The 55,970-nt window shown below is 56.5% G+C and carries 55 protein-coding genes, 1 tRNA gene and 1 pseudogene (1 of these 57 only partly in view); 35 read left to right on the forward strand and 22 right to left on the reverse strand.

Going from position 1 to position 55,970, the window contains the following annotated elements; all coding sequences use genetic code 11:
• Positions 1–196 precede the first annotated feature (196 nt).
• Together BLT77_RS14650 and BLT77_RS14655 are read right to left on the reverse strand one after the other, a co-directional pair.
• Positions 197–284, reverse strand: a tRNA-Ser gene (locus BLT77_RS14650).
• Between the two features lie 304 nt (positions 285–588).
• Positions 589–804, reverse strand: a complete 216-nt coding sequence (locus BLT77_RS14655) for a TIGR02450 family Trp-rich protein (protein ID WP_090366731.1) — start codon at positions 802–804, stop codon at positions 589–591.
• 217 nt (positions 805–1,021) lie between these two features.
• Here BLT77_RS14655 and BLT77_RS14660 point away from each other — a divergent pair, with 217 nt between their 5' ends.
• From BLT77_RS14660 to BLT77_RS14680, 5 genes are all read left to right on the forward strand, one after another.
• The gene (locus tag BLT77_RS14660) at positions 1,022–1,510 is read left to right on the forward strand and encodes a putative 4-hydroxy-4-methyl-2-oxoglutarate aldolase (RefSeq protein WP_090366733.1); all 489 of its coding nucleotides are present in this window, start codon (positions 1,022–1,024) and stop codon (positions 1,508–1,510) included.
• Between the two features lie 81 nt (positions 1,511–1,591).
• A complete protein-coding gene (locus BLT77_RS14665) occupies positions 1,592–3,448 on the forward strand; it encodes an AsmA family protein (protein ID WP_176819326.1) in 1,857 nt (618 codons plus the stop codon).
• Positions 3,448–3,954: a BsuPI-related putative proteinase inhibitor gene (locus BLT77_RS14670; protein WP_090366736.1), complete on the forward strand. Its 507-nt coding sequence runs from the start codon at positions 3,448–3,450 to the stop codon at positions 3,952–3,954. The genes BLT77_RS14665 and BLT77_RS14670 overlap by 1 nt, the downstream gene beginning before the upstream one ends.
• 155 nt (positions 3,955–4,109) lie before the next feature.
• On the forward strand, positions 4,110–4,925 hold the full coding sequence (locus BLT77_RS14675; RefSeq protein WP_090366738.1) for an ABC transporter ATP-binding protein: 816 nt from the start codon (positions 4,110–4,112) through the stop codon (positions 4,923–4,925).
• Positions 4,922–6,115, forward strand: a complete 1,194-nt coding sequence (locus BLT77_RS14680) for an ABC transporter permease subunit (RefSeq protein ID WP_090366740.1) — start codon at positions 4,922–4,924, stop codon at positions 6,113–6,115. Before BLT77_RS14675 ends, BLT77_RS14680 begins: the two co-directional genes overlap by 4 nt.
• 56 nt (positions 6,116–6,171) lie before the next feature.
• Here BLT77_RS14680 and BLT77_RS14685 read toward each other — a convergent pair whose 3' ends face one another.
• Both BLT77_RS14685 and gloB read right to left on the reverse strand, forming a co-directional pair.
• Positions 6,172–7,758, reverse strand: a complete 1,587-nt coding sequence (locus BLT77_RS14685) for a LysM peptidoglycan-binding domain-containing protein (protein WP_090366742.1) — start codon at positions 7,756–7,758, stop codon at positions 6,172–6,174.
• Between the two features lie 84 nt (positions 7,759–7,842).
• Positions 7,843–8,610 carry a hydroxyacylglutathione hydrolase gene (gene gloB / locus BLT77_RS14690; RefSeq protein ID WP_245709965.1) on the reverse strand — a complete coding sequence of 256 codons (768 nt, stop codon included), beginning with the start codon at positions 8,608–8,610 and terminating at the stop codon, positions 7,843–7,845.
• 213 nt (positions 8,611–8,823) lie between these two features.
• Between gloB and BLT77_RS14695 the strand changes: the two genes are divergently transcribed.
• The gene (locus tag BLT77_RS14695) at positions 8,824–9,567 is read left to right on the forward strand and encodes a class I SAM-dependent methyltransferase (RefSeq protein WP_090366744.1); all 744 of its coding nucleotides are present in this window, start codon (positions 8,824–8,826) and stop codon (positions 9,565–9,567) included.
• 7 nt (positions 9,568–9,574) lie between these two features.
• Here BLT77_RS14695 and rnhA read toward each other — a convergent pair whose 3' ends face one another.
• On the reverse strand, positions 9,575–10,048 hold the full coding sequence (gene rnhA / locus BLT77_RS14700; RefSeq protein ID WP_090366746.1) for a ribonuclease HI: 474 nt from the start codon (positions 10,046–10,048) through the stop codon (positions 9,575–9,577).
• Positions 10,049–10,114: 66 nt separating this feature from the next.
• Between rnhA and dnaQ the strand changes: the two genes are divergently transcribed.
• The 3 genes from dnaQ to BLT77_RS14715 all read left to right on the forward strand — a co-directional run bounded on the left by dnaQ (position 10,115) and on the right by BLT77_RS14715 (position 14,648).
• Positions 10,115–10,843 (forward strand): DNA polymerase III subunit epsilon, encoded by a 729-nt coding sequence (dnaQ, locus tag BLT77_RS14705; RefSeq protein WP_090366747.1) that lies wholly within the window; start codon positions 10,115–10,117, stop codon positions 10,841–10,843.
• Positions 10,844–10,846: 3 nt separating this feature from the next.
• On the forward strand, positions 10,847–12,097 hold the full coding sequence (locus BLT77_RS14710; protein ID WP_090366749.1) for a TIGR03503 family protein: 1,251 nt from the start codon (positions 10,847–10,849) through the stop codon (positions 12,095–12,097).
• Between the two features lie 127 nt (positions 12,098–12,224).
• Positions 12,225–14,648, forward strand: coding sequence for a heavy metal translocating P-type ATPase (locus BLT77_RS14715; RefSeq protein ID WP_090366751.1), 2,424 nt, complete (start codon positions 12,225–12,227; stop codon positions 14,646–14,648).
• A gap of 9 nt (positions 14,649–14,657) precedes the next feature.
• On the opposite strand, the gene BLT77_RS14720 is transcribed toward BLT77_RS14715, so the two are convergent.
• From BLT77_RS14720 to BLT77_RS14735, 4 genes are all read right to left on the reverse strand, one after another.
• Positions 14,658–16,589, reverse strand: coding sequence for an HD domain-containing phosphohydrolase (locus BLT77_RS14720; protein WP_090366753.1), 1,932 nt, complete (start codon positions 16,587–16,589; stop codon positions 14,658–14,660).
• 305 nt (positions 16,590–16,894) lie between these two features.
• Complete coding sequence (locus BLT77_RS14725) at positions 16,895–17,188, reverse strand: hypothetical protein (RefSeq protein ID WP_090366755.1); 294 nt, start codon at positions 17,186–17,188, stop codon at positions 16,895–16,897.
• Between the two features lie 142 nt (positions 17,189–17,330).
• Positions 17,331–17,567, reverse strand: a complete 237-nt coding sequence (locus BLT77_RS14730; protein WP_143026645.1) for a hypothetical protein — start codon at positions 17,565–17,567, stop codon at positions 17,331–17,333.
• A gap of 714 nt (positions 17,568–18,281) precedes the next feature.
• Positions 18,282–19,232, reverse strand: a complete 951-nt coding sequence (locus tag BLT77_RS14735; protein WP_090366759.1) for a TDT family transporter — start codon at positions 19,230–19,232, stop codon at positions 18,282–18,284.
• A gap of 97 nt (positions 19,233–19,329) precedes the next feature.
• Here BLT77_RS14735 and BLT77_RS14740 point away from each other — a divergent pair, with 97 nt between their 5' ends.
• Positions 19,330–20,208 (forward strand): LysR substrate-binding domain-containing protein, encoded by an 879-nt coding sequence (locus BLT77_RS14740; protein ID WP_090366761.1) that lies wholly within the window; start codon positions 19,330–19,332, stop codon positions 20,206–20,208.
• On the opposite strand, the gene BLT77_RS14745 is transcribed toward BLT77_RS14740, so the two are convergent.
• On the reverse strand, positions 20,205–21,404 hold the full coding sequence (locus BLT77_RS14745; RefSeq protein ID WP_090366763.1) for a hypothetical protein: 1,200 nt from the start codon (positions 21,402–21,404) through the stop codon (positions 20,205–20,207). The two genes, BLT77_RS14740 and BLT77_RS14745, sit on opposite strands and share 4 nt — an antisense overlap.
• Before the next feature lie 184 nt (positions 21,405–21,588).
• On the opposite strand from BLT77_RS14745, the gene asd reads away from it, so the two are divergent.
• From asd to BLT77_RS14770, 5 genes are all read left to right on the forward strand, one after another.
• Positions 21,589–22,698: an aspartate-semialdehyde dehydrogenase gene (asd, locus tag BLT77_RS14750; RefSeq protein ID WP_090366765.1), complete on the forward strand. Its 1,110-nt coding sequence runs from the start codon at positions 21,589–21,591 to the stop codon at positions 22,696–22,698.
• A gap of 88 nt (positions 22,699–22,786) precedes the next feature.
• On the forward strand, positions 22,787–23,146 hold the full coding sequence (locus BLT77_RS14755) for a hypothetical protein (RefSeq protein ID WP_090366766.1): 360 nt from the start codon (positions 22,787–22,789) through the stop codon (positions 23,144–23,146).
• Between the two features lie 69 nt (positions 23,147–23,215).
• Positions 23,216–24,163, forward strand: a complete 948-nt coding sequence (gene corA / locus BLT77_RS14760; protein WP_090366768.1) for a magnesium/cobalt transporter CorA — start codon at positions 23,216–23,218, stop codon at positions 24,161–24,163.
• Positions 24,164–24,214: 51 nt separating this feature from the next.
• Positions 24,215–24,493 carry a peptidylprolyl isomerase gene (locus tag BLT77_RS14765; protein ID WP_028111672.1) on the forward strand — a complete coding sequence of 93 codons (279 nt, stop codon included), beginning with the start codon at positions 24,215–24,217 and terminating at the stop codon, positions 24,491–24,493.
• Positions 24,494–24,651: 158 nt separating this feature from the next.
• On the forward strand, positions 24,652–24,978 hold the full coding sequence (locus BLT77_RS14770; RefSeq protein WP_090366770.1) for a TM2 domain-containing protein: 327 nt from the start codon (positions 24,652–24,654) through the stop codon (positions 24,976–24,978).
• Here BLT77_RS14770 and BLT77_RS14775 read toward each other — a convergent pair.
• Together BLT77_RS14775 and BLT77_RS14780 are read right to left on the reverse strand one after the other, a co-directional pair.
• A complete protein-coding gene (locus BLT77_RS14775) occupies positions 24,966–26,057 on the reverse strand; it encodes a saccharopine dehydrogenase family protein (RefSeq protein ID WP_090366772.1) in 1,092 nt (363 codons plus the stop codon). The genes BLT77_RS14770 and BLT77_RS14775 overlap by 13 nt on opposite strands.
• 1 nt (position 26,058) lies before the next feature.
• Positions 26,059–26,832, reverse strand: coding sequence for an SDR family NAD(P)-dependent oxidoreductase (locus BLT77_RS14780; protein WP_090366774.1), 774 nt, complete (start codon positions 26,830–26,832; stop codon positions 26,059–26,061).
• 97 nt (positions 26,833–26,929) lie between these two features.
• Between BLT77_RS14780 and BLT77_RS14785 the strand changes: the two genes are divergently transcribed.
• From BLT77_RS14785 to BLT77_RS14805, 6 genes and pseudogenes are all read left to right on the forward strand, one after another.
• Entirely contained in the window at positions 26,930–27,601 is a 672-nt protein-coding gene (locus BLT77_RS14785; protein WP_090366776.1) for a histidine phosphatase family protein, read from the forward strand.
• A gap of 6 nt (positions 27,602–27,607) precedes the next feature.
• Positions 27,608–28,798, forward strand: coding sequence for an acyl-CoA dehydrogenase family protein (locus BLT77_RS14790; RefSeq protein ID WP_090366778.1), 1,191 nt, complete (start codon positions 27,608–27,610; stop codon positions 28,796–28,798).
• Positions 28,795–29,505: a TetR/AcrR family transcriptional regulator gene (locus tag BLT77_RS14795; protein WP_090366780.1), complete on the forward strand. Its 711-nt coding sequence runs from the start codon at positions 28,795–28,797 to the stop codon at positions 29,503–29,505. Before BLT77_RS14790 ends, BLT77_RS14795 begins: the two co-directional genes overlap by 4 nt.
• Positions 29,492–30,244: pseudogene (locus tag BLT77_RS20505) on the forward strand (phosphotransferase family protein); the annotation flags it as partial. The gene BLT77_RS14795 and the pseudogene BLT77_RS20505, both read left to right, overlap by 14 nt.
• A 306-nt stretch (positions 30,245–30,550) precedes the next feature.
• Complete coding sequence (locus BLT77_RS20510; protein WP_425431738.1) at positions 30,551–31,318, forward strand: glucose 1-dehydrogenase; 768 nt, start codon at positions 30,551–30,553, stop codon at positions 31,316–31,318.
• 55 nt (positions 31,319–31,373) lie between these two features.
• On the forward strand, positions 31,374–31,901 hold the full coding sequence (locus tag BLT77_RS14805) for a lipocalin family protein (protein ID WP_090366871.1): 528 nt from the start codon (positions 31,374–31,376) through the stop codon (positions 31,899–31,901).
• Between the two features lie 3 nt (positions 31,902–31,904).
• On the opposite strand, the gene BLT77_RS14810 is transcribed toward BLT77_RS14805, so the two are convergent.
• Positions 31,905–32,492, reverse strand: a complete 588-nt coding sequence (locus tag BLT77_RS14810; protein ID WP_090366784.1) for a DJ-1/PfpI family protein — start codon at positions 32,490–32,492, stop codon at positions 31,905–31,907.
• A 277-nt stretch (positions 32,493–32,769) separates the two neighbouring features.
• Between BLT77_RS14810 and BLT77_RS14815 the strand changes: the two genes are divergently transcribed.
• Both BLT77_RS14815 and BLT77_RS14820 read left to right on the forward strand, forming a co-directional pair.
• Positions 32,770–34,689, forward strand: coding sequence for a hypothetical protein (locus BLT77_RS14815; RefSeq protein ID WP_090366786.1), 1,920 nt, complete (start codon positions 32,770–32,772; stop codon positions 34,687–34,689).
• Between the two features lie 100 nt (positions 34,690–34,789).
• Positions 34,790–35,554 (forward strand): helix-turn-helix transcriptional regulator, encoded by a 765-nt coding sequence (locus BLT77_RS14820; protein WP_090366788.1) that lies wholly within the window; start codon positions 34,790–34,792, stop codon positions 35,552–35,554.
• 103 nt (positions 35,555–35,657) lie between these two features.
• Here the strand turns inward: BLT77_RS14820 and BLT77_RS14825 are convergent, their stop codons facing one another.
• Positions 35,658–36,206: a thioredoxin family protein gene (locus BLT77_RS14825; protein ID WP_090366790.1), complete on the reverse strand. Its 549-nt coding sequence runs from the start codon at positions 36,204–36,206 to the stop codon at positions 35,658–35,660.
• Between the two features lie 242 nt (positions 36,207–36,448).
• Positions 36,449–36,805 (reverse strand): winged helix-turn-helix transcriptional regulator, encoded by a 357-nt coding sequence (locus BLT77_RS14830; RefSeq protein ID WP_090366792.1) that lies wholly within the window; start codon positions 36,803–36,805, stop codon positions 36,449–36,451.
• Between the two features lie 182 nt (positions 36,806–36,987).
• On the opposite strand from BLT77_RS14830, the gene BLT77_RS14835 reads away from it, so the two are divergent.
• The 4 genes from BLT77_RS14835 to BLT77_RS14850 all read left to right on the forward strand — a co-directional run bounded on the left by BLT77_RS14835 (position 36,988) and on the right by BLT77_RS14850 (position 39,457).
• Entirely contained in the window at positions 36,988–37,356 is a 369-nt protein-coding gene (locus tag BLT77_RS14835; RefSeq protein WP_090366795.1) for a hypothetical protein, read from the forward strand.
• Between the two features lie 66 nt (positions 37,357–37,422).
• Positions 37,423–38,148: a glutathione S-transferase family protein gene (locus tag BLT77_RS14840; RefSeq protein WP_090366797.1), complete on the forward strand. Its 726-nt coding sequence runs from the start codon at positions 37,423–37,425 to the stop codon at positions 38,146–38,148.
• 147 nt (positions 38,149–38,295) lie between these two features.
• Positions 38,296–38,880 (forward strand): NAD(P)H-dependent oxidoreductase, encoded by a 585-nt coding sequence (locus tag BLT77_RS14845; RefSeq protein ID WP_090366800.1) that lies wholly within the window; start codon positions 38,296–38,298, stop codon positions 38,878–38,880.
• Between the two features lie 13 nt (positions 38,881–38,893).
• Entirely contained in the window at positions 38,894–39,457 is a 564-nt protein-coding gene (locus tag BLT77_RS14850) for a carboxymuconolactone decarboxylase family protein (RefSeq protein ID WP_090366802.1), read from the forward strand.
• Between the two features lie 136 nt (positions 39,458–39,593).
• On the opposite strand, the gene BLT77_RS14855 is transcribed toward BLT77_RS14850, so the two are convergent.
• The 4 genes from BLT77_RS14855 to BLT77_RS14870 form a co-directional block, all read right to left on the reverse strand.
• The gene (locus tag BLT77_RS14855) at positions 39,594–40,340 is read right to left on the reverse strand and encodes a TraB/GumN family protein (RefSeq protein ID WP_090366804.1); all 747 of its coding nucleotides are present in this window, start codon (positions 40,338–40,340) and stop codon (positions 39,594–39,596) included.
• 449 nt (positions 40,341–40,789) lie between these two features.
• Positions 40,790–41,032 (reverse strand): nickel-binding protein, encoded by a 243-nt coding sequence (locus tag BLT77_RS14860; protein ID WP_090366806.1) that lies wholly within the window; start codon positions 41,030–41,032, stop codon positions 40,790–40,792.
• 166 nt (positions 41,033–41,198) lie between these two features.
• Entirely contained in the window at positions 41,199–42,041 is an 843-nt protein-coding gene (locus BLT77_RS14865; protein ID WP_090366808.1) for an SDR family NAD(P)-dependent oxidoreductase, read from the reverse strand.
• Complete coding sequence (locus BLT77_RS14870; RefSeq protein WP_090366811.1) at positions 42,022–43,797, reverse strand: N-acyl-D-amino-acid deacylase family protein; 1,776 nt, start codon at positions 43,795–43,797, stop codon at positions 42,022–42,024. The genes BLT77_RS14865 and BLT77_RS14870 overlap by 20 nt, the downstream gene beginning before the upstream one ends.
• A 136-nt stretch (positions 43,798–43,933) precedes the next feature.
• Here BLT77_RS14870 and BLT77_RS14875 point away from each other — a divergent pair, with 136 nt between their 5' ends.
• From BLT77_RS14875 to BLT77_RS14895, 5 genes are all read left to right on the forward strand, one after another.
• The gene (locus BLT77_RS14875; protein ID WP_090366813.1) at positions 43,934–44,959 is read left to right on the forward strand and encodes an AraC family transcriptional regulator; all 1,026 of its coding nucleotides are present in this window, start codon (positions 43,934–43,936) and stop codon (positions 44,957–44,959) included.
• A 139-nt stretch (positions 44,960–45,098) separates the two neighbouring features.
• Complete coding sequence (locus BLT77_RS14880) at positions 45,099–46,979, forward strand: hypothetical protein (RefSeq protein ID WP_090366815.1); 1,881 nt, start codon at positions 45,099–45,101, stop codon at positions 46,977–46,979.
• Positions 46,980–47,094: 115 nt separating this feature from the next.
• Positions 47,095–47,856, forward strand: a complete 762-nt coding sequence (locus BLT77_RS14885; RefSeq protein WP_090366817.1) for a helix-turn-helix transcriptional regulator — start codon at positions 47,095–47,097, stop codon at positions 47,854–47,856.
• Between the two features lie 103 nt (positions 47,857–47,959).
• On the forward strand, positions 47,960–48,310 hold the full coding sequence (locus BLT77_RS14890; protein WP_090366819.1) for a hypothetical protein: 351 nt from the start codon (positions 47,960–47,962) through the stop codon (positions 48,308–48,310).
• Between the two features lie 18 nt (positions 48,311–48,328).
• On the forward strand, positions 48,329–48,781 hold the full coding sequence (locus BLT77_RS14895) for a GNAT family N-acetyltransferase (protein WP_245709966.1): 453 nt from the start codon (positions 48,329–48,331) through the stop codon (positions 48,779–48,781).
• A 25-nt stretch (positions 48,782–48,806) separates the two neighbouring features.
• Here the strand turns inward: BLT77_RS14895 and BLT77_RS14900 are convergent, their stop codons facing one another.
• Entirely contained in the window at positions 48,807–49,847 is a 1,041-nt protein-coding gene (locus tag BLT77_RS14900; RefSeq protein WP_090366823.1) for a DUF4382 domain-containing protein, read from the reverse strand.
• Between the two features lie 765 nt (positions 49,848–50,612).
• Here BLT77_RS14900 and BLT77_RS14905 point away from each other — a divergent pair.
• The 3 genes from BLT77_RS14905 (at position 50,613) to BLT77_RS14915 (ending at position 54,469) form a co-directional block, all read left to right on the forward strand.
• Entirely contained in the window at positions 50,613–51,731 is a 1,119-nt protein-coding gene (locus BLT77_RS14905) for a S41 family peptidase (RefSeq protein WP_176819329.1), read from the forward strand.
• A gap of 31 nt (positions 51,732–51,762) precedes the next feature.
• Positions 51,763–52,254: a GNAT family N-acetyltransferase gene (locus BLT77_RS14910; RefSeq protein ID WP_090366827.1), complete on the forward strand. Its 492-nt coding sequence runs from the start codon at positions 51,763–51,765 to the stop codon at positions 52,252–52,254.
• 1,141 nt (positions 52,255–53,395) lie between these two features.
• Entirely contained in the window at positions 53,396–54,469 is a 1,074-nt protein-coding gene (locus BLT77_RS14915) for a hypothetical protein (RefSeq protein WP_090366829.1), read from the forward strand.
• A 269-nt stretch (positions 54,470–54,738) separates the two neighbouring features.
• On the opposite strand, the gene BLT77_RS14920 is transcribed toward BLT77_RS14915, so the two are convergent.
• Positions 54,739–55,074, reverse strand: coding sequence for a TehB family protein (locus BLT77_RS14920; RefSeq protein WP_090366830.1), 336 nt, complete (start codon positions 55,072–55,074; stop codon positions 54,739–54,741).
• A gap of 23 nt (positions 55,075–55,097) precedes the next feature.
• A protein-coding gene (norW, locus tag BLT77_RS14925) for an NADH:flavorubredoxin reductase NorW (RefSeq protein ID WP_090366832.1) crosses the window boundary here: on the reverse strand, positions 55,098–55,970 show its 3' portion. Its footprint extends 264 nt past the window's final position; only the last 873 of its 1,137 coding nucleotides appear in the window; the start codon falls outside the window, past its right edge; it ends in the stop codon at positions 55,098–55,100.

Raw genomic sequence — 55,970 nt, forward strand, 5'->3', positions numbered from 1 at the left:
AGGGAGAGATTCGAACTCTCGATACGTTGCCGTATACACACTTTCCAGGCGTGCTCCTTCAGCCACTCGGACACCTAACCAATTTTCAATTGAGTGTTTTAAGAGCTCAATCAAGCTCTGTGTCAGGTGGCTGAGAATCACGCCAGGGCGTGATTATGCTGCGCAGCTTGCAGCCACTCGGACACCTAACCAAATATGGCGGTGAGGGAGAGATTCGAACTCTCGATACGTTGCCGTATACACACTTTCCAGGCGTGCTCCTTCAGCCACTCGGACACCTCACCAAATTTTTGGTTTATGTTTTAAGAGCTAACCGTGCTCTCTATTGGTGATATGTGGTGGCTGAGAATCCCGCCTGGGCGTGATTAAGCTGCGCTGCGTGCAGCCACTCGGACACCTCACCAAATTGTTTGTCTAAAACGACGTATCGCTGAAGACGGGGCGTACTTTACGGGCTGAGTTGGTGAGGGTCAAGAAGCAATGTAAGAGTTTGTGGCCGTTTGCCGTGGTTTTAGCCGCTTCGGTTGAATTTTCTCAGGTTTTTGCCAGCGGATTAGCCACAGGAGGGGCGGCCATAATGAGAAAAGGTCAAACCCAACCCATGTGCCAGCGGTCGGAGTCCTGTAACTCTTCGGTTCGCAGTTCAATCGGCACGCGGTTATTGACCCCCTGCAGGCCTACCCGGGTCACGTGGCCGTGGCTGTCGGTAAAGGTGTAGGTAACCCAGAAGTGGGTGTCGTCATTGACGGCGCTGTAGGCGGTCCATTTACTCAGGTGAAGTTGGCTTTCAGGAAATACGTTCATAAATCCGGCCCCCGTAATGCTAAGAACAGGTGCGTGCTTCCTGCGTGGCCCCTGATGTTAGTGTAGTCGTTGATGCCTCAGCTGCAACACGGGGAAATAGTGGTCTTTTGTCAGAGTAAAGAGTTAGAAATAATTCAGCCCATTAGCTGGCATGACTTGTCAATGTGATGGCGATTGTTCAGGATGGGATTTGATTCCGACTGCAAAGGAGCGAGCGATGTTGGATCTGTTACCTGATTTGTGTGATCAGTTCAGTGAGGAATTGACCATACTGCCTCCCCGATTCCGCCAATTCGGCGGAAAAAGCGTGTTTTGGGGCCCGGCTCACTGCATCCGTTGCCCAGAAGATAACACCCTGGTACGTCACTGCTTGTCCCAGCCCGGAGGCGGGCGGGTGCTGGTGGTGGATGGTGCCGGACTGGAGCGTCGAGCCCTGCTGGGGGATAACCTGGCAAAACTGGCGCTGGATAACGGCTGGGCCGGAGTGGTGGTATATGGTTACATTCGCGATGTGGCGACCATCGCCTCCATGGAGTTGGGGGTACAGGCTCTGGGTGCCATGCCGCTGAAAACCGATAAGCGTGGCCTGGGCGAAGAGAACGTGATGATCGAAATTGAAGGCCGCCGCATCGAGCCGGGTCAATATCTGTACGCCGATGACAATGGCATCGTGGTGTGTAACCGAGAATTGCCTCTACCTGAGTAACATAGCCCCGGGTTGTTATACACTAAAGGGATGAACACTGACCGCCACTGGCGGACGTTATCGATTTTGAACGGAAAAGTGATGAAAGCAATTAAATGGTTTTTAATCAGCGTACTGGCCCTGATGCTGGTGATCGCAGTGTATGTGGGCGTATTTCTGGATCCCAACGCCTTTAAACCGGAAATTGAGGCCAAGGTGAAAGAAGCGACCGGCCGCACTTTGTCCATTGATGGCGACATTGGCTGGAGCCTGTTTCCCAAAGTAGGGTTGGACATTGCTGGCATCTCTCTGGGCAACATACCCGGAGAAGATCTGCCGCCGCTGCTGTCGGTAAAACAAGCGGTCGTCGGGGTGAACCTGTTGCCGCTGATTCAAAAAGATGTGCAGATTGAAGAGGTGACGCTGGCTGGTGTGGCCCTGAACATGGTCACCCTCAAAGACGGCCGCAATAGCCTCGAAGGTTTAGGCGGCGGTGCGTCCAAGGCGGGCGATGGCCAGGGAGCAGGCAGTAGCGGTCGGGCGGCGGCCCCCGTGAGCTGGAAGCTGGGGCAGCTGCACCTGCAGCAGCTGAGTTTCAACAGCGATAACCGCCAGACTCAGGTGAACCGAAAACTGGCCATCGAGTCGTTATCGCTGGAGGAGTTTGAGCCAGGCCGCGCTGCTCCGTTTGAGATGGTGGTCAGCCTGGAAGATCCGCAGTTGGCGCTGTCCACTTCGGCTTCCTCCATGCTCACCGTGGCTAAGGACTTTTCAAGGATTCAACTGGATGCCTGGAAGCAGCAGTTTAATGTCAGAGGCTCTGCGCTGCCCAACGGCAAGCCTTTGGTGGCGTCGGTGCAGTTCGATGCGGATTTTGATCTGGGCCAGCAGCAGTTTGCCCTGACCAACCTGAAGCTGGACCAGGATGGCTTTGAGCTGCAGGGCTCCGGTAGCGTTGACTTGAATCAGGTGCGCCCGGTTCTGAAGCTGCAACTCACCGGCAATGACTTGGTACTGGACCCCTGGATGCCGGCCGCCGATTCGTCCCAGGACGGAGGCAGCACGGCTTCGAAGTCCAAGCCGGCCCAGGACGGCGGTAACGAAGAGCCGGATCTGTCGGCATTGAGGCAGTTTGATCTGTACGCCAATATGTCGTTGTCCTCTATCCAGGCCAAGCAGTGGCTGGTGACTCAGTCTAGTCTGGATCTGCAGTTGGTGGACGGCTTGTTTACCCTGAATCAGATGAAAGCATCGGCATTTGAGGGCATCCTGACCACCAAGGCTACCCTGGACAGCCGCACTCAGCCGGTCAGTTATCAGTTTGATTCCAAGTTGGTGGGCTTGTCCATTCAGCCACTGCTGAAGGCGGCCATTGACTCAGAAGTGATGGCCGGTACTGGTGAACTGACGGTGGCGGGCAAGGGGGCCAGCCTAGCTCCGAATCAGGTGTTGGCAAACCTGGTGGCTAACGGTCGGTTGGCACTGGATGACGGTGCCGTATACGGCATCAACGTGGCGCAGAAGATTCGTGAAGTCAAAGCCACCTTTGATGGCAGTGAGGCACCGGCGGCAGCCGAGGTGCAGAAAACCGATTTTTCCAGCTTTGCCACCGCCTTCGCCATCGACAAAGGCGTGGTGACCACACCGGATGTGGCCTTGTCTTCGCCGCTGCTCAGAGTGGAAGGCAGCGGTTCGTCCAACCTGGTGACTCAACAGTTGGACTACGATATGGAGGTGGCGATTGTAGGGTCGCTGGAGGGCCAGGGCGGTAAGAGCCTGGACGATCTCAAAGGTCTGGCGATTCCGCTGCAGATTGGTGGCGGCTTTGATTCCCCGTCGGTCGGTATCGACATGGATGCTTTGTTACAAAACAAGCTGGATCAGGAAGGCGATAAGCTGAAGGAAAAGTTGGAAGATGAGCTTAAGGACAAACTGTTTAAAGGATTTGGGAGAGGCTGATGAAACACCTATGGATCCTGACTTTGGCCATGGCACTGAGCGGCTGTGGCAGTGAGGTGGCCACAGAGGCCGCATCGGTAACGCCGCCCAAAGCACCGCTGCAGGCGGCAGAGACTCCAACACTGGTGCAGGAGACTGCGATGTCGGTACTGACCATGGCGCTTGAGGTGCCGAACACGCAGTGGTCGCGGGATCAGGCGCTGCCGGTTACCCTGACGATCAGCAACGACACCGAAGGTGATACTGAGGTGACGATTCTATCGGGCATGACCGCCGATCTGGTGATGACCGGAGCCGAGGGGGTGGTGTGGCAGTTCAGCCATGAGATGATGTTTACCCAGGCGCTGCGGGAGTGGTACATCGGTGCGGGGACCGTCAAGACGCTGAGTTTTACCATCAGCAGTGAGCGGCTATCGGCACTGGCACCGGGTAAATACACACTGCAGGCGGTGCTGAATACCAGGGAACACCCCGAAACCGCTCCCCTGGTGATTCAATTGAAATAGGCGCCTTATTACTCCGCCAGTAAAACGGTGCCCCGGCCTTGTGCCGGGGCTTTTTCTGAAACCCGCCCAATCATGTAGCGGGATCAGGACCGCCCTAAGACACGGACTGGACTATAGTTAATCTCATTCAGGGTTGCTTTGGGGTGGCAGGAGTTATGATCATTGTCAGGGAGCTGGCGAAGGGCTTTGCCGTGCCCGATCTAAAGCGGCGTCCCGGATTGTCGGGGCAGGACCCGAGAATGGGCAACGGGGTGTTTCACTCGGTGCGGTCGGTGAGTTTTCAAGCCAGGCCCGGAGAGGTCCTGGGGTTGCTTGGCCCAAACGGCGCCGGTAAAACGACGGTGCTGAGAATGCTGTCCGGGGTGTTAAGCCCGGATCAGGGCATCATCGAGATCAATGGCAGAAACTGGGATCGACAACCTGAAAAAATGCGCCAGCAAATCGGTTTTCTGTCCGCCTCCACCGCATTGTATGAACGTCTTACCGTGGAAGAAAATCTGGAGTTTTTCGGTCAACTTTATGGCCTGAATCGCGACATGATCCGCGATCGCATCGCCGAGTTGTCCCAGCAGCTGGAACTGGAACCATTTCTGCAGCGTAAGGTGCTGGAGTTGTCACTGGGAATGAAGCAGAGGGCAAGCATCGCTCGGGCAGTTATCCATAAGCCCGAGGTCGTCGTGCTCGATGAGCCTACAACCGGGCTCGACATCATGTCTGCCCAAGCGGTGCTTGACTTTATTCATAGCCAAAAAATGGCCAACCGACCAGTTATCTTCTCCACACACAGGTTGGAGGAGGTGAGCCTGTTGTGTGATCGCATTGCGGTGATCATGTATGGCTGCAGCGTATTTGAAGGTGAGTTGGCGACGTTTGCCGGTACCCGTTATCCCGATGCTCTGCGCCAGGCGTTCGTTGCCTGTCAACATGAGGCTTCTCGTCACCCTCAGGGTTTGAGCGGGATGGCCGGATGATCGGCCGTATCTGGCTTAAAGAGATGAAAGAGGTGCTAAGGGACCGCAAGACCATGGGGTTTGTGGTGCTGTTCCCCACGGTGATGCTACCAGCATTGATTCTCTGTTTCGGGTTGGTGGGCTACCAGCTTTTGCTTACCAAACAGGCCGAGCGGATTAACTATGGTCTGATCGGCCCGGCGGTATGGGTGGAGGAGGTCGAGCAGGCGCTGGCATCGGTGCCAAACCTGAATTATATCGACGGCGTTAACCGCCAGCGGGTATCGATGCTGATTAACGAAGACCGGTTGGATTTCGTGCTGCAGATGCTGCCGGGATTCGATCCTCTTACCAACCCCAAAAGCCAATGGCAGATGCTTTACAACCAGACCGACGATCATGGCCAGTTTGTGCGGATTCGTCAGGCGTTGACTTCACTGCAACAACAGTGGATGAGTCGCTACCTGGAGAACCAGGGGGTCAGTGCAGAGGTGATTCAGGCGGTAGAGCAGCCCATGGCTCTGGTTAGGGTGGAAACTGCCGAAGAGCGTCAAAGTGTCGGTGAGAAGGTCGGGGGTGTCCTGCCGTTTCTTCTGTTGTTCCTGTGCATGATGGGGGCGATGTTGCCGGCGTTGGACATCGGTGCCGGAGAGAAGGAGCGGGGTACCCTGGAAACCTTGTTGATGGTGCCTCAACCCAGAACCACTCTGGTAGTCGGCAAATTTCTGGTGATCGCCACTACCTCGATGATGCTGGCACTGCTGACCCTGGCCAGTGCCATATTCTGGCTGTTGGCCGTTGGCTATCTTTTGGATTTGAATCTGTTTATTCGCCTGGCCAAGCTGGTCAACCCCATGGACATCGGTCTGTTGCTGTTGCTGTTACTGCCCATCGCCGGGGTATTTTCGGCGGTATTGTTGTCTATCTCTATTTTTGCCAAGAGCTACAAAGAGGGGCAAAACTACATGGGAGCGCTGCAGTTTGTGGCGATCATTCCGGCCATGGTGGCGACACTACCGGGCATTGAACTGACCCGGCAAAACGCCTGGTATCCGATCTTTAATGTCTCCCTGGCGACCAAGGAGCTGCTTAAGGGCACCTTTGCGTACTATGATCTGGCGGCGGTGTTTGCCTCCAATCTGATTTTGGCATCGCTGCTGTTGTGGTGCTGTGTGCAGTGGTTCAGCCGTGAGTCGGTGCTGTTCCGTTGAGTCCCGGCCAAAAAAAAGCCAGCGTTCATCGCTGGCTTTTTTGACTGATACGACGTCTAAGTGCTGATCTTGGTCACGTCTACGTACAGGGTCAGGCCCTGACCCGGCTGCAGGTACTTCTGGCTGTCCAGTTGGTTCCAGCGCACCAGATCGGCCACGGTCACGTTGAACTTCTTGGCGATGCGCGCCAGCGAGTCGCCGCTTTTGACCTTGTAGCTGACCTGGCGCATTACCGAGGTCTTATCCTGTTTCTTGCTGATGCGGTTGACCCACACCACCAGTTTCTGACCCGGACGGATGGTGTCCGACGGGGCCATGGAGTTCCAGCTGGCCAATTGGGACACCTTGACCTTGTTGGCGCGGGCGATGGTCCACAGAGAGTCACCGGGCTTCACGACATGCTCCAGCTTAAAATTGGCGCGTTTCTTTGATTGCTTACGGGCCAGGCGCTGATCGGCACTAAAGGGGTACAGCTCGGGATCTTTGGCAGCCACCGGAATCAGCAGGTGCTGGCCAATGCGAATCATGTTGCCGTCGAGATTGTTGACCGACTGAATTATCCCGATTCGAGTGTGATAGCGCTTGGCGATGACGCCCAGAGAGTCGCCATTTTTCACTTCGTACCGCAGCCAGTTGACCCGCTCGGTGGAGCCGGTATCGGCCAGAGCATTGATAAAACCATCGGCCTTGTCCAGCGGCAACAGCAGCTTGTGAGGGCCGTCGGGGGCGGTGGCCCAGCGGTTGTAGCCCGGGTTGAGCCGGTGCAGATCGGCAACGGACATGTCGGCCATGTCGGCGGCCAGGGCCAGGTCAATCTGGCTGCCGGTGTCGATCTCCTGCAACTGCGGTTTATTGGCAATGGGCGCCAGGTCGATGCCGTACTCTTCGGCGTTGCGAATCACATCGGCTACGGCCAGCAGTTGCGGTACATAGCGTTCGGTTTCTTTCGGCAGATCCAGCGACCAGAAGTCGGTGGGTTTGCCTTTGGCTTTGTTCTTCTTAATGGCCCGGAACACCCGACCTTCACCGGTGTTATAGGCGGCCAGGGCATACAGCCAGTTGTGATCGAGTTTGTTGTACAGGTACTCCATCATGTCCATGGCGGCGCGGGTTGAGGCCGCCACGTCACGGCGGCCGTCGTACCACCAGTTTTGCTGCAGACCGAAGTAGCGTCCCATAGGGCTGGTGAATTGCCACAGTCCGGCGGCGGCGCCGTGGCTGTAGGCAAAGGCATCGAAGGAGCTTTCGACGATGGGCAGCAGGGCCAACTCAATAGGCAAACCGCGGCGCTCTACTTCCTCGACAATCAGATACAGGTAGGGGTCGGCGCGTTCAGAGACAATCTCCAGGTGACGCGGATTGGCTTTGTACCATTTGCGGAAGCGATCGACCCGGGTATTGTCGGGCACGGTCAGGGTCATCTGACGGCTGATTCGCTCCCAGACATCATCGGGAGGAAGAATGACCGGCTGCTGAGCTTCCTGCTCGTCGTTGTTGTTGCCAGGGGCCAGTTCGGCACTGTCCTGGGCAACTTCGGCGGGGGTCGCTGCGTCGTTCAAGGCGTGCTCTTCGCTGCCGGTCAGGGTTTGACAGCCGGTCAGCAATATCGCCAAAGAAAGAGCAGAAAGTCTCTTATTTATCATTTATATACCCTTTCATCAGCCTACAAAAAGGCGCAGAAAACAGACTGCGCCAGGCGTATATGGACGGGGATTGTAACCGTTTTGTCAGAACTTGTCTTTCCACGAGCGTAACTGTGCGAAGCAGTCGACGCTGTCCTCACAACCGCGTCCGATGTGCTTGCCGACCTGATGCTGCAGTTCCGGCAAGTGGCTACGCAGGAACGGGTTGATCCCCAGCTCCAATGCCATGCTGGTGGGCAGGGTCGGGATGCCATCCTGACGCAACTTGATACAGCGGGCTTTGTGGGCCTGCAGTTGTAGGTTCTCCGGGTCCGCCGCCAGGGCAAATTCCAGGTTCGCCAGGGTGTATTCGTGGGCGGGATAGAGCAGGTTGGAGGCACCGAGATCCCGCAGTCGCTGCAGAGAGTCGTACATCTGCTCGGCAGAGCCTTCAAACAGGCGCCCGCAGCCGCCGCTGAATAGAGTATCGCCACAAAACAGGTGATTGTCGATTTTGTAGGCCACGTGATCCAGAGTGTGTCCCGGGCAGCGGGTCACCAGAGCGCTGGTGTTGAGCCCTTCCAGTGGGTATTGTTCGCCGTCATTAACACTGACGTCGGCACCGGTAAAGGGGGAACCTGCCGGAGCAACCACGGTGATAGTTGGCCAGCTCTGCTTTAACTTGGCAACGCCAGCAACATGATCCGAATGGTGGTGGGTAATCAGCACCCCACACAGTTGCAGGCCGTGCTGGTTCAGGTGGCGCTCGGCGGCGTCCCCATCGCCAGGATCCACGACCCAGGCGTCGGAGCCAACGATCAGGCACCAGATGTAGTTGTCAGTAAACGCGGGGATCGGGGTAATGCTCAGCATGATGGGTTTCCGAAAGGGCGGTCAGCCTTCAGTGTAAGCCTGAAAAATGACATAGAAAAGAGAAATCGTCCTGGCATCTCTTTGCTCGAATTTGGTGCCACTGCCGTGATTTGCAGGACGACCGATGCGCAAGTTGTCGACGGCGTACTGGCGTCGACACTATGTTGTCAGTTATCTTTACCACTGAGTCGGTTAGCCAATTTATGGAGTTCGATGCGCCCAGCCTACAGCCACAATGCCATTACACCGCCCGCCAACTGGCAGCAACTGCCCTGGGGTGACTGGTTATGCCAGCAGATCTCTGCCGGGCTGGACAACTGGTGGCCTAAATTATTCGGTTACCACATGGTTAAGTTGGGCCCACTGGCTCCGGAGTTAAACTCTCGCTTGTGCTCCATTCGTCATCAGATGGTGATTACCGCGTCTGGCGGCGACCTTTGGGGCGACCTGGATGATCTGCCTCTGCAGTGCCGCAGTGTTGATGCCTGCTTGTTGCCTCTGGTGATGGATTTTCATCAAGATCCCCATGGGGTGATGCGTGAGGCCGATCGGGTGCTGGTGGAGGGCGGTCACATGGTGGTTGTGGGTTTTAACCCCGTCAGTCCGGTGGGGATGGGGTTGTTGTCACCCACCTGCCGTCAGCGCTACCCCTGGAACGGGCGCATGTTTACCCCTAATCGAATCAAAGACTGGTTGGGGTTGCTGGGGTATCAGATTGTCGGGCACGAGCCCCTGGTTTACAGCTCGCTGCTGTGGTCACCGGATCGGTTCCTGTGGCCGCAGCAGTGGATGGCTCAGCAGACGCCGTCACTGGCGTCGGTGTACCTGATTGTGGCCCGAAAGCTGGCGGTGCCGCTGACGCCGGCACGGCCATTATGGCGACCGAAGAAGCGCTTGATCACGTCGCCGGCAGCCATGGGCCGCGAGGCTGTGGGGCAGCGCCGCGACTCCCGCTAGAGCGGCATCAGCTCGGCTGGTAGCCGCTGTCTTCCAATAAATCACTCTGGCCGGCGGCTTCGCGGGCCAGGTCGTCTACCCGTTCGTTCTCTGGTTGGCCCGAATGCCCTTTGACCCAGTGCCATTCGATCTGGTGCTGCTGGGTTGCGGTATCCAGTCGTTTCCACAAATCGACATTTTTGACCGGCTGTTTGCTGGCGGTTTTCCAGCCTTTGCGTTTCCAACCGTGAATCCACTGGGTGATCCCCTGGCGCAGGTATTGGCTGTCGGTGTGCAGATCCACGGTGCAGGGGGCGTTGAGGGTTTCCAGTGCCACAATGGCGGCCAGCATCTCCATGCGGTTGTTGGTGGTCAGCTGGTAGCCGGCACTGAGTTCTTTGGTGTGCTGCTGATAGCGCATCAGTACGCCGTATCCACCGGGACCGGGGTTGCCGAGACAGGAACCGTCGGTATATAGGGTGACATGTTTTGGTTGAGTCATTTAAATTGGTACCATAGCGTGTGCCGTAGCGCCCCAGTATATCGCAACTTGTTGCTAATCAGGATTATGACAGACATAAATAGCCCAATTCGCCAAATCGTATTCGATACGGAAACCACCGGTATGAACCAGGATGCCGGTCCCCATTACCTGGGTCACCGCCTGATTGAGATCGGCTGTGTGGAGATGGTCAACCGCAAGTTGACCGGCCGAACCTACCATGTGTATATCAAACCGGATCGCGAGGTTGACCCGGAAGCCATCGAAGTTCACGGCATCACCGATGAGTTTCTGGCGGATAAGCCGATGTTCCACGAAGTGGTGGATGACTTTGTCGAGTTTGTTCGCGGCGCCGAACTGATCGCACATAACGCATCGTTCGATACCGGCTTCATTAACTATGAATTTGAGAAACTGGGTCGCAATGACACCATTGAGGCTCACTGCACCATCATCGATACCCTGCAACTGGCGCGGGAGAAAAAAAGTAAGGGTGAGATTCAGGGCAACCTGAATCTGGACGCCTTATGTCGTTTCTACGGCATCGATAACAGCCACCGTACTTTGCACGGCGCACTGCTCGATTCCGAGATTCTGGCCGATGTGTTCCTGTTTATGACCGGCGGCCAAAAGGCGCTGGAGCTGGCCTCCGGTGCCGATGCCGACGGGGCAGGCATCATTCGGCTGGATCCATCTCGACGTCCCCTTAAAGTGATCCGGGCGTCGGCCGATGATATAAGTAGACACGATACGCGCATGGAGTTGGTCAGTGATCCAATCTGGCAACGAGGGTAACGGATGAGGCGATTGACAGCGGCGGCCTTTGGACTGCTGCTTATGGGGATCAGCAGTATGGCCTGGGCGGTGTCGCCTCAGGCTTTGAAGCTGCTGGACAACCGTTTTCGGGTGGATCACGGTATTGATGCCATTACCATGCTGGTGCAGCGTAAAGAGCGTTCAGCCCCGGTCATTGTGGTGCTGCCCGATGGCAGTAAGTGGTACGCCAACCGCCATCCGGAGTCGGTGCAGTGGAGTGAAGGCCCTGGCGGTGACATGATCAAGGTGACCAATCCCACTCCGGGTCCCTGGCAGCTGATTGGTCAGGTTAGCGAACACAGCAAGATACTGTTGATCAGCGACATTCAGTTGCAGCTGGATCCTCTGCCGGTCAAGGTGTTTCGTGGCGAGCGCATTAAGCTCAATGCCAGCATTGAAGGTGACAGTAAGCGCCTGGCCATTCGTGATTTTCACAAGATGCTCAGCTGGGAAGTGCGGCTGACCAGTTCCAATCGTCCCGGCGATGAAAACTACGCCGCCGGGGTGCGTAAAATCGGTGGCTTTATCGATGATGGCTCCTCTTTGGATGAGCGACCCGATGACGGCATTTTTACCTCGACTCTGGACTTTAATCAGCCTTCGGGCATGTACGATCTGAAGCTGATGGTCAACAACAAGGTGTTCAGCCGGGTGATTGAGCAGGATATGGAGATCGTCAGCCAGCCGGTGCGCCTGTCGGTACCGGAGAAGCCCGGTGCCGATGCCCGGGATTTTCGGGTGCACGTCAGCGTCGATCAGGAGGAGTTGATGCCTGACGAACTGCACCTGGCGTTGTCGGTTCGGGCTCCCTCCGGCATGGTCAGCGATCTGGCTCTGGATCCCACCCTACCTCAGCAAAGCTACCCGTTGTCCATGGTGATGGACATGGGCAGCTACGTGATTAGCGGCATCGCCGTGGGCACCACCATCGACGGCAAAGAGTTCTATCTGACTCTGCCAGCGCTGAATTTCTATGTGTCACCGCCGCCGCCGCCGCCGTTAAGTCCTCGCGAGCGGGCGGCGCTGGTTCAGCAGCAGTTGCAGGAAAAAGAGGATGCCGCGCGTTGGCGGGTGATCAGCATTGTCGTTGGCGCCAATGCACTGCTGTTCGGGTTTGGCATCGTGGTCCTGCTGTTCTGGCGCAAGCGAATGCGTCTGACTGAGCAATTGGAAGCGGCCAGTCGCGAAGCCGAAATGCAGATTGAAGCCAGCAAGATCGATCTCTCCTCCTGATTGACGGCCCTTTGGGATTCTCCATTCCGAAGGGCTGGCAACCCTGCCTGCTTCGGGCTACTTTTTCTTTGACCCTCCTGTGACGGGAGACTACATACTGCTTGCATTCGGTTAAGCGGAGAGTCTTATGTCCATTGAGTTATCGATCACGTCGATGCGCTGTGCCGCCTGCGTCAGTAAAATCGAGCAGGCGCTCGAATCGGTGCCTGGCGTGACGTCAGTTCGGGTCAACCTGGCTCAGAAACAGGCGCAAGTCGACGGTGAGGTCGACGGCGAGGAACTGATTCAGGCCCTCGCCGAAGTCGGGTATGACGCCACTGAGCGGGTCACCGACTGGATGACATTTTCGGTGCCCTCTTTACGCTGCGCTGCCTGCGTCGGCCGGGTCGAGGCGGCGCTCAATGCGATCGCCGGTGTCGACGAGGTGCGCACGGACCTGGCAGACAAACGGGTGCTGGTCAAAAGCACCCTGGAGCCGGTGGAGTTGGAGCAGCAACTGCAACTGGCCGGTTATCCGGGACAATGGCAGGAGTCTCTGGACGACGAGCCCCAACGCCGGCAGGCACAGCAACAATTGATCCGCCTGCGTTGGCACAGTGCGTTAGCGTTGCTGCTGGGAGGCGGGCTGATGCTGGGGGCCTGGGCCGGCCTGCCGATGACGGTCGATACGCCATTGCAGCAGTTGATCTGGGGCCTGGTGGGGGGCGTGACCCTGGCGGTGATGGTGGTCTGCGGCGGTCACTTTTATCGTGGCGCCTGGCAGGCGCTGCGTCACCGCAGTGCCACCATGGATACCCTCATCGCCCTGGGTACCGGCAGTGCCTGGCTGTTCAGTATGGCGGTGGTGCTGATACCAGAGTCGTTTCCGCCGATGAGCCGCCATCTGTATTTTGAGGCATCCGCCATGATCATTGGCCTCATCAACTTAGGCCAGGCGCTGGAACAGAAAGCCAAGCATCAGACCAACAGTGCCCTTCGTGCCTTGCTGGCACTGGCGCCGAAAACCGCCTGGGTGCTGGTGGACGGCAAAGAGACGCTGCGGCCTCTGTACCAGGTCAGAGTGGGGGAGCGGCTGAGGCTTAAGCCCGGCGAGCAGGTGCCGGTGGATGGCCGGGTGATCGCCGGGGAGACCTTTGTCGATGAGTCCATGCTTACCGGAGAGCCGGTGGCGGTGGCCAAAGGCGTCGGTGACCAGGTCAATGCCGGTACACTGAACAAACAGGGTAGCCTGGTGCTGGAGGCCACCCGGGTTGGCCGGCAGACCGCACTGGCGCAGATCATTCGGCTGGTTCGAACCGCACAGAGCAGCAAGCTGCCCATCGCCAGTCTGGCGGACAGGGTTGCCTCTGTGTTTGTGCCTGTGGTGGTGGTCATTGCGCTGTTCAGTGCCACGCTGTGGTACCTGTGGGGGCCGGAGCCTGCGGCCAGCCATGCCCTGGTGGTGCTGACCACTGTGCTGATTATCGCTTGTCCCTGCGCCCTGGGGCTGGCGACGCCGATGTCGGTGATCAATGCCGTCGGTAAGGCGGCGCAACTGGGCCTGTTGATTCGAACCGGGGAGTCGCTGCAGCAGGCCGCCGATCTGGATATTCTGCTGGTGGATAAGACCGGTACCCTGACCCAGGGCCAACCCGTAGTCACCGATGTGATGGTCGTGGGGCACTGCAGCGAGGCGGAAGTACTGAGCTGGGCGGCATCGCTGGAGCAGGGCTCGGAGCACCCGTTGGCAGAAGCGGTGATAGCCAGAGCTCATCAGCAGCAACTGCCAACGGTGGAGGTGGCCGGGTTTGAGGCCATCACCGGCCTGGGCGTTAGGGGCGAGGTCGGGGGCGTCACCATGGCGCTGGGTAATGCCGAGTTGATGGTGCAGCTGGGGATCGAGGTGGAAGCGGTTACCGAGCCGATGAGGACCCTGGCAGGCCAGGGGAAAACAGCGGTATGCCTGGCACGGGACGGGATGGTGGTGGCACTGCTGGCGATTGCCGATCCCTTGCGGGACGACGCCAGCCAGGCGGTGGCCCGGCTCCAGGCGATGGGGCTGCAGATTATGATGCTGACCGGTGACCACCAGACCACGGCGGCGGCCATTGCGGCGGAGTTAAAGCTGGACCGGTTCGAAGCGCAGATGAAGCCCGCCGACAAGGCGCGGGTGATAGCCCGGTTGCAGCAACAGGGGCTGAAGGTGGCCATGGCCGGGGATGGCATCAATGATGCCCCGTCACTGGCGGCTGCCGATGTCGGCTTTGCCATGGGCAGCGGCACCGACGTTGCCAAGGAGTCGGCGGACATTATCCTGGTTTCGCCGTCGCTGTTTGGGGTGGCGAAGGCCATCGCCTTGTCACGAGCCACCCTGGGCAATATTCGTCAGAATCTGTTCGGTGCCTTTGTCTACAACAGCCTGGGTATCCCCATTGCCGCCGGCGTGCTCTATCCGCTGACCGGCAGCCTGCTCAGCCCGGTGGTAGCCGCAGCGGCCATGGCGTTGTCGTCGGTTACCGTGGTCAGCAACGCCAACCGGCTGAAACGGTTTCGCTGGTTGGATGGGCAATGAGGCCTTCCGTCAGTCGGCGGGGGTTTTACCCGGAGTCAGGTTGACGCCGCCCCAGGGCGTGTTGCTGGCTGAGTGCTGTTGCTGCAGTGCCGTGGCCAGCATGGGCCAGGTCAACACCCCTTCGGGTTGATCGTTGGCATCGGTGACCAGCAGGAAGTGTTCATCGCTCTGCTGCAGTGACAGTGCCGCATGCTCCAGCGAGGTACAACAGGGAATGGTGGGGATGGTGTGGCGCATCATCTGGTGCAGCTTGCGCTGTTGCAGCTCCCGATCCAGGGTGCGTTCGGCAGCGGTATCCAGCAGCGGGCTGTGCCAGAAGGTCAGCATGGAGGCCGTCAGATAACCCAACAGCCGCGGGCTGTTGTCATCCACCACAAAACCCACAGTGGCATCCAGGCGGTGCAGATGCTGCTCCGCCTGCTCCAGGGTGTCATCCAGGTGCAGGATCACCACCTTATCCAGTGGCAGGGCGTTAACCAGGTTGTGGCCACTGGACTGCTGCTCACAGAGAATGGACAGGCACAGGTCTACGGCGGTGGCATCAAACAGGCTGCCCCGGCCCTCCATCAGTACCTGGCGCAGGTTTTCAAAGCCTTGCGCTGGCCGATAGGGACGGTGGGACAGCATCGAGTCGGCCACGTCCGCCACCGCCAGGATGCGGGCTTCGGTAATGATCGCCTTCCCCTTTAACCCCATGGGGTAGCCGGACCCGTCCAGGCGTTCATGGTGCTGCAGAATCATCGCCTTGATGGGCCAGGGAAACACCACGTCTTTGATGATATCGGCACCTTTGACGGCGTGGGTTTTGATCAGTTCAAACTCCTGGCTGGACAGCTGCGAAGGCTTGCTGAGCAGCTGCGATGGAATGGCCAGTTTGCCGATGTCGTGAATCAATGCGCCCAGCTTCAGCCCTTCCAGCTGGTGTTGGCTCATGCCCATTCTTTCCCCGATTTGATAGGCCAGATCCGCCACCGCCCGCTGGTGACCGGCGGTGTAGGGATCGTTGAGCTCCAGGGAATCGGAGATGGCCCCCACCAGTTTGACCAGCGACTGATTCAGCTGCAGTTTCTGCTTTCGAATCAGTTGTGATTGCCGTGAAACCACTTTCAGGGTGCGCGGAAGTTGTAGGGCATGCCAGATGATGGTGCTGTACACCAACAGGGTTTTGGCGTCGATGTCGGTGTAGGGCGTGGTTCGGTTGACCACGCCGACAATGCCGACCGTGCGGCCGCGATAGTTGACCGGCAGGCACAGGTGGTTGCGGATATTCAGGCCGTTGAGCCAGGGGGCAATATTTGCCCTATCGGGGGCGTTATCGATTATTGGCTGTTGCTGGATCAGGCACTGGTGTTGTGTCGGCAGTTGTGGCAGCGCAAAGCCATGCTGCAGGGGAGCGTCTGCCACGGTGGTGGCGGTTAACGTCAGGCTGTCGGTGTTGTCGTTTAGCTGCATCAGGTAGCCGTGCTCGGAGCCGGACAGATTGACGGCGTTCTGAATCGCATGCTGGAATACCTGTTCCGGTGCCGATTGCATGACCGCTTCAAGGTGGCCAAGCCACTGATCACTGGATTGCAGGGCATGGTTGTAGTCCGGGTGCAGTTGCATCAGCCAGCGGTTGTCCAGATTAAAGTGGAACAGCGTTAGCCAGGCATGGTCGTCTTCGGTGGGCTGCAGATCGCATTGCAGTCCTTTACCGTGGCGGTCAATCAGGTTGAAGCTTACCGGCGTGCTGAGATCATTGAGCCGCTGCAGTTGTTGGGCTGTTAATGTCGGGATGAGGTCGCCGAGGGGGGCTGGCAAGGTGGCAGACGCATTGGCCAGGTTCAGAAACGACTCACTGGCCTGGCTGATCGTGAGATCGGGTTCGACCCGAGCCCACATCAGTTGGCTTTGCCTCAGCAGATCCTCTGGAAGGGCGGCGGGGGTCGGGCCGTGATTCATAGGGGCACTCCTACTGGCTACAAAGGGATCCACAATGCGGTCTTGTTACCTGAATCCAATGTACTGAAATTGGATGGGCAAGCCAATTGGAATTACACCTAAATAGCTAAAATAGATGTAAAAAATAAGATTTTATTCAGCAAGGAAAAGGGAACCGGCCACAGAAGAGAGGTCGCACTGTCGAGGTCTGTGGCCGGCTCAAAAGGTTACTGCAACGGCAAAAGCCGGTCTTTCGGGAACATTGGGAGGACCGACCGCAGAGAGAGGTGGCAGGGTCGAGGTCTGCGGTCAGTCCAATCTGGGGGTTAATTCAGTGTGCGTTCGGCATCAATGTAGTTGAGGGCGCTGATGACGCTACTATGCCAGTCGCGGGCCAGCTTTTGTTTGCGTCCCTCTGTGGGAATGATGCAATTTTCAAAATCTTTGCCCATCTCTTTGCGCAGTGACTTTGATGGGTTCGAAGTACGAATGGCCAATACTTCATGCAAGGGAATTTTCCAAAAAATTAATTTACCATCGGGTTCCTGGGTGACCGCTGTAGATTGATATACCCAGCCGACATGATGAACAAGCTCAATAAGATTGATATTCTGATCCATCACTATTTCCTTACGTTTCGATATGATTATTAAGATCGTTATTTTTATTTAATCTCTGAACCGGGGCATTGTCCCGGCTCAGTGTGCCGTTGTGCTGCGCTCTTTATGGTTGGCAGCAGTCAGGGCGGAATTCGATAAAGATTTAGCTGTAGCCCTTTGGGGTTAATGAGTTTTTGGGGCGAGGCCAACGACGTTCGTCGCGGTTGAGCTCCCAGGCAACCACTACCGGGTTTCGAGTTCCGGTTTCGTTGTTGTACAGGCCGGAAATGAACACCAATGCTGCAACAACCAGAGAGGCAATATAAAAGAGTGCCAGACCGGCAAGACACAAGCATGCGAATAATACGAGACAACTTCCAACCAATTCCAGGACTTCCATATATACCTCTGTTATTAAACGAGCTATTACCGTGGAATTTATATAACCACACTCTTTTGGGTGAGTCCCATAACCATCAATGAATATTGTTAACTCCCTCCCCACTTTTTATCTAATTGAGGTCTGGATTAAGTTCTACCCACCCTCAGGGTCATGGCCCATCATTTTCCTTTAGCCAACTGATGACCCGATTCAGTTGTTTTGATTAAGGTGAACTCTCTAGGACACTTTGTCTCAGGAGAGAAAATATAACTCCCAGGGTATGCGACTCCGATGCTGTCACCAATTTCCACGCTCTTGTCAGAGCATCATGCTGTCACTGGCGGTTGGATCGGGGCAGATGGTATACAGAGTGGCGAAGAAAGTGAGGAGGAGGTCACAAATTTGCCCGGTAAATGGCGGATTTCGGCGGTGATCGGCTTCACACTCCGGCGATGATCATGGGTGAAGCAACACCAGGGTATCCCTTGGTCTACCGTGATCGGTTTCGAAAAGAGGTGGTGAATCGTGACGAGCGATTGTTTTGCGGCACACTGCCAGCCCTAAAGCCGGCCCCTTTTTGTTGGTGGAGCAAAAATGGTAACGGCAGCCGGTTTGATAACAGGGCGGCAGATATTCTGACTGTGACTTCAACCACGGGGGGTGTGTATATCAGAGTGGGCAAGCGGTGGGAGAGAAAGTGTCCGCAGCGGACAGTGGGCTGCGGACGAGCAATCAGGCGGTGCGGGGACGAGGCCAATAGGCGTGCAGGTAGCGGATGGCGACGTAGCTCACCAGCAACACCGCAATCGTCAATTCGATGTCCGCCATCTGTCGCAGCAGGCTCCCATCGCCGAGGCCAAACAACTGGAAGCGTTTGGCTGACTCGTACAGGGCGGTGGCGCTGACCACCAGCGGGAAGGTAAAGGCCGCGTACCCGGGACTGAAAGGCAGTCGCAACAGGTGCAGCATCGACAGGTACACCAGGGTGGTCATGGTCAGGGCGATCCCCAGTAACACCGTGACCAGCAATGGCGAGGGTGCGGATTCGATGGTCAGGTAGCCCGCCAGGGTCAGGCTGGCCGGGGCTGCCATGATGGCAAAGGTCGGGCGGGTGTGGTGCTCATCCCAAGAGAGGAAAATCAGTCGGTACAGCATGGTGGGCAGCAATATCGCGTAGCTGACCAGGCCCAGAATGATCAGTGCGTGGGCCAGGGACTGATAGTGATTGGACGGGCAGGTCAGGGCGGCGACGATGATGCCGATGGGCGGCACAAACCAGCTGGGAATCATGTGTGACAGATTCCAGTCACGAATGCGGAAGAACACGAAGGCGCCCAGCAGCAGCAGGTGCAGGCTTACCGCCGTCAGCCACAGGCCGGTAGCGGCGGTGGGAAACACCAGCGCCAGGGATTTACTGACCATCATGGTGGCCATGGTAAAGGTGGGCATCACGCTGCCGACCAGGGGGTCGGCAGACTCTTTCTTCAGCAGTCCGGGATGAAACACGAACTTGCTGACCACCATCAACAGCATGATGGCGGCGATGGCGGCGGCGCCGGTCTGCAACCACTGCTCCCCACCCAGGCGCTGATCCAGGCAGACACCCAGGCTGGCAATACCCAGTGCCAAGCCGGCCATAGGGGTTGGCAGGCGCTGCAGACGTTGGATGATGGATTGGGACATAACGGGCCTCTGAGTTGCTCTAAATACGGGGCTATTGTCTCCCTTTTGCTAATTTAATAATATCGAACACTCTTGCATATCTGTTTAGGCAAATTATATGGCTGAGATCTCACTGAAACAGCTCAAAGCCTTCTGCTCGGTCGCCATCAGCGGCAATCTGGGCGTCAGTGCCGAGCAGCTGTTCCTGACCCGGGGCGCCGTCAGTCAGGCGATCAAGGGGTTGGAGGAGCAGCTACAGACCGAGCTGTTTGAGCGCCGCCAACAGCGGTTGTACCTGAACCGCCAGGGGCAGTTGCTGCGGCCGCTGGCGCAGCAGATGCTGGCCCAGCATCAGTCGATACTGGGACTGTTTCTGCCGGGCGAGTCCATGGGTGAGCTGAGACTGGGAGCCAGCCACACCATCGGCAACTATCTGATGCCCAACCTGCTGGCAACCTCGTTGTCGCCGTTGCTGAAACAGGCCAGGATCAGCCTGGGCAACAGCGCTCAGCTACAGCAGCAACTGCTGGACTACCAATTGGATCTGGCACTGGTTGAGTCGGAGAATATCGCCCCCTCCTTGCAGCGGCTACTGTGGCGTCAGGATGAGATGGTGCTGATTGCCCCGCCGGACAGTGACTGGCTGGCAGAGAGCATTGACTGGGAGGTGTTATCCCGTCAACGCTGGGTACTGCGGGAGCGGCACTCCGGCAGTCGAGAGCAGTTTGACTATCATCTGGCACCAAAGCTGACCGCGACACCGCCTATCACCGAGCTGGGCAGTCTGGAGGCGGTGGTACGCAGCGTCATGGCCGGGATCGGCGTGTCGTTGGTATCGAGACTGGCTTGCGAGCAGGCGCTGCAGCAAGGGTTGGTCAGACAGCAGCCATTGCCTCAGCCGCTGTATCGCAGGTTATCTCTGGTGTGCCAGCCGGGCAGTGCTGCACTACCTGTGGTCAAGGCCACCATTGAGGCGCTGCAGTGCGTGACTGATTAATCGGCTGTGATCACCGGTGGGAATGGCATCGGTGGATCCTGCCGATACTGAGTACCCATGACCGGTGGAAACGGCATCGTGTCATCGTCGTTCGAATCCGTACTGCCCGGCAGGGGCGGCGGCCGGTTGGGGACTATGGGCTTGCCCTGTTCGTCGAGAAACAGCGGCGGCAGTACCGTATCCGGATAGATGGGGTTGCCGTTGTTATCAAGCATGATTGGAGGGAAAGGCATGTCCGGATACACCGGGTTGCCGTTTTCATCCAGGATCGGCGGGTAGGGCGGGGTCGGAATGATCGGGTCGCCATTGGCATCCAGAGGCAGGCCGCTGATGGTGGGGGTGCCCTGTTCGTCGAGGGCGTCCGGCGGCAGCAGTCCGGCGGCGTCCCAATAGGCCAGCACCAGGTTGTCGTCCCAGGTCAGCGGGTCAACCCACAGATTCGGGTTGTCTTTCATAAACTGGTGCACATACTGCCGGGCTTCCTGCGGGTTTTCGAAGGTTGCCCGGTACAGGCAGCCACTCTGGCGGCAGTAGTGGAATACCTCTTTAAACCCCGGCGGTGGCTTCATCCCCCAGTTTTGTTCCCAGGGCCCCATCATCGGGTCATCGAAGAACATCGACAGCTGCTCGTCGACGAAGATCTCCGGGTTGTTGTAGATGAACTCGGCCTGGGCCAGGGTGTATTCGGCAAAAAATACATCGCCGCCTACGGTTTTGCGCACGTACATCATGTCGCCCACTACCAGAGGCACGTTGTCCTGCTCCATCATCGACATCAGCCGATCATAGTCCGGATCACCCGGTTGGATGACGGTGCTGGCGGTTTGGTAGGGGGAGTCTGACGGCGGGCTGGTGTCGACGGCGGCCTCGGCCTCATCACGGCTGTAGCCAAAATGAGGCGGCGACTCACCTTGCCCCCGGGCGGCCAGGGTTGCCGTATCCGTGCCGGCCGGAGCCTCGGCGGACTGTGGACTGGTGGCCGAGTTGGCTTGCAGCTTTCGCTCGAGCACCGCACTGGGGTGGCTGGCCGCCGGTTCAGTGCCGGGATTCAGTAACAGGGCGATGGCGTCGGCTTCCTCTGAGGCAGCGGGGGCAGCGGGGGCAGCGGGGATCGCCGACACCGCCGCGTCCTGATGGTAAACCCATCCGAGCGCAGCGCCGGTTAGCGCCAATACCAAAGCTCCACGAAAACTCATCGCCTGCCTACCTGCTGAAGAGAGGTCATTCTAACAGACAAAAAAGCGCCTAACACAGCAGAAATCGATGGTCCGTCAGCCATTGAATTCATTAATGGTGTTATCCCTGGCGCCGCTGTGGACGTGTAGCCGTCCAAATGCTAGTGTCGGTGGCAATGGTTGTTGCCTGTTGAGGAGAGTTGGCATGAGAGTGGGTTTAGTGGGATGGCGTGGCATGGTGGGGTCGGTATTGGTGCAGCGAATGCAGGAGGAGGGTGACTTCAAACGCATTGACGCTACCTTCTTTACCACCTCTCAAGCGGGGCAGCCGGCTCCGGAGTTGGCCAGCACCGAGGTATTGGTGGATGCCCACGATTTGGATGCCATCGCCACCATGGATGTGGTGATCTCCTGCCAGGGCTCGTCCTACACCGACGCGGTGTACCCCAAACTGCAACAGGCGGGCTGGGAAGGTTACTGGATTGATGCGGCATCCAGCCTGCGAATGGATCCCCAGGCCACCATCGTGCTGGATCCGGTCAATCGTGGTGTCATCGATGCCGCTCTGGATGCGGGAAAGACCACCTTTGTCGGCGGCAACTGCACCGTATCGTTGATGTTGATGGCCATCGGCGGGCTGTTGGAAGCCGATCTGGTGGAGTGGGTCAGCCCCATGACCTACCAGGCCGCCTCTGGCGGTGGTGCCCGCCATATGCGCGAGCTGTTGGGCCAGATGGGGGATCTACACAGCGAGGTGGCCGAGCAACTGGCCGATTCCCACTCGGCCATTCTCGACATCGAAAAGGCGGTGACCGCCAAGATGAACTCCGGTGAACTGGCCACGGATCAATTTGGGGTGCCACTGGCCGGCAGCCTGATCCCCTGGATTGATTCACCACTGCCCTCCGGCCAGAGTCGCGAAGAGTGGAAAGCCGAGGCCGAGGCCAACAAGATTTTGGCGACCGACAACCCCGTCGCTATCGACGGTTTATGTGTGCGGGTCGGGGCACTGCGCTGCCACAGCCAGGCACTGACCATTAAGCTGAAGCGGGATCTGCCACTGGCGGAGATTGAAGCGCTGTTGGCCGGGCACAACGACTGGGTGCAGCTGGTGGACAACACGCCGGAGGCCACCCGGGAGGCGTTGACGCCAACCGCCGTGACCGGAACGCTCAATGTGCCGGTGGGACGGTTGCGTAAACTGTCCATGGGGCCTGAGTATCTGTCGGCCTTTACCGTTGGCGACCAGCTGCTGTGGGGCGCCGCCGAGCCACTGCGCCGTATGCTTTCTATACTGGTGGCGCGTCAGGGCTGATCCAGTGCATGTTTTGCCGGATTGTCCTCGCCGCAGGGCAAGCCGGCAGGATATACTGCCGCTTTGATTGTTGGTTCCCGGAGAGCGGATGTTTACCAAGCTGTTAGTCACCTTGTTGGTGATCGTGGTTGCCATGATGAGTATGAAAGGGCGCAAGCCCCAGGAGCGCCCCAGCTTCAAGGCGCCCTCCATGGCCACCAGCTGGTTGCGCTTTTTGGCCCCGGCGATTGCGGCGGCGCTGCTGCTGTTGGCGGCGGCCTATTCCGGCTGGCAGTGGATGCAGGGCCAGCAGGTGTTGCAGATAAAGATCATCGATGCCGAGCATCAGCAGGTGACCACTTACGAGGTGCATCGCAAAGACCTGGATGGACGTCGTTTTACCACTCGCGACGGCCTGTGGGTCGAGTTGGGCGCCGGTGAGCGAATGGAAATTTCTCAGCTAAAATAAACACTAACAATTTCGTTCAATCCTTGTATCATCGTTGCGAAAGTTAGGATTGCGGCTGAGGAGAACTTGATGATCACCGCTTATCTGCAACGCGAAGGCGTATGGGACATGGTTGACCTCAGTCCCGAAGACGGCATTCCCAAGCACACCATGTGGATCGATCTGTTCCGTCCCGATGACGATGAACGTCAGTGGTTATCCCGCTACCTGTATGAAGAAGCTCCGGATGAAGAGGACATCAATGAGATTGAGGCTTCGGCCCGTTTCTACCTCGACAACGATGGCCTGCACATCAACTCTTTGTTTCCCCAACGCGTCGGTTCTGAAGTTCGGGCCATCAACGTTTTTTTTCTGATTCAACCCAACCGGCTGTTTACCATACGCGAAGAGGACGTCGGTCTGATTCGTCTGCTGCGCAACTACCTGCGTCTTGGCCGCATTGAGGCCGACCGCCCCCAGGGCCTGCTGGTGGAGCTGTTTAACCTGAAAGTGGATTACCTGTCGGACCAGCTCGAGGATGTCTATACCGTCCTCGATGAGTTGTCGGAAGAGGTGTTCGACAACGAGAAGCTGGATGAGGTGTTCAAGCAGATCACCCTGCAGGAGGACGGCAACGGTAAGATCCGCCTGTCGCTGCTCGATACCCAGCGAGGGTTAAGGTACATGCAGCGCTACTACCGCCGTCAGCTGCAGGAAGATGAGATCAAGGACGTCAAAGAGATGCTGTCCGACATTGAGTCGCTGCTGCCGCACACCCAGTTTCTGTTCGACAAGATCAACTTTCTGCTGGATGCCGCCATGGGTTTCACCAGTTTGCAGCAGAACAAGATCATCAAGATCTTCTCGGTAGCGGCGGTGGTGTTTCTGCCGCCGACCCTGATTGCGTCTATCTATGGCATGAACTTTACCGCCATGCCGGAGCTGGCCTGGGAGGTGGGCTATCCGCTGGCGCTGGGGCTGATGCTCGGCAGCGCGGTGGGCACCTACTGGTTCTTTAAGCGTAAAGGCTGGCTGTAACCCCGACGCCTGGGCTACAATGCCCGCCGTTTTTGAGTTGTGGAGAGCACTATGGCACGCGCATCGGCCCGTCATATTCTGGTGAAAACCGAACAGGAAGCCCTGAAACTGAAGCAGATGATTGCCAAGGGGGCGGACTTTGGTCAGTTGGCCAAGAAGCACTCATTGTGCCCCTCTAAGCGCAAGCAGGGAGATCTGGGCGAATTCGGCCCGGGGCAGATGGTGAAGGCGTTTGATAACGTGGTGTTCAAAAAGCCGGTGCTGGAGGTCCATGGCCCGGTAAAAACCAAATTTGGTTACCACCTTATCCAGACCCTGTACCGCAGTTAAGCACGGAATCCAACGACGCCCGCACGAATCGCTCGGTCGGGCGTTTTTTTGTACTTTTTTCGAAGGGGTTTCATTTCTGTGATCCCGTTAGCTGATCTCAGTGTACAGCCGTACGCATAATGTCGAACCTCGTAGTTTGACAGTGAGTTGGTGGAATAATGCAACACGCATGCAGCCAGTGTGGTACTAAGCTGGACCTGGAGATGATCGTTTGTAGCGGCTGTGGCGCCGGTCAACATATGGACGCCTTTGCCGGCGTCGACCCGGACGTAAAGCTGAAAAGTCGTCGCAAGACCGCCTGGCTAAGCCTGTTTCTAGGTGGCTTTGGTGCGCATAAATTCTATCTGGGTCAACCCTTTAAAGGGGCTGCCTATCTACTGTTCTGCTGGACTCTGGTGCCATCGGCACTGGGGGTGGTCGAGGCCATCCGCACCTTCAAGATGACCTCGCTGCAGTTCCAGTTCCGTCAGCGTCAGCTGGCCTGAGCCTGACCGTCGCTGGCACCGGTATCGCCGCTGAGTCGAATGTGACCGCTGCCGGGCAAACTCTCCACCAATTGCCACCCCATCAGTGTGGATGGGGTGTGGTAGCCGCTGTGATCCGGGTTCTGTAGCAGGAATTCGGTGACCGCCAGGGCACCGGTAACGGTGACGTCATAGCCGTTGGCGGTGTCCAGTCGCGCTTCAATCCGCTGGCCTTTTTCGTTACTCACCTCTCCCCAGATCACCGTGGTGTGGCGGGCACGCTGGCTGTCACTGGGACCGGTCAAGGATGCCTCGATGCGGTTTTTGATCAGCGCCTGCACCCAGCCCAGCCCCATTAAACCCCGTACCCAGTTGATCCGCTTTAGCTGTTTGACCTTGCGGGCCGACATCGGGATGTAGACTTCGATGTTGTCGATGGCGGTGCTGAACCAGGCGGTAGACAGATCGCCCCAGGGGATGGAAACCGCCAGTTTCGGGGTGTCGGCAAAGGCGATGGTGCGGGTTTTGTGGGCCAGTGGCGTGGCGACCAGTTTACCCTGTTGGCGAATCATACTGCCTTTGGGCAGGGCTTCGGCGGAGGTTTTGGCGGTGCCGCGGGAGAAGCCGCTGCGGCTGTCGAACGCCAGCGTCAGCCGAGTGGCGTCGGGCATCGCCTGCTTGAGGCGGGCGGCCACGCAATCGGTGGGGATTACGTCAAAACCGACACCGGGGATCAGCACCACATTAGCGGCCTTGGCCTGGTCGCTCAGTTGTTGACCCAGCTCAAACACCGCCACTTCGCCGGTAATGTCCAGGTAGTGACACCCCTGAGCGATGCAAGCCCGCATCATCGGTTCGGCGGTGGCAGAGAAGGGGCCGGCACAGTGCAGTACCAGGTCGATGTCCGCCAGATCGCTGCCGCTCATGTCATGCAGATCGAAACAGCGATAGGGCAGCTCCAGCTGCTTTGCCAGTGCCTCAATCGCCTGCGGGTTGCGTCCGGCGAGGATCGGTTTCAGGCCACGCCGCACCGCTTCTTCGGCAATCAGTTTGCCGGTATAGCCGTTGGCGCCATAGATCATCCAGTTTGATGTACTCATCTCAGTGTCCTTTCACAGTTTGTTGCAGTACCTGCTTGAAAAACAGGTTCGGCAGCCAGCGCTTTACCCGCCAGGCCTGGCGAGATTTCTTGTGGGGCAGAATCAGAAACTCGCCGGCGATGGCGTGCTCAATCAGGTAGTCGGCCACGTCGGCGGCAGACAGTTCGGAGCGCTGCATCATCTTGCCTGCCGGGGCGGCGATGGCCTTACCCTGGGCATTGAGAGAGTCCAGCAGCGGGGTCTGAAAGAAGGCGGGGCACACGGCGCTGACCTGGATGCCGCGGGGGCGCCACTCAAATCTCAGGGTTTCGCTCAGGCTCAGCAGGGCGGCTTTGGAGACGTTGTAGGCGGCCATGTAGGGGGCGTTGGCGACCGCTGCCATGGAGACGATGTTGATCAGGTAGCTGCCTTTGCCCAGGAACGGGCTGACCAACCGGCTGAGGCGAACACTGGCCATCAGGTTGATGTCGAGGCAGCGTTGCCACTCGCTGTCGGGCAGGGATTCAAAGAGACCACCGGACGCCACCCCGGCATTGTTCAGTACCCAGGCAAATTGCGGCTGCTGTTGCTGGCATAGCGCCTCCAGTCTGGCCAGGGTATCCCGGTCGGTCAGATCGCCGGCCAGCAACTGATGACTGCCACCCAGCTGTTGGTTCAACTGCTCCAGAGCTGCCGGATCCCTGTCCAGCAGCCACAGCCTGGCGCCCCGTTTGGCAAAGGCTTTGGCCAGCTCGATGCCCAGGCCACCACTGGCCCCGGTCAGCAACACATCCATATGTTTGTCTCCGTTAAAAATCGAACGTTCGTTCGTTATTGACGATAAACTAAACACCTTGTAGGGTGAAGGCAAGTCACATTTTAGTCGGATTGCGATGGACCTTTACCTGTTACGCCACGGCCAGGCGATGTTTGGCAGCCAGGATTATGATCGGTTGAGCGACCTCGGACACCAGCAGGCACGCTGCCTGGGCGAGGAGATCGGCAGTTGGCAACTGGGGCCGGCGACTTTGGTCAGCGGTGACCTGAGGCGTCAGCAGCAGACGCTGGAAGGGGTCTGCCACGGTGCCGGGTTGGTTCAGGGGGCGGCGGTGGACGCCGGCTTCAATGAACTGGAGGTGTCTGAGCTTATCCCCGGCTACTGGCCGGCGGCCTGCAAGCGCCTTGGCATGGCAATGTCCCCCAAGGAAGCCAGCACCGACATGCGCTATTTCCTGCCGCTGATGAGTGAAGCACTGCGGTTGTGGATTGCCGAGCACCCCAGTGAAAAAGGGGAGAGCTTCCGCCAGTTTCAACAGCGGATTACCGATGCCATCGCTACCCACACCTGCGGAAGCCGGCCCACGGTGGCGGTGACCAGTGGCGGTGTCATCAGCCTGCTGGCCAGCCAGGCCATGGGCAGCGATGTCACCCACATGGCGGAGCTGATCCATCAGGTCAACAACTGCTCCATCACCCACCTTCGCTACGCCCGCGGTCAATGGCACCTGCAGGCGTTCAATGTCAACGGTCACCTGCGACGTCAGCAGATGCTCACCTGGAGATAACGAAAGATGGATTTTTCAGTTTCCCCGACCCTGACTGCCCACATGGAGGCAGCCAGCCAGCTGGTTCAGGAGCAGTTGATTCCGCTGGAGCCGCTGCTGCTCAGCCATGATTACCCCAGCCTGATGGAAGAGATGGAGCTGGTTCGCCACAAGGTGCGTGAACTGGGGCTGTGGGCGCCGCATCTGCCCGAGTCTGTGGGCGGTATGGGGTTGTCACTGCTGGCGTTTGCCCAGATGGCGGAACGCATCGGCTACTCGCCCCTGGGGCACCTGGCTTTTGGTTGCCAGGCACCGGATGCCGGCAATGCCGAGCTGTTGCTGCACGTGGGCAGCGAGACTCAGCAGGCCCGCTATCTGGAGCCGCTGGCCCGCGGGGAGATTCGCAGCTGTTTTGCCATGACCGAGCGCCATCTGGCCGGTTCCAATCCGGTGCTGATGAACAGTGAGGCGGAGTTTGATGGCAGTCACTGGCACCTGAATGCCCATAAGTGGTTCACGACTGCCGCCGAAGGGGCCGAGTTTGCCATTGTGATGGCCAAAACCGAGCCGGAGGCGGCCCGGCATCAGCAAGCCAGTATGCTGCTGGTGCCCATGGACACCCCCGGGGTGTCGCGGCTGCGCAACATCTCGGTGATGGGGGCGGAGGGCTACGGCCCCTTCAGCCATGCCGAGATGGTGTTTGACGATGTGAAGCTGCCGGCGGACGCGGTACTGGGTCGCCCGGGGCAGGGGTTTGCTTTGGCCCAGGCCCGGTTGGGGCCGGGGCGCATCCACCATTGCATGCGCTGGTTGGGGCTGGCACAGCGAGCCATCGATGAGATGACCCGCTATCTGCAACAGCGGGCGATCACCGCCGATAAGGTGCTGGGGCAGCAGCCGCTGGCCCAGGCGATGCTGTCGGAGTCGGTGGCCAGCCTACAGGCGGCGCGCTGGTTTGTGCTGCATACCGCCTGGCAGGTGGATAATGGTGACTTCGGCCAGGCCAAGGCGGCCATCTCGATGATCAAGTTCCATACCGCCAACATGCTGCAACAGGTGGTCGACAATGCGGTGCAGATGCACGGCGGCCTGGGGATCACCGATGACACCATTTTGGCCTTTATCTTCCGTGAAGAGCGGGCGGCGCGGATCTACGACGGGCCGGACGAGGTGCACAAGCTGTCGGCGGCCAAGCAGTTGCTCAAGGTGGCCCAATGAGCCAGATGGCCTGCTCTTTGGCTGAATTTCAGCGGTTGATAGGCTGGAATCCACAGGCGATGTGGCATGATTTTCACCAGCAATGCCTGCCTCAGCTGAACCAGAAAAACCCGGGCCGCACCGAGGCTCGGCTGGCCACCATCGTGGAAGCCACCTTTACTCTGGCCAATCGTCAGGGCTTTCATGCCATGTCCCTGCGTCAACTCAGCGATGCCAGCGGCATGAGCCTGGGTGGACTCTATGGCTACTTTGCCAGCAAGGATCAACTGGCCACTTCCATCCATCAGTTCATTCGCTATCAGTTTGAGCAGGTGCTGTTGCCCCTTATCGACGCACTGCCGGACAGCCAGCGGCTGTTCGCCATCTGCCGTTACCACCTGTATCTGAGTGAGTTGATGCAGCCGTGGTTCTTTTTCGCCTACATGGAAGCCCGCCACCAGCAGGAGGACCTGCGCAAGCAGGCCATCGCCCTTAGCGAACGGGTGGATGTGGAACTGCTGCTGGCATTGGACGCCATTGGCGAGATGCAGGAGCCGGTGATTGCGGTGGGGTTGCTCAAGCACCTGCTGCAGGGCTGGTACCTGCGGCGTGCCCATTTTCAGAAATCCGGTGTCGATGTGGATGCCTACACCGATTATCTTCTCAGTCGTATCGAGTCACTTTGTCACGGAGACAGACACCATGACCGTATCCATGCTGCCCTTTAACCAACGAACCCTGGAGCGTTATCTGGATGAGGCGCTGCCTGAATTGGGAGCCGTACGCTCCGTCACCCAGTTTGAAGGCGGGGCGTCCAACCTGACGTTCAAGCTGGAGTGTGAGAGGCTCACACTGGTGTTGAGGATGCCGCCTCCGGGCACCAAGGCGGCCAGTGCCCACGATATGGCGCGCGAGGTGAGGGTGCTGACTGCCTTGGCGGGCAGCTTTAGCAAGGTGCCCGAGGTGTTGCATTATTGCGAGTCGGATTCGGTGACCGGTTACCCCTTCTACCTGATGACGTACGAGAGCGGTACCATATTGCGTAAGAACCTGCCCAAGGAGCTGGGACTGTCCAGGGTGCAGGCGGGGGAGTTGTGTCGCGCCATGGTGGATACCCTGGTGGAATTGCACAGTATCGATGTGGACGTCGCGCCGTTCTCTAATCTGGGGCACCCGGATGGCTACATTCGCCGCCAGGTGGAGGGGTGGAGCCAGCGCTACATGAATGCCCTGACTGATGGTGCCCGCAGCGGTGAGCGGGTGATGCGCTGGTTGGTGGATAACCAACCGGGCGAAGGGCCCCATGCGTCCGTTATCCATAATGACTTCAAGTTCGATAACCTGGTGCTGAACCCGGACGATCCCACCGAGATTCGCGCGGTGCTGGACTGGGAGATGGCCACTGTCGGCGATCCGTTGATGGATCTCGGCTGTGCGCTGGCGTACTGGGTTGAAGCCGGTGATGAACCGGAACTGAAGCTGTTGCGGCAGCTGCCGACCCATCTGCCAGGCATGTGGACCCGGGAGCAGATTGTGGCCTATTACGGCCAGCAGACCGGGTTGGACGTCAGCCAGTTCGGATTTTACTACGTGTTTGGATTGTTCCGTCTGGCGGTGATTGTGCAGCAGATCTGGTATCGCTATGTCGAAGGCAGTCGTAAGCATCCCCCGTTCGCGCGCTTCGGTGAGTTGGCTGCCAGGCTGATGGATCAGGCCGCCACCAACATCGACCGTTTAACTTCGGCCCATCAACACAGTGACCAACTGCAGAAGATCACCCAGCCCGGCTTGCTGCAACTGCAGGGGAGGGTGGCGTTGATCACCGGTGCCAGTCGGGGCATTGGTGAGGCGGTGGCGCGGCTGTATGCGGCCCACGGTGCCCGAGTTATCTTGTCCAGCCGCGATCAACCGGCACTGGATTCAGTGGCAGCATCGATTCGCGATCAGGGCGGCCAGGCCGAGGGCATCGCCTGTCATGGCGGCGATATGGAGCAGGCCAAGGCGCTGTTTGCCACCATTCAGGAGCGTTACGGCCGGCTGGACATTCTGGTGAATAACGCGGCGGCCAACCCCTATTTCGGCCATATTCTGGATACGCCGCAGGAGGCACTGGACAAAACCGTGCAGGTCAATCTGGCCGGCTATTTCTGCTTTGCCCAATTGGCCGGGCAGATGATGCGTGATCAGGGCGGTGGGGTGATCATCAATACCGCTTCGGTCAACGGCAAGCAGCCGGCACCGGGGCAGGGGATTTACTCCATCACCAAGGCGGCGGTCAACAGCATGACGGCAGCCTTTGCCAAGGAGTGTGCCCAGTACAACATACGCGTCAATGCGGTGTTGCCGGGCCTCACGGAAACCAAGTTTGCCTCGGCCCTGACCGATAACCCGATGCTGTTAAAGCAGATCCTGCCGTTGATCCCTATGGGGCGAAGCGCGGTGCCTGCGGAAATCGCGCCGGCGTTTCTGTTTCTGGCCTCCGATGCGGCGGCTTACATTACCGGCATCGAACTGCCGGTTGACGGCGGCTATCTGGCTTAAGGTGTTGAAGGGCCGTTTTCGTAGTCTTGTGTGGGCAAATTGACGGGATCAGATGATGAAGTGGTACTGGGCGGTGGTGGTTTTCTTACTGGTGTTGGCCGGTTGCACCTCGGCACCGTCCGGTATCACGCCAGTGCAGGGGTTCGAACTGGATCGGTATCTGGGCACCTGGTACGAGGTCGCCCGGCTGGACCACAGCTTCGAGCGTGGTCTGAGCGGGGTGAGTGCCCAGTACACTCTGGGTGAGGATGGCGGCGTGCGGGTCATTAACCGCGGTATCGACAGCGCCGGCGGCGAAGCCAGCCAGGCCGAGGGCCGGGCTTACTTCGTCGGCGATTCGAACACCGGCCATCTGAAAGTCTCCTTTTTCGGGCCCTTCTATGGCGCCTATGTAGTGTTTGAGCTGGATCCTGACTATCAGTACGCCTTTGTCAGTGGTTACAGCCGCGATTACTTGTGGTTGTTGTCGCGCACCCCGCAGGTGCCCGCTTCGGTGATGCAGGCTTTTCGCAGCCGTGCCACTGAGTTGGGTTTCGACCTGTCGGGCCTGATTGTCAGCCAGCCGGATGACGGCGGCCCCTGATGATTAGGGTGTGGTGAACCCCATCCCCCGCTTGATACGTTCGAGGTTGTCGGAAGAGGTGAGGGTTTCGACCACAGTGAAGGCGACCTCCATTGCCGTGGCGGGGCTGGTTGACGTGATGATGTTGTCATCGATCACCAGCGGCTGCTGTAACACCTGCACGCCCAGTTCCCGCATCTGGTTCTGGCGCTTCTCGCTCAATTGGTAGGTGGTGGCCGTTCGGCCCTTAAGCACGCCGCTTTGGGCGATGGGCAGGGCGCCGACACACACCGAGGCGATCAGTTTATTCCGGCTGTCGAAGGCGCGAATCAACTCCAGCAATCGCTCATCGAAGGCATCGTCGTAGAAGCCGGCGCGGCTCATTCCACCGGGGATCAACAGGGCATCGAACTCATCGACGTCGATGTCGTTAAACGCCCGCTCCGGCTCGATGGTAAAATTCCAGGCACACTGAATTCTCGAATGAAATCCGGTGGTGATCAGCTCGATGGGTTCCAGGCCGTAGGTGGTGGTCCAGCCCAGGGCGTCGGTAAACACACAGGCTTCGTACTCCTCCAGCCCCTGACACAGGAACAGCAGCGCTTTTTTCATCAATATTCCTCGTTACCGGTGAACGCAATGGCGTCACTCTATCCCATTGAGCTGTCAAAAAATGCGAGCGTTGATGGAGTGCGTCGATGCGATCCGCGGCCGTTGAACCGTTGCCCGAGGCTGGTGCTCCCGGTGTGTTGATTCGAGTGATCCCGATCACGGCAACGTCGGGCCATTAAAATCACTACCAAAACCTTTAGGGATGTTGGTTTGTACTCTCAATATGCTCTCAATGCCCCGCCGAGCGGGTGCACCATAATAATTCGATTGAGGGACAATGATGATGAAACAGTCGTTAACGGCGGCATTTCTGCTGTGCTTGTTGGCCGGATGTGACAGCGGCAGCGATGAGTTAGCTAAGGCGCCGGTCGCGCCACAACCCGAACCTGACGTATCGCCTTACCTAATGCTGAACGTGAAGCCGGACGCCCGATTTGAAGGCCAGTTTGAGGTCTACCTTGGCCGTTATGACGACCGCTTGAAAGCGTGGTTACAGAGCGAACGAGCGCAGGATCTGAACAGTGACGGCCACATCGATGAGCGAGATGCGCACCTTGACGGGGTCCACAACCCGCCAGAACGGCCAATCATTGTTGAGGCCGACGACATGGATCGGCTGCTCAAGACCAACCCTGATGGTCTGGGTGCCGGTTCAGCTCGCCCCGATATCTTTGTCGATGGCCAGTATGGAATCTTTGATGCCTTGCGTTACCTGGCGGTGACCCGAGCCGATCTGCGCCTGGACAGCATTAGCGGGCCGGAATCCACCGGTCGTGACACCTTCGACTTTGTGCTCTCCTGGGATCGCAACCGCGATGGCGTGTTTGATGAGCGTGACAACGACCTTTATGCCAACTTTCAGGGGCAGCACTGGCACAGCCGGATTCGATTTGACGGTGGTGACCTGATTACCCTTAACGGCACGTTAGACGGTGTGGGTCCCCAGGGAGAGGGGCATTACGAGCGATTGGATCAGATGTGGATTCAGCCGGGCATGACCATTCGTTTTCAGCCTTTTTCTCCGGAGATGACCAAGCGTCGCCACTGGGTGCAGCAGCGGGAGATGGCGCGGTTGGCGCAGAGCGGCGGCCGAGTGGTTCTGCCTCGTTTGATGGTGATGAAGTCGGAAACCACGCCACCCCTGGTGATCGATAACCTGGAGGTTACCGCCCACAATATGCGCCCGGACATTTTCCAGCCTGGCGTGATCACCAAAATGGACATCTTCCTGTCGGCGGCTGATGAAGGGTTGGATGTGGCGTTCAATTACTGGCCATCGTTGTCAACCGGCGCTCCGGTGAATCATTTCGGCCTGTTTCGGGTCGACGGGTTGGCCTCTGAGGTCGGCCGCGGTTGGACCACGTTGTGGGGAGAGATGGTGACCGATAAGGATTTCGGCCCGCTCTCTGACTGCGATTTTTCTTCTCCAATGGGAGGCGGGCAGGAGTTGGTTGTGGATCCTGAACATTGTCGAGTGGACTGGCAGTCCGCGTTCGGTGGCACCAAGATGCACATTATGTCTGATGTGTGGGTGATGAATCAGGCAGAAGAGACGGCGATAGCCATCTTTGCGGACCACTACCAGTTGTTCGGTATGGAGGAGTTCAGCGGTAAACAATCCGCTGAGCGTGACTTCAGCCCGCAACAGGATGGCGCCGACATCGTGACTTTACAGATGTTCGAGTTGCCCCATGACGGTGTGGGCCCAATGCTCTCATCTGAGCATTTTGGCTGGGGCATCGCCGATTGCACCGAGTGCCACAATGAGAAAAAGCAGCCCTTGGGGCACGGCGGTCACAGTTGGCCGGTGAACAGCGCCGACGGCTTTGATGCCACCCAACCCTATTACTGTGCCACCTGCCACGGCAGCAATGGCGCGCCCAAGGGGCATGGGGAAACGGCTCGCTGTTTTTGGTGTCACGCCGGTGACAGCAATACTCCCGGCCATCATGGAGAGGCGTCGACTCGCAAGTTGTATCAGGACGGCGACATAAAGAGTAATGACAAGATCTATAACTCATCTCATGGGGGCGTGCCGGATCCTAATGACCCGAATGATCTCTCGGTTCTGCCTCGAGACAAGGATGGCAACTACAGTGAGTATCGACAGATTTGGAGCTCGGTAAACTCCGACTGGGACATGAGCCGGGCATTCCCCGATCCCTATTCTTGCATGACTTGCCACCCTAACCAGTAGCGTTGGCAAAGCCTGGTGACCACCGTCGGTAAAAATGGATTGTTGTGGTCATCCTGAGCCCCCGAATGAGGGGGCTGTTTTCTTTTAACGTGAAGATGATATGAGTATCGAGACCCAGTCTTGCAACATCGACCCCAAGCACATTCGTAGAGTTCGCGAGTTTCTGCTTCCCTACGGAGTCATGGATTTTTTTTACAGCATCATCACCCATGTGAACCGGCCTGCTCTTCATCAGTTCAAAAAGCTGGGACGCCGGTTACCCAGAGAGGTCGCCAAGGCCCGGCGTATCATCTGTTCCCGGGATGATTTAAGGGAGTTTCGCCACCGCTACCTGACCCATTTCGCGACCACAGACATCACCTATAAAGCCTATTTTAATAATCATCGTTCAGGCCTCAGTGTGTGGGGCGCGCCGGACCTCTCTGACAACAAGCGCAGCCAGTTTCGGCGTCTGTTAGAAGACTATGGCGTTTCCAGTCTTGCCGTTTGGCACTTACCTATACGGCACCATCCTGGTTGGTATTCGGAGTTTGTGTTTGTGTCCGACCTCGGGCGGGAGGCGTTATTGCGTCAACTTGGCCAACATCAGCAGCAGATTGAGTATCAGTTGCAGTTGTTTGCATGTCACTTTAATGAGCTTTGTATCTCTGAACTTAACCCCATAGTGAACTTCAACTGTCTGTCGGACAAAGCGCTGCAGGTGTTGAAGTTAACGGCAGAAGGCTACTCCAGTGATGAGGTGGCTCAGACGCTGTCGATGACGGAAAGTGGGGTTTATTATCACTTGGAGAGGCTGAAGGATAGGCTTTGTGCCCGTAACCGGGTTCAGTTAATCAGCCAGGCGCACACACTGGGTTTACTGTGAGCCGGCTCTGGCTGGAGGTGGAAAACGGCAGTTGGCGCTATAGGATGGCGCCCGCTGATGCAGGCACTGAATCGGGTCAGGATGAGGCACCGATGCCGGCGCTTCAGTCCCGCCACTTAATGGAGCAGCCCATGCTGGGGTGCTGGATCCGGGGGCCTTTGCCGGTGCCGGCGATCTGGCGCATGGCGTTGAGCAACTCCGGCGTGCGCTGAGTCGGGTCGTCCATGCGGGCGTCATCCAGCCGGCCCCGGTACTGCAACTCTCCCTTGGCATTAAAGCCAAAAAAGTCCGGCGTGCACACGGCGCCAAAGGCTCTTCCGACCCGCTGGTCTTCGTCCACCAGGTAGAGAAACGGCAGGTTGTGCTGGCGGGCGAAGGCCACCATGTTGTCGGGGGCGTCCGCCGGGTAGTCGCGGTAATCGTTGCTCATCACCGCCACCACGTTGACCCCTTCGGCCATCAGTTGACGGCAATCCCGGGCCAGGCGGTCGATGATGCGCTGTACATAGGGGCAGTGGTTGCAGATGAACATCACCAGCAGCCCCTTGTCGCCCAGATGTTCACTCAGGGTAAAGGGGATGCCATGGGGATCGCTCAGGGTAAAGTCCGGCGCGGGCCAGCCGAAGTTGCAGACGGGGGTATCCAGTAACATGGGGTCTCCTTCAATGGGCGGCGCGCGCGCCGCCAATGCGGTTGCCAGGGAGTCGGAAACAGCTGGCCGATTCGGCTCATCTCGTTGACGGTTGTGGGTGAGTCATAAAGATTCATAGCTAGCAGTAAAGGATCATCCTCGACTGGCAGGAGCTCAACGGCTCCAGCCGCCACGAAGCGGTCATTGGGGGGCTGAGTCGTGTCCATCAGAATGGGGTCTATTCACTGGGAGATGACGGCTGATTAAAGATCGCTTGATTCGGCCCACTCCCTCATGACTTCCAGTACATCGAGTGCAGAACGGCCAAAATCGGTCAGTTCATAGGTAACGGCTATAGGGCGATCACTTAGAACCTTTCGTATCACCATGTTGCGTGATTCCAACTCTTTGAGCCTTTGATCAATCATTTTTTTGCTGGCGCCCCCCAGCATCCTGGTCAGATCATTGAATCGTACTGGCCCATCCTTCAAATGATACAGCAGAGAACCGGTCCACTTACCACCAATGATTCGCATGCCCTTTTCAATGGCACATGGCTCCATGCATGCGTTTTCGACCCTCTTTCTACCAAAGGTGTCTGTTTTGATTTTGCTTTCCAAATTTCACCTCTCTCAAAGGATTCAGAGCAGTTACATACCGGAAGCCATCATACGGGTGGTTACCAAAAGTTAACTGGTTGAATATTGTGAAACGGTAACATAATGTTCATAAGATTGAAAGTAAAGGCCAGCCGGGCTTTGACCATGACGGCTGCAGTTCCACAAATGATTGGAGATAAACGATGACACTAAAACCATGGGCTACTGTGGCTGGCAGTTTGTTTAGTGCTAGCTGCGCAGTGGCAACAACCCTACCGGGTTCGGCTCATATCGAGTCACCGGAACAGTATCAACGGTTGTTTGAAAACGACAGCATTGAGGTGTTGAAGATGGTGCTTAAACCCGGTGAAGCGGACCTCTGGCATACCCACAGGGACGAAACTGTGTATTTCGAGAAAGGAGGAGATCTGCTGATTCGCCAGAAAGGAGCCGATGATCTTAGAGTAAACGTGCCTGATGGTCATGTGATGTGGCATCAAAGCTGGACTCACCAGGTAACTAATATGGGCAGCAAGGAAGTGATTGCCATCATTGTGGAGAGTAAAAAGTAATTTTGCAGATCGGTTCTGCCGGAAAGGAAGAGGCACAGGGACTTTTAATAAAGGAGACAAGTATATATGACAAAAGATATCCACTTATACACCGCATCAACTATGAATGGCTGGAAGCCGGTTATCTTTTTGGAAGAAGCTGGAGTGGAATATGATCTTACCCACATCGACTTTGCCAAGAAACAACATAAGCACCCTGAATATCTGCAACTCAACCCCAATGGGCGCATACCGACCATAGTCGATCGTTCCAACAACGATTTTGTTGTCTTCGAGTCCGGTGCCATCCTCTGGTATTTGGCAGAGAAGTACCAAAAGTTCCTGCCCCAAAAACCAGATGAGCGATCTGTCACCTTGCAATGGCTGATGTTTCAGATGGGTGGAATAGGGCCAATGATGGGGCAAGCGATGTACTTTCAGCGTATCGCGGCAAAACAGGGCGAGGAAAACCTCTTTGCCACTGATCGTTATGTTCAGGAAAGTCGTCGCTTGATGGAGGTCCTGAACGCTAGGTTGGCGAAGAGCCGCTTTCTGGCCTGCGGGGAGTATACCATCGCAGATATGGCCACTTATCCCTGGGCACGAGCTTTCTACTGGGCCAAGGTACAGGTGGAGGATCTTCAGCACCTGAATCGTTGGTTCGATGAAATTGATGCCAGAAAGGCGACCCAGAGAGCGCTTACGATTCCTAAGCCATTTTGGGCATTTTTTGGTAAGGGGAATGTGGAAGTTCAGGAGCGGGAAAATGCAGATCGCTTCAAGTCTGACGTAATAAGTCGTTCTAATATTTGAGTTTTTAATGTTGAGCGGAATAGTATCCCGCAGGTTACTAAAAGTATACTGGTTGACTTGAGTTACCAGCAGGCAATAGCATACCCACGGTAAGTAAGTTAATTGTCTGGATCACTGTCCAGTCATCAAAGAGAAAGGTGTTCTTCCATGAGTAATATACTGATTATCAATGCCCACCAACTATCTCCCTACTCTGAGGGTCGTTTGAATGGGTCATTGGTTGAGCGAGCCAAAATCCAGTTGATGGAAAAAGGTCATGAGGTAGAAATGGTGACCATGCAGGAGCAGGTTGACGTCGATGAGCAACTGAAATTGTTCCAGTGGGCAGACAGGGTGATAGTACAGATGCCGGTGAACTGGATGAGCACTCCCTGGATGTTTAAGAAGTATATGGATGAGGTGTTCACTGCAGGCATGGGAGGGGCATTGTGCCAGTTTGATGGACGAACTTCTGAAGATCCAAAGCGCAATTATGGTACTGGCGGTACTCGAACGAATACGAAATATATGCTCTCGCTGACCTTTAATGCTCCGCAGGAATCCTTTGACGATATCGATGAATATCTGTTCCAAGGCAAGAGTGTGGATGACTTGATGTTCCACATGCACAGTAACTTCAGGTTTTTTGGTATGTCTTCATTACCTACTTTTGCCTGTTATGACGTAATGAAGAATGCGAATGTAGAAGCTGATTTCCTTCGTTTTGATGCCCACCTCAAAGCCCATTTCTAAGGAGTGAGAACTCATGATTGATTTTACCTATTACGATGAAGAGAGCGCTCCAGAAGAGTCGCAAGAGCTAGTGAAAGGGTCGTTGAAGGCATTCGGTATGCTACCAAATCTTCATCGAGTTCTGGCTGAAGCTCCAGCCACTTATGAGGCTTACAACAACACTTTTGGTCTCTTTATGAATGGTACTTCTTTGTCTCCTCTGGAGCAGCAGGTGGTGTTCATGACGGCGAATTATGAGAACAATTGCCACTATTGTATCCCCGGGCACACCTGGATGATGAAAACAGCTAAGATGCCCGATGAAGTGATTACTGCATTAAGAGAAGGAACTGAAATTCCAGATCCGAAGTTGCAGGCATTGCATGACTATACGAAGGCGCTACTGGATAGTAGAGGTCATATTGGACAGGAGCGTCTTGAGGCTTTCATTCAAGCCGGGTTTACTAAGCGTCAGGCGCTTGAGGTATTAACTGGACTAGCAGCCAAGCTTATCTCAAATTTCACCAATGCGCTGGCCAACACTGAGCCAGATTCAGCATTTAAAAAATACGAATGGATTCATCCGTCCAATCGATAAACTAAAGAATTATATGTTCGAACTGGTTGATTCTTAGCAAATGGTATAGGTACTCGCCTCTAACAAATCTTTAGTAAGAGAAGCTCATCATCACAATGTGAGTTGGCGGAGGTCATGGATGACTCCTTTTGGCGCCTTAGCGAACCCTCGGTAGCGATGGGCTTACCTGACCAATATTCAAGTGCCAATGGTAACCACTGGCCTCAGATGCGGAAATCAGGATCCTGTCTTTTGACAGTTGCCGCTCCTTGACTGGATAAACCTTGGGGCCTTGCTCTTGATTGTTATAGACACTGCCACCACTTGGAAGCAGATTAATGCTCAGCGGTTCGGCTCCCCACTCCTTAAGGTAGGCTCCCATGTTGGTGGTACTCTCAGACCAACTTGTGTCGTGGTTTACCTTGGTATGCCAGTTGCCGCCATAGACAATTAGTCTTGAGTCATGATGCAGATAGGGCTTGAGGTTATTAGCCATTCTCCATGCTCTTGGAGAGCCATGATCATCGAACATTACTAAAGTGAGGCCTTTCTGCCTGAGCGGTAATAATGTTTGTAACAGCTCAAACATAGCATCGCTGGTTTTCCCTGTATGCAGTTGTTGCCACTGAAAACTAGTTTCCACGCTTAGGGCAAGTTGATCTGTATTTCCACTAACGTCGATCTGCTCTGCTAGTAGCTCGATGGCTAATATCGTCGGCCCTTGCTTTAGCTGGTTACAGACGATATTTTCGACCCACTTAGGAGCTTGCACACTTCCGTGAATTTCTCCCAGCAGCAGCGGTCGGTTATTGCCAATAATTGCTTCCAATTCGGCAGGCAGTGGCTCACAGGCCCAAGATTTGATTGATAGCACAACGAGGACACCCAATATCCATGGACGCATAAGAGAAGTTCCTTTTTCTCAAAAAAAGAGCAGTCTATTGGGTTAACAGAGATGATGCTGTGATGATAATCACTTTGATGCTTTGTACTCCCAACCCTCTACCGAAGAGCAATCGATAGCCCGGAGGCCGCATCTGGTGCCCCAATGACTGGTTCTGGCGCCGAAGCAGCCATTTAGTATGATACTTTATTACTCTTCCACAACGGTAAAGCTGTCGACGGCGGCCAGGTTGTCTTTCAGGTGCCGATTGCCCATGTGCGCCTGTCACAGCTCACGGGAAGCCCAGTTGTTATAAAACAGGAAGTGGGCCGATCTTCCGGGTCAACGGATCAAGGTCAATGATCCTTAGCGCGGTGGTTTAGTCGATATGCTTTACCCGGTTTCCGGAGGCATATCACCGGGAGGGGGCGGGTTGGCCGGGCCAAAGGAGGCGCCGGCCGGTGGGGTAATTATTTAGAGCGGGTGGATTCCACCTGGCGAACCCAGTCACAGGAGATGCCAGCCTTGGCATGGTGCTTGTGAATCGCTTCGGCGTTGGGGGCCTCCAGCACGCAGTAGATCAGGTTGTCCTTCTTGCTGAACAGGATGTCGTGGTGAGTGACACCAAATTCATCTGCCGGTGCATTCTGCAGGTCCTTCAACTGCTGCTCAGTAAAGGGCTCCATAGGGTGAGTATCAATGAACTTGGGCATACGTTGTCTCCTCTGTCCTACTGGATTAGAGGCCACCGGCCTCGGCCCTGTTGACCAAGGCCTGAGTGGCCAGCCTGGATTGCGTTTGCGGAACGGGATTCAACCTATCAAAGGATAGGCCAGATAGCCGAAATCGTTGTCCCGGCTCTGCGCAGTCACGACACTTTTATCCAGCTTTCTGCTGCCGGGCCTGACGCCCTTTAGCCCAGTTCACGATTCTCTGCATGGCCCAGCCAAAGAGCCCGGGAAACAGGCGGGCACAGTGATGGGTGAGTTTGGCGCGCACCCCAGGAATGATCAGAAAGCGGCTTTGCTCCAGCCCCTTGATCGTGGCGCGGGTAACGGTGTCCACCTGCAGGGTGCCGCCGAGATCTTTCAGCAGCCTGGCCACAGGGCTGATGTAGGTTCGCTCCTGGATCACCATGGGGGTGTCCACCTCTGGCGGGCACAGCACCGATACCCTTATCCCTTGCGAGCTCACCTCTTGCCTGAGTGCGCCGGCCATCCCCAGAAGGGCGAACTTGCTGGCGCTGTAGCCGGAGTAGCCGTAGGGGGCGATCAGGCCGGCCAGGGAGCTGACAAAGCAGATCTGCCCTTGCCGTTGCTCCAGCATGCCCGGCAACCAGGCCTTGGCCAGGCGGCGGCTGCCCAGCAGGTTGGTTTGCATCAACGCTTCGAACTCATCGTCGCTCTGCTCCATAAAGCGGATGCTCTGGACGATGCCGGCACTGAGGATCAGCAGGTACGGCTGCCCCTGGCGGGTGCGGATCTTTTCCACTGAATTCTGCACCGCCTGTGGATCGTCAACGTCCACCGAATAGCCGCAGACCTCGGCGCCCGGGGCCAGCGATTGGCACTGGGCCACCGCCTGTGCCAGTCGCTGCGGGTTTCTGGCCAACAGTGCCAGCCGCCAGCCCCGGGCCGCATAGGCTTTCGCCAGATCCAGGCCGATGCCGCTGGAGGCGCCGGAGATTAACGCCAGCGGTGAATCAGGGTGTGTGGGGGTCATGCTTCGCTTCCTTGCTGTTGTGGGCGGCGATGAAACGGCCATAGCCGGTTTCGGTTCCCAGCGCTGGCAGGATCTGCTCATCCTCCACCGCCAGCTTGCCGTTGATCAGCACTTGCTTGACGATGCCCGGGTTGCGATTCACCAACCGCTTGAGGTCGAAATTGTCCATCTCGGCCCAGTGTACCGCCTCCAGATCCTGATCAAAACCAGCGGGATCCAGCACCACCACGTCGGCGCGGTCACCTTGACGAATGGTACCGGCATCGACGCCCAGCCACTCGGCTTGTTCGCCGGTCAGGCGCCAGACGGCCCGCTCCATGGACATGATCGCCTGCTGCTCATCGATGGACTCCTGCACCAGCTTGAGCATTCGCAGCGGCAGATTGTAAAACGACATATTGCGAATGTGGGCGCCGGCATCGCTGAAGCTGATCAGGGCATTGGGGTCGGCCACCAGCTTTTTCAGTACTGGCTTTCTGTGGTTGGCAACCGTGGTGTACCAGCGCAGTTTGGGGCCGTACTCCACCACCAGATCCAGAAACAGGTCCACCACGTGAATGCCTCTGGACTTGGCGATTTCGTCGAAGTTTTTATTCACCAGGCTGGCGTCCGGACAGTCGATGATGAGGGCATCGGACAGATCCCGTTGCCACACCCGCGGGCTGAGTTTTTCGCCATAGAATTTACGGAAATTGCGCCGGTAGGCCTCGTCTTTCAGCAGTTCGTTGCGCGCCAGTTCGTCCTTGAGATCCAGCGCCATCTCGCCGGCGCCAAACTCCTCGAAGAACACCACATCGATGCCGTCGGCGTAGACCGTGAACGGCGTCGGCAGTACCTGCCAGCGAAAGTCGCCTTTTAGCGCATTGGTAAACCAGGAGGCCAGTTTGGTGAGGTTGGTGAGATAGCGGCTGCCCTTGAGATCCATCTGGCTGATCAGGGTGGTCTTAAGGGGCTTGCGGCGCCAGCCGATGCTTTCGCGCACGTAATCGAAAATTTGCAGCGGAGTGGCGGCATTGGGAGCGCCCTGGTGAACCCGGTTGTAGCGCCGAACCAGTTTGTTGAGTCGGGCAATCTCATCCCAATTGGCGTAGGTGCTGGGCAAGCTGCGGGACCAGGCCCGGTCGCCGTCGATTTTGTCCCACTTCAGGCACATGGTCGACAGGCCGAGAAAACCGCACTCCAACGCCTCGTGCAGCAGGGCTTCCATCGCCTGCATCTCCGCCTCTCCGGGCTGGGTGTCGTGGCGGGTGGCCCGATCCAGCCCCATCACGCTGGCGCGCAGATCGCTGTGGCCAAGGAAGCTGATCAGGTTGGGGCCCAGTGGCAGGCGATTCACGTGCTCCACCCACTGGCGCGGCGTCGACCAGGTTTTGTTGCGCTTTAAAATCGGCAATACCCTCTCCCGAGGCACGGTTTCCACCCGGGTGAACAGATCCGAGGCGTCCTCGTAATCGCTGCAGATCATGCTCAGTGAGCAGCTACCGACCAGCACCGTGGTCACGCCGTGGCGCACCGACTCTGACAGGCCGGGGCTGACCAGCAGTTCGGCATCGTAGTGGGTGTGGGTGTCGAGAAACCCGGGGGTGACCCACATCCCCTCGGCGCAGATCACCCGCTCGGCAGATTCCGGTGCCAGCGCCTTTTCACTGATGCAGGCGATTTTACCGTCCCTGATGGCCAGATCCCGAATCCGGGACGGGGCGCCGGTGCCGTCAAAATAGCGCCCCCGCTGAATCAAAATGTCGTACTGGGCCATGTCAGCCTGCTCCTTGCGATTGCCATCCAATACTTATGCATCTTATTCGCATTAGTGATGCCAGGCTTGTCATTTGGTGACAGCTGCGAAAAGATAAAGCGACCGCAACGGATCCTCACACAAACGGAGTGCAGCAATGACGCGGCAGTTTCAGATCAGAGTCAGTGCCCTGTCGGGCATCGACCGGCTCATTCGGTCTTTGGGCGGCGATAGTGACGCATTGCTGGCGACCACCGGGCTGACTCGGGCGGCCCTTGAGGACGAGCACCGGACTATGGCCATCGACGAGTTGGCCAGCCTATTACAACACTGTGCCGACACCCTGAATTGTCCGGATTTCGGGCTGCGGCTGGGTGCCGGACAGGACTTTGCCATGCTGGGAGTGCTGGGCGCGGTGCTGGAGCATTGTGATACGCCGCAGGAGGCGCTTAAGGCGGTGCGCAGCCTGATGGCGTTTCACAACCAGTCGGAGTACTGGAACCATGAATTGCAGGGGCAGTTGCTGGCCATCTGCCGCTTTGACAACTTTCATGCCGAGGCCGACTCGCGCCAGTACAAAGAGCTGGCGATGAGCGCCTGTGTCCATCTGTGCCGGCGGTTGATGGGGCCGACGTTTCGAGTGGCCCGGCTGGATTTCAGCCATGCGCCGCTGCAATCGCAGGAACTCTACCGAAAACATTTTCAGTCCGAGGTGATGTTCAACCAGCCTCAGGACATTCTGTGGCTGCCGGCGACGCTGCTGACGCAGCGGCTGCACCGGGGCGATGCCACCGCCAAGGCCGTGGCGGAGCAGCGGTTACAGCGGCAGTTACAGCGACAGGGCCAGGGCCAGGATCGGGTCCAGCAGGTCAGTGGCCTGATTCAGCAGACGCTGGGGGTAGGGCAGGCCAACATCGACCACATCGCCGCGTTGCTGGGGTTGCACCGGCGCACCTTGCAGCGACAGCTGGCCGCCCAGCAGCAGGACTTTTCCCGCCTGTTGCATCAGATTCGCATGCAGTCGGCCTGCTGGCACCTGAGATACAGCGCCATGGACATCACCTTGCTGGCGGAGATTCTCGGCTATCGGGATCTGAGCAACTTCTCCCGGGCGTTTCGCAAATCCCAGGGACTGTCACCCCAGAAGTGGCGTCGCCAGCATCGCCAACCGCCGATGCGTTAACGGCCATTGCCGCGGCTGTGCCCGGCCTCACAAACTGCGACGCGCCAGTAAAACACTGCCAGATCCCTTAGTAGCCGCTGTTTACCCTTCACTTACTCTCGTGGCTGTCCCAAAGGCTAAAACCAAAACGAGAGAGACAATGATGAAAACACACTCCCTGTCTGTGTTACTGCTGGCGGCTTTGCTGGGCGGTTGTGGCAGCGATGACGACAGCGCCAACACGCCGGCGCCAGAGCCGACTCCGCCTAAATCCCCCTACCTGACTCTGGACATTCAGCCCCAGGCCAAATTTGAAGGTCAGTTTGTGGTCTACCTGGGTCGCTACGCCGATCCGCTCAAAGACTGGCTGCAGAGCGATCAGGCCCGCGACCTCAGTGGCGACGGCCGCATTGATGAGCGTGACGCCCATCTGGATGGCGTCTATAACCCACCGCAGACGGCCATTGTGGTGGACGCCAAGGAGATGGACCGGGTACTGCGCACCAACCCCGATGGTCTCGGTGCCGGCAGTGCCCGCCCCGATATCTTTGTTGACGGCCACTATTCCAGCTTCGATGCCCTGCGCTACCTGGCCTACACCCGCCAGGACCTGAAACTGGAGCAGGTACAGCCACCGGCGCTGACCGGTCGTGACACCTTTGAGTTTGTGCTGTCCTGGGACCGCAATGGCGATGGCGTGTTCGACGAGCAGGACAACGACCTCTACGCCAATTTCATGGGCCACGACTGGCACACTCGAGTGAAGTACGATGGTGGCGAGCTGATCAAACTGAACGGCACCCTCGATGGTCTGGGGCCTCAGGGTGAGGCCCATTATGAGCGGTTGGATCAGATCTGGGTGCAGCCGGGAATGACCCTTCGCTTTCAGCCGTTTTCGCCGGAGATGACCGAGCGTCGACACTGGGTGCAGGATCGCGAAATGGCGCGGCTGGCACAAAACGGCGGCAGGGTGGTGCTGCCGCAGCTGAACATCATGAAACCGGGTGAGGCCCAGCCTAAGGTGATTGCCAACCTGGAGGTAACGGCACACAACATGCGGCCCGATATCTTCCAGCCCGGGGTGATCACCAAGATGGACATCTTCCTGTCTGCCGCCGATGCCGGTCTGGATGTGGCCTTTAACTACTGGCCGTCGCTGTCTACCGGCGCTACGGTGGAGCACTTTGCCCTGTTCCGGGTAGACGGCATCGCCTCAGAGGTGGGCCGGGGTTGGGCCACGGTATACGGCGACATGGCGGTGCACGGTGATTTCTCCCGGGCCTCGGTGTGCGATTTCTCTTCGCCGGCCACCGGCGGCATGAACTTGGTGGTGGACCCGGAGCACTGCCGTCTGGACTGGAACTCGAACTTTGGTGGCAACGTCATGCACATGATGGCCGACACCTGGGTGATGAACCAGCCGGTGCAGTTCACCATGATCCTGGTGAAAGACCATTACAAGCTGTGGGGCATGGAGGAGTACAGCGGCAAGGCGCGGGTTGAACGCGACTTCAGCGACGGCGAGGACGGCTCCGACATCATGACCCTGCAGGCCTTTGAGCTGCCTGAGGCCGGCAGCGGCCCGGTACTGACCGAGACCCACTTCGGATGGGGCATTGCCGATTGCACCGAGTGTCACAATGAGCAAAAACAGCCCCTGGGACACGGTGGCCACAGCTGGCCGGTGAACAGCGCCGACGGGTTTGATTCTACCCAGCCCTACTACTGCGCCACCTGCCACGGCAATAACGGTGCGCCCAAGGGCCATGGCGAGACCGCCCGCTGCTTCTGGTGCCATGCCGGTGACAGCACCACCCCGGATCACCATGGCGAGGCATCGACCCGTCGTCTGTATCAGGGGGAGGCGATTAAGAGTAACGATAAAATCTACAACGACCCCAATGAGCTGAATGCGTTGCCAAGAGACAGCGACGGCAACTACCAGCCCTATGAGCAGGTGTGGAGCTCGGTCAACTCCGACTGGGACATGAGCCGGGTGTTCCCCGACCCCTATTCCTGCATGACCTGTCACCCCAACTGATCGCACTCCCCGCCGCCTCGGCTGCGGGGAACTGGCAGATCTTATAGTCATTGGCCGGGGCAAGTTGGTTATACTTGCCCCTAACTGAGTCCGCCGCCGTTTTTGCCACCGAGTTATGAGTACCATCCAGACCCAAAAATGCCCCATCGACGGGGATCACCTGCAGCGAGCCAGCGACTACCTGGCCCAGTTCGGCATTACCCACTTCTTTTACGGCATCACCACCAAGGTGATGATTCCGTCGCTGCACCAATTTAAGAAATTGCGCCGGCGCTTGCCGCAAGAGATGATTCGGGCCAAATGCGGCGTCTATTCCAGCGACGCCATTCTGACGTTTCGTCACCACTACCTGCAGCATTTTGCCGCCACTGACGAGCCCTACTTTAATAAGCACCCGTTGGGGCTGAGCGTGTGGCAGGATCCGGATCTCAACGGCTCCAAAGGCGAGCAGTTTGCCCGCCTGTTGGAGGAGTACCAGATTCGCAGTCGCGGTGTCTGGCACCTGCCGATTCGACAGCACCCGGACTGGCTGGCAGCGTTTGTATTTTTTTCCGACCAGGATCGGCAAACCCTGCTGGAGAACCTGACCGCCAACGAAGCGGACATCGGCCATCACCTGGCGCTGTATGCGGCGCTATTTAACGAGCAGTGCATCTCGCAGCTCAACCCCATCGCCAACTTCAGCTGCCTGTCGGAGCGGGCACTGGCGATTCTGCGGTTAACGGCGGAGGGCAACTCCAGCGAGGAGGTGGCCGAGCAGCTGTCTCTGACCGAGAGCGGGGTCAACTACCATCTGGATCGTATCAAGGAGTTGCTGAACGCCCGAAACCGTGCCCAGCTGATCAGCATGGCCCACACCATGGGGTTACTGGATTAGCGGCAGGTAACGAGGCTGTCGAAGTGGGGCTAACGGCAGAAGTGATTGATGTGCGGTAAAACTGTGGTTACCTTGGAGAGGAATTCATTAGCGGGAGCCGAGCATGGTAAATCTTGGAAGGGTCGGGGCTATCATCGCGTTACTCATAGGGCTGGGTGGCTGTACCTCCGGCCTGCACGGCTCGTTTGCCAGCCACAGTTATGGTGCACAGCCAGGGGCGGTGTTGCTGGGGCCGGTGCAGGGGCTGAGCTGCCAAACCCAGGTGTTGTATTTCATTCCCATGGATGATGCGCCGTCGACCCAACAGGCGATCGAGGCCGCCAAAGCGCAGCTGGATCACACCGACTATCTGGCCGATCTGGCCATCGATGATGAAACTCTGTGGCACATCGGCTATGCCCGTCAGTGCATTGTGGTGCGGGCCTTTGCTTATGGCCGACCGGCTGCCCACTAGCCCCGGAAACCATTAACAATGAAAACGACAACAGACGCCATGGAGCTGCAGGTGTTTGATGCACCGCCACCGGAGTTGGTCGACACCTTGAGAGGCCGCATTCGCGACTTTAACCGTCAGCACTGGCCGGAAGTGACTCGCAAGCCACTGGCGGTAGCGGTGCATAACGACGAGGGGGAACTGCTCGGCGGGGCCAGCGGCAGCAGTTTTGGCCACTGGCTGCAGCTGGACTGGCTCTGGGTTGACCCGGCCATGCAGGGCCAGGGTCTGGGTCAGCAACTGCTGACGGAGTTTGAACGACAGGGGCACCAGCGGGGGTGCCGCTGGTGCCTGCTGGACACGCTGGAGTTTCAGGCCAAACCCTTTTACCAAAAGCGCGGCTACAAGGAGGTGTGGCAGCAGCACGACTACCCGCTGACCGGCCAGCGCAGTTATCTGGTGAAGGCGTTTACGGAAGAGCGCTTTGTTTAGCCGCGGGGTCTTTGCGCTCTAATTCTCAACCACCGTGACCACCGTGACCACCGTGGCCTCCACCGGAGTGACCATTGCCACATTCATGAACGTTCTGATGACCGCCACCTTCACCCGCTTCTACCGTTAGCGAGCCACCGTCGCGGTAAATGACAAACTCTCCGTCATTGATGTCGTCGATTTGGGGGTCGTCTAAATGGCCCAGGCAGCTGTAGCCTACTCGGTAGTTCCCTTCAGGCAGGTAGCCCATGACGAAATGCCAGTCGCCCTGAGCATCGGCATAGATGGGGCTGACGGCAGTGGGCAGAACTCTTTGGTCGTTCCGGTTAATGCTTGAGTCTGCCATCTGGTCGATGTCCGTTACAACGTCCGGATAGAGATAGGCTAAGTGTTTGAACACTCCTCCGGGCAAGCTCAAGGAGGCAAACTCCATCTCGCAGTCGGCCAACCATTGAGGATCCACTTCACCGATAAGGTGACCCATATGAGGGTAATCGGTGGAGCGGATGCCCATATGGCGTAATTCAAACCCTTCCGAGGTTTGGAACATACCCCGGTAAAGATCCACATCCAGCGTATGAATGAGGTGTTGACCCCCCATAACGGTTAAATCCGCCATAGGGAGGTACCCAGATTCGGCTTTCAGGCCATGGCGTCCTTGTCCATTTTCGACGGCACTGCCCTGGTTGCCGGTTCCCGGGTGAATGGTCAAATGGACGTTGTGATAGCGGCCTTGCTCTATCCGCAGTCCGGTAATGAGGGGGTGGCTATTCATGCCTTGAAAGTTAAGAAGATCGAAATCCGGGTTGTGCACGGCATAGCGGTGTTCCAAGCCGCGCTCATCGGTCATGACCAGTTCATTCATGCTCAGCCAAACCCGATCTACATTGTTCATCGGTGAATCGGAGATGGTCACCGTTAATGTTCCTGTATCTTGAGGAGGAGCGGGTGTATTGACGGGGCCTCCATCGCTGCCACCACATGCGCCGATCAGAACCAGTGTTGTTGCTGATAATGTTCCTTTAAAAATTGTCATCATTCTTCTCCTAATGGACAAGCAACACATACAGCTTAGGCGTGGCCCGGAAAAGGCAATTGATCCGGATCAAGCGATGCGTTTGCCGCTATTTAAGCTGCTTATCTATAACACTTTAAATTTCTTCCCAGTCACGTCTGTGGGTTTAAAAAGGCCCCTCCATTTTCATCCATTAGCGATTTCTTTCCTTTCTCCGGAACGCAGCGTTCAATTCCGACGACGACAGGCTTTGCCCTCCATGATCCTCAGATCCCGGAAGATGCCCCGGTGACCGGTTACAGAAGCCGGTAAGGCCTTAATCTATAAAGACCGTAGGATGGGTGTCTTTGTAATTGGTGTTTGTGTAAGTGTTCGGCGGCCATCAAGGCCAGCTGGCAGTGGCCCGGCGCAGCCGACAGTGCGGCCAGCGGCAGGCTAGGGGTGAGGTGGTGCTGGGGTGTTTCCTGCCCCCGATAATGCCTTAACAATGCCTTAACAAGACACCCAGGTTGTCAGTACCGATAAAGCCTTGATCTATAACGACCGTAAGATGGGTGTCTGTGTAAGTGCTGGGGTGTTTCCTGCCCCCGATAATGCCTTAACAATGCCTTAACAAGACACCCAGATTGTCAGTACCGATAAAGCCTTGATCTATAACGACCGTAAGATGGGTGTCTGTGTAAGTGCCCGGATCTGAGCACAGTCACAATTCTGTAACCAGTTGATTTTGTAAAATTGATCATCCTTTGTTTCTATGTCATTAATTTTCCTCTTTCAGGAATAACTGTCCCAATAGAACACTGCATGGAGTCATGGATGAAATACCTGTTGCTGACCTTTTTGTTGACCTTTTCTCCTATTTCGCTATCAAATACGACGCAGCAGCAGTGTTTATCTGACCTTGAATCATTGCCAGGTTTTCTTTTGACCAATGATACCGGTGCCCCCCAGCATCTGGCTCAATATGGCCAAAGCCATTTTGATACCGCTTTTTTGAATGCCAAGAAAAAGATTGACCGAATAGAGTCAGCACTGGAGTGTGACACTGTTATTAAGAGCTACCTTAAAGCGTGGCGACACAGCCATCTTACTATATGGCCACTTCACTCCGAGTCTGAAAAGAAGAGTCTGCAGGACGTCCTTAAGGGTGACTCGCTGACACCTGGCTTTGAGAAGTTATCTGACGAGACTGCCTATTGGTCTATTCCCAGCTTTGCTTATGAGCAGGGCAAGGTACTGTCTAAGCTCTTGACCCAACACACCCCGTCACTGGTCGGAGTAAAGAACTGGATTATCGACGTTCGAGGAAATGGTGGCGGATCTGATGACAGCTATGTCCCGCTTCTCCCCTTCGTTCTTTCCGGTGAAACCGCTGAGGTATCGGTAGAGTTTCTTTCAACCCATGCCAATATCTTGGCTCTCGAGGGAGCCTGCGAGAGATTTGCCAATAACGATCCATCCTGTATCGCTGTCGTAAATCCAATGATCGCTAAACTTCGGGGTGTGAAGAGCGGAGAGTATGCTCAAATGGGCGAATCCCCCTTCAGCTATCAAAGTTTCGACTCCATGCCGGAGAACGTGCCACAGAAAGTGGCGGTACTGATTGATGAAGACTGCGCCAGTTCCTGTGAACAGTTTCTGCTTCAGGTGCGCCAAAGCTTCAAGGTAAAACTCGTTGGGCGCAGCAGTCATGGCGCTCTCGACTACTCTAACCTGCGACCGCATACCCTGCCCTCAGGACAGCGGGAACTGTTTTACGCCACCTCTCGCAGCCTCAGATTGCCCCATCAGCCGGTGGACATTGCCGGCATATCGCCGGATATCTACTTGCCCGAACCATCGGATAAAGAGGGCTGGGATTCAGAGATCAGCCGTGTTCAACGCTGGTTGGAAGACGGCTCCATAAAGCCCGAGGACAAGAGCGCAGAACAATAAAAATAGTCGCACCTTTTCGAGGGAGAGAGAAATGAAGGGAAGAATAGAGGTTAAGCGGGTCGAATTGTCGGATGCCGAGTCTGTGCTGGCGCTATATCGCTCCATTATCGAGGAGAATCTTCCCTACATAATGAACACACCTGTCCCATCGACTGAGCAGCAAATTGAGTTTATCTCCGGCTTTATAACGCGCAGGGACCCGTTTTTCGTAGCCAAACTCAATGGCGAAGTTATAGGAATGGCATCGGGAAAAAAAGCAGACATGGGGCGCATGGAGTTTAGCTTCTCCATTCACCGGGCACATCGGCGAAAAGGTTTAGGCGCCAAACTTCATCAGCGAATCGAGCAGGAGGCAAAAGAGCTCGGGTGTTTTGAACTGTTTGCCATGGTGGACTTAGGAAATCCTTCCCGCCCGTTTTATGCCAAAAGAGGCTACGTCGCCGATATGGAGATTCACTCGTTTATCAGTTTTACCGGAATCTCTTTAAAGGCCGTGACCTATCGAAAGGCTTTGTCGCCATGAGAGTTTAGCAAAGCCACCATCTTCACGTTTCTCTATACCGGAAGCGCGCATTCTATCCTTAACAAGAAGAGCCTTAACAAGACACCCAGGTTATCAGTATCGATAACGCCTTGATCTATAACGACCATAAGATGGGTGTCTGTGTAACTGAGATGGGTGTCTGTGTAACTGTTAGGTGGCGGGTTGTTTTGGGTAACTCTCTGCACCTTTCAATGGTCAAAATCTTACAGAGAGTTCCTGTGATTTCCTTCAGAAGCAATTATTGAAACTCCAATCACAGACCTTTGCAACTTCAAATGCTCGAATAGAGCAGTGAGTATGGAGCTAAGCATTTAGTTGATACCAAACATCAGGTGTGTTCCTACAGGGTGCAGTCCCATAAAATGATCAGCCGAATTGATATAAAATGCTGATTAAAATTTATTTTTGAATGCAATTTTTCAGCTGGGTGCCCGGTGCTCAAAGAGAGATTGTGAATGTTATATTGATGTATCTTAGAGCGGTCGAGTGGTGGATATTGGCTTGTGCCACATTTCCTCCTGTAAAGTTTAGACTGTGACTAAGCTCATAATCTCGCTGTTGTCAAAATGTAATCTGCTTGGTATTTTGGTGTTAGCCCTGGATGGCGGTATCCAATTTTAATTACATAAAGCTTCAAGTTATTGCTAATGAATTCATATTGGATGAGAAAGAGTTCTTGATGTATTGAGTTCAGTTAATGCAGCCGACGGGTTGTTTCAATAGATTGATATAAATACGATACATATTCAATGTATAAATTCATTTTCATAAGGGATTAAAATGAAGTATGTTTTTTTAGCTCTATTGTTTAGTTTTTCATCATGGTCTGCAATGGCGGATGTTCATTATTCGTTGGGATGCAATTCCAAGTGCATCCTCATATAAGATATACATCAGTTCTACATCGTCGGCACCTACGGCATTATCTTATACGGTTACCTCCACATCAAAAATTGTAGATGTCTCCAGGCAATCATATGCCAGAGTGAAGGCATGTAATTCTAATGGTTGTAGTGACTATTCTAATTCAGTGACTCTTCGCTACGAGAATGTTTGCTACTAACATCGCGATTGAGGTGGGCGGACGCCCACCTTCACAAATTATTAAGGAAGATAGTAGATGGTAGATTATAAGTGGCTTTTGTTGTTTACACTTTTCGCTGTCATTTCATGTAGCTCAGATGGTGACTCGCAAGGGGGCCCCGATCAAAGCCCTGACGAGATAGTGACTGTTCCACCAGAAGACTACTTAGCAGTTGAACTGATTGCAACGGATGAAGTACTGCTCGATGGCCCTGAACGATTTTTTTCAAATTTTGGAAATAGAACCGCAATTTCGAATGGCAATACTATTTATTTGGTGTCGGTCAACGACGACGGTTACATCAAATCGGTAGACACTCACTATGATTTTAACGCCGCCAACCTTGTTGCGCTTGATGATACAGTATTGAGTGTTAAGTCGTCGGGCACTGTCAAATTGCTGAGATTAGAAAATGGCAACTTTGAACAATTATATGAAACGTCACACTCTTTAGTCATGAGACCAGGCATTGCAAAGCTTAATGAGTGCACGATATTGGCGATGGGAGCAGAGCCTAACGGAGGCTTATCCAGCATTATAAAAACCATTTGTAAAAAAGAGAATGACTATATAGAGAAAGTGGTATATGGCAGCGATGGATATATACATAATATCCTAGCATCTCCAGATGGTTATTTGTTTCTGTTCGAAACGAACAATGATACAAAGATGGTAACGGTTCTGGATTCGAACTTCAATGTACTTTCTTCATTGTCCAACTCAGACGGAGACTGGTTGTTCACTGATGTTGAGGTTGCTGATAACGTTCTTTACTTTTCCGCATTTCGGTCGGTTGTTTCTGTTGGTTTTACCGAAGGCGTACTAAGTGAGCCAAGAGTGATTCATAGTTTTGTCCCCCAGCATCAATTGAATGGAACCAACTTGATTACCTCCACTGGTTCCATTTTGATAGCAGCATCTGGAGAGAACGTGTACTTCTATAAAGTTGTAGATGGAGCTATAGAATCGAAATATAGCGCAGACCTTCCATACACTGTTGAAGGAGTGCATGTTCGTGATAAAATATTATATGTCTCTTATGTGCCTCCATACGATGATAGTCAATTTAGAGGGCTCGAAATATTTGATTTGTCTAATGTTGATTTTTAGTGCAGTCAAAGGCATATAAAGTATGATTAGGTGGCCGGATTGATTAGCCTCTTTGTTGTTAAACACATTTCAACCTCTCAATGACCACAATGTAGCGAAAGCCGCCATCCTCGCGTTTCTCTCTGCCGGAAGCGCGCAAATTGAATCTTCAAACCTCCCGCTCTGGTGCGGCCGCACACACCTGGCGGCCTCATTACTCAGCAGCTGGTGAATAATCGGGCCACAGCCTTGGGCTGAGTGGACTCAGCCCGTGGTGCTTGCTCGGTGGCTTACTGGGTGTTCACCAGCTTTTCATCACCCTTGTCTTTGTCGGACCAGAAGTTGATGTTGAACTGGGCGTCGTCCGACAGCTCGATGCGATGCCAGTATTGCGGTGGACTGGTGGCGAACTGACCGGCGTCGATGGTGACCACCAGCTCCGGCTCCAGGGTGTCCTTGTCCGGGAAACCGAAGTAGGTGACGCTGCCCTCCATCACGCACAGCTGGCCGAACACGCCGGCGGCGGTGTTGTGGTGGCTGAGCAGGGCCGCCGGTACCGTGTCTTTGGTAAAGAACGGGGTGGAGCGCTGAATGGTCCAGTTGGCTGGAATGCGTAAGTGGCTCATGGTGTTCTCCTTACTCGGATTAATCAGGAATTCAGTTGTCGTAGCAGGGCAAAGCCCTGGGGCTGGTGGTCACCACTGACCACAAACCCCTGCAGTTGATCGCTGTCGTTCAGTGCCTGGGCGGTGAGGCCGCCGTCGGTGATCTCCACCTGCCAGCGGCTGGCGCTGTGGGTGTCGCCAGCCAGTTGCATCGGCATCAGCGGCGTTTTTACCTTCACCATCATCGGTGCCCCATGGCGGGCGGTAGCGGTGCCGCTCAGGGTCTGGGCCAGGGCATTGGCGGCCAGCAGAATCGGTTGCAGGAACGGCTCGTGCTTACCCTCCACTTCGGCGCAGTCGCCCAGGGCGAATACCTGAGGGTCGCTGCTTCGTAGCTGGTTGTCGACCACAATGCCTTTGTTGACCATCAGGCCGGCGGCGGCCGCCAGGGCGGTGTTCGGCATCAGGCCGGTGGCGCAGATCGCTTCGTCTACCCGATGCTGCTGGCCACTGGTCATGGTGGCGACCAGAGTATCGCCATCGCGGCTCAGGCGCCGCAGCGAGTCACTGAGCGCCAGGTTGACCCCTTGCTGCTGCAATACGCCGGCCAGTTGGGCGGAGATGAACGGTGGCAGCAATTGCGGCAGTACCCGCTCGGCCCGATCGCACAACACCACCTGACGGCCGGCACTGGCCAAGTCCATCGCCATCTCGGTGCCGATCAAACCGGCGCCAATCACCATTACCGACCGCGCCTGCGACAAGCGCTGCTCCACCTTGTGGTAGGCATCCAGGCTGTTGAGGGTAATGAGGTCGCCGCCGGCATCGCCGTCGATCACCGGCACCATGGCCGAGGCGCCGGTGGCCAGCACCAACTGCTGGTAGTCGACGCTGCCGCCGCTGGTGTCCAGCCGCTG

It is taken from the genome of Ferrimonas sediminum (assembly GCF_900100175.1).
In the GTDB taxonomy this organism is placed as follows: Bacteria; Pseudomonadota; Gammaproteobacteria; order Enterobacterales; family Shewanellaceae; genus Ferrimonas; species Ferrimonas sediminum.

Excerpts from the sequence above, each read along its gene's own strand:
- BLT77_RS14655 (WP_090366731.1), bottom strand. The coding sequence starts at position 804 with ATGAACGTATTTCCTGAAAGCCAACTTCACCTGAGTAAATGGACCGCC.
- BLT77_RS14660 (WP_090366733.1), top strand. The coding sequence starts at position 1,022 with ATGTTGGATCTGTTACCTGATTTGTGTGATCAGTTCAGTGAGGAATTG.
- BLT77_RS14665 (WP_176819326.1), top strand. The coding sequence starts at position 1,592 with ATGAAAGCAATTAAATGGTTTTTAATCAGCGTACTGGCCCTGATGCTG.
- BLT77_RS14670 (WP_090366736.1), top strand. The coding sequence starts at position 3,448 with ATGAAACACCTATGGATCCTGACTTTGGCCATGGCACTGAGCGGCTGT.
- BLT77_RS14675 (WP_090366738.1), top strand. The coding sequence starts at position 4,110 with ATGATCATTGTCAGGGAGCTGGCGAAGGGCTTTGCCGTGCCCGATCTA.
- BLT77_RS14680 (WP_090366740.1), top strand. The coding sequence starts at position 4,922 with ATGATCGGCCGTATCTGGCTTAAAGAGATGAAAGAGGTGCTAAGGGAC.
- BLT77_RS14685 (WP_090366742.1), bottom strand. The coding sequence starts at position 7,758 with ATGATAAATAAGAGACTTTCTGCTCTTTCTTTGGCGATATTGCTGACC.
- gloB (WP_245709965.1), bottom strand. The coding sequence starts at position 8,610 with ATGCTGAGCATTACCCCGATCCCCGCGTTTACTGACAACTACATCTGG.
- BLT77_RS14695 (WP_090366744.1), top strand. The coding sequence starts at position 8,824 with ATGCGCCCAGCCTACAGCCACAATGCCATTACACCGCCCGCCAACTGG.
- rnhA (WP_090366746.1), bottom strand. The coding sequence starts at position 10,048 with ATGACTCAACCAAAACATGTCACCCTATATACCGACGGTTCCTGTCTC.
- dnaQ (WP_090366747.1), top strand. The coding sequence starts at position 10,115 with ATGACAGACATAAATAGCCCAATTCGCCAAATCGTATTCGATACGGAA.
- BLT77_RS14710 (WP_090366749.1), top strand. The coding sequence starts at position 10,847 with ATGAGGCGATTGACAGCGGCGGCCTTTGGACTGCTGCTTATGGGGATC.
- BLT77_RS14715 (WP_090366751.1), top strand. The coding sequence starts at position 12,225 with ATGTCCATTGAGTTATCGATCACGTCGATGCGCTGTGCCGCCTGCGTC.
- BLT77_RS14720 (WP_090366753.1), bottom strand. The coding sequence starts at position 16,589 with ATGAATCACGGCCCGACCCCCGCCGCCCTTCCAGAGGATCTGCTGAGG.
- BLT77_RS14725 (WP_090366755.1), bottom strand. The coding sequence starts at position 17,188 with ATGGATCAGAATATCAATCTTATTGAGCTTGTTCATCATGTCGGCTGG.
- BLT77_RS14730 (WP_143026645.1), bottom strand. The coding sequence starts at position 17,567 with ATGGAAGTCCTGGAATTGGTTGGAAGTTGTCTCGTATTATTCGCATGC.
- BLT77_RS14735 (WP_090366759.1), bottom strand. The coding sequence starts at position 19,232 with ATGTCCCAATCCATCATCCAACGTCTGCAGCGCCTGCCAACCCCTATG.
- BLT77_RS14740 (WP_090366761.1), top strand. The coding sequence starts at position 19,330 with ATGGCTGAGATCTCACTGAAACAGCTCAAAGCCTTCTGCTCGGTCGCC.
- BLT77_RS14745 (WP_090366763.1), bottom strand. The coding sequence starts at position 21,404 with ATGAGTTTTCGTGGAGCTTTGGTATTGGCGCTAACCGGCGCTGCGCTC.
- asd (WP_090366765.1), top strand. The coding sequence starts at position 21,589 with ATGAGAGTGGGTTTAGTGGGATGGCGTGGCATGGTGGGGTCGGTATTG.
- BLT77_RS14755 (WP_090366766.1), top strand. The coding sequence starts at position 22,787 with ATGTTTACCAAGCTGTTAGTCACCTTGTTGGTGATCGTGGTTGCCATG.
- corA (WP_090366768.1), top strand. The coding sequence starts at position 23,216 with ATGATCACCGCTTATCTGCAACGCGAAGGCGTATGGGACATGGTTGAC.
- BLT77_RS14765 (WP_028111672.1), top strand. The coding sequence starts at position 24,215 with ATGGCACGCGCATCGGCCCGTCATATTCTGGTGAAAACCGAACAGGAA.
- BLT77_RS14770 (WP_090366770.1), top strand. The coding sequence starts at position 24,652 with ATGCAACACGCATGCAGCCAGTGTGGTACTAAGCTGGACCTGGAGATG.
- BLT77_RS14775 (WP_090366772.1), bottom strand. The coding sequence starts at position 26,057 with ATGAGTACATCAAACTGGATGATCTATGGCGCCAACGGCTATACCGGC.
- BLT77_RS14780 (WP_090366774.1), bottom strand. The coding sequence starts at position 26,832 with ATGGATGTGTTGCTGACCGGGGCCAGTGGTGGCCTGGGCATCGAGCTG.
- BLT77_RS14785 (WP_090366776.1), top strand. The coding sequence starts at position 26,930 with ATGGACCTTTACCTGTTACGCCACGGCCAGGCGATGTTTGGCAGCCAG.
- BLT77_RS14790 (WP_090366778.1), top strand. The coding sequence starts at position 27,608 with ATGGATTTTTCAGTTTCCCCGACCCTGACTGCCCACATGGAGGCAGCC.
- BLT77_RS14795 (WP_090366780.1), top strand. The coding sequence starts at position 28,795 with ATGAGCCAGATGGCCTGCTCTTTGGCTGAATTTCAGCGGTTGATAGGC.
- BLT77_RS14805 (WP_090366871.1), top strand. The coding sequence starts at position 31,374 with ATGAAGTGGTACTGGGCGGTGGTGGTTTTCTTACTGGTGTTGGCCGGT.
- BLT77_RS14810 (WP_090366784.1), bottom strand. The coding sequence starts at position 32,492 with ATGAAAAAAGCGCTGCTGTTCCTGTGTCAGGGGCTGGAGGAGTACGAA.
- BLT77_RS14815 (WP_090366786.1), top strand. The coding sequence starts at position 32,770 with ATGATGATGAAACAGTCGTTAACGGCGGCATTTCTGCTGTGCTTGTTG.
- BLT77_RS14820 (WP_090366788.1), top strand. The coding sequence starts at position 34,790 with ATGAGTATCGAGACCCAGTCTTGCAACATCGACCCCAAGCACATTCGT.
- BLT77_RS14825 (WP_090366790.1), bottom strand. The coding sequence starts at position 36,206 with ATGTTACTGGATACCCCCGTCTGCAACTTCGGCTGGCCCGCGCCGGAC.
- BLT77_RS14835 (WP_090366795.1), top strand. The coding sequence starts at position 36,988 with ATGACACTAAAACCATGGGCTACTGTGGCTGGCAGTTTGTTTAGTGCT.
- BLT77_RS14840 (WP_090366797.1), top strand. The coding sequence starts at position 37,423 with ATGACAAAAGATATCCACTTATACACCGCATCAACTATGAATGGCTGG.
- BLT77_RS14845 (WP_090366800.1), top strand. The coding sequence starts at position 38,296 with ATGAGTAATATACTGATTATCAATGCCCACCAACTATCTCCCTACTCT.
- BLT77_RS14850 (WP_090366802.1), top strand. The coding sequence starts at position 38,894 with ATGATTGATTTTACCTATTACGATGAAGAGAGCGCTCCAGAAGAGTCG.
- BLT77_RS14855 (WP_090366804.1), bottom strand. The coding sequence starts at position 40,340 with ATGCGTCCATGGATATTGGGTGTCCTCGTTGTGCTATCAATCAAATCT.
- BLT77_RS14860 (WP_090366806.1), bottom strand. The coding sequence starts at position 41,032 with ATGCCCAAGTTCATTGATACTCACCCTATGGAGCCCTTTACTGAGCAG.
- BLT77_RS14865 (WP_090366808.1), bottom strand. The coding sequence starts at position 42,041 with ATGACCCCCACACACCCTGATTCACCGCTGGCGTTAATCTCCGGCGCC.
- BLT77_RS14870 (WP_090366811.1), bottom strand. The coding sequence starts at position 43,797 with ATGGCCCAGTACGACATTTTGATTCAGCGGGGGCGCTATTTTGACGGC.
- BLT77_RS14875 (WP_090366813.1), top strand. The coding sequence starts at position 43,934 with ATGACGCGGCAGTTTCAGATCAGAGTCAGTGCCCTGTCGGGCATCGAC.
- BLT77_RS14880 (WP_090366815.1), top strand. The coding sequence starts at position 45,099 with ATGATGAAAACACACTCCCTGTCTGTGTTACTGCTGGCGGCTTTGCTG.
- BLT77_RS14885 (WP_090366817.1), top strand. The coding sequence starts at position 47,095 with ATGAGTACCATCCAGACCCAAAAATGCCCCATCGACGGGGATCACCTG.
- BLT77_RS14890 (WP_090366819.1), top strand. The coding sequence starts at position 47,960 with ATGGTAAATCTTGGAAGGGTCGGGGCTATCATCGCGTTACTCATAGGG.
- BLT77_RS14895 (WP_245709966.1), top strand. The coding sequence starts at position 48,329 with ATGAAAACGACAACAGACGCCATGGAGCTGCAGGTGTTTGATGCACCG.
- BLT77_RS14900 (WP_090366823.1), bottom strand. The coding sequence starts at position 49,847 with ATGTGTTGCTTGTCCATTAGGAGAAGAATGATGACAATTTTTAAAGGA.
- BLT77_RS14905 (WP_176819329.1), top strand. The coding sequence starts at position 50,613 with ATGAAATACCTGTTGCTGACCTTTTTGTTGACCTTTTCTCCTATTTCG.
- BLT77_RS14910 (WP_090366827.1), top strand. The coding sequence starts at position 51,763 with ATGAAGGGAAGAATAGAGGTTAAGCGGGTCGAATTGTCGGATGCCGAG.
- BLT77_RS14915 (WP_090366829.1), top strand. The coding sequence starts at position 53,396 with ATGGTAGATTATAAGTGGCTTTTGTTGTTTACACTTTTCGCTGTCATT.
- BLT77_RS14920 (WP_090366830.1), bottom strand. The coding sequence starts at position 55,074 with ATGAGCCACTTACGCATTCCAGCCAACTGGACCATTCAGCGCTCCACC.